This window comes from Solibacillus sp. R5-41 (assembly GCF_002736105.1).
Lineage (GTDB): Bacteria > Bacillota > Bacilli > Bacillales_A > Planococcaceae > Solibacillus.
The window spans coordinates 1,797,131-1,854,801 of record NZ_CP024123.1 but is presented as its reverse complement, the minus strand read 5'-3'; the positions used below and the strand labels follow the sequence as shown (position 1 = coordinate 1,854,801).

Genomic DNA, 57,671 nt, shown 5'->3' with positions numbered 1-57,671 from the left:
CTTGATAATCATACCCATTCAAATCGTACCAATATTTATAAGTATGTTGTGGAAGGCTTTATTTATGTCTATACATAATGCTAATGCCAGTTACGGTTTTTATCCTCCATCGCTCTTATCACAGCCTCTTCAACCGCTAAAAGTGTATCTTCTTTTGTAGGTCGATTCATACAAGTACCTTCCGTTGTTTTCCCATCTTCTCTTTCAATTTCGTATCCAGCGGTATAAAATCCTCCCCCATAAATTTTCAACTCGATGGAAACAAAAGCAGCATAACTTAAACGTTCCATGCAACGGTAAATAAATTTTTTTCATTTTCATTTGCTCTGTTTGCTCCATTTTACTGTAATCCGTTTGAAGTGATTGAACAGCTAAATCTAACATTAAATATCCATGCACTAATTCACGTTGATCAATATTTAACATTAGATTACTATCCTTTCTTTGCAAATTACAGGAACTGCAGCAAGAACATTATCAATAATAAAAGTACGTTTTGCTTGTTTGGTAAAACAAAATGCTTGAAACTTACCGCCGATCTTTTTGATGATTTTAATACGTCATTTACTAATGACACCATCTTTTGTTTTATACATTAAGTCGATTAATTGATTACGTTGCATGGCTTTTACTAATTGTTCTTGCATTATAAGCACCCCTTAATAAGAACATCTATTTGTATCCAAAATAGAATATTAGTTCTGTTTATGCAAATAAAAAAAGATCAGGGTCACTTCACTAATTAATAGTGAACACCTGGTCTTTTTTAGGTTAATTTATTGTGATAGTTGGTAACCTGTATGCAAAATTTCTATTTTGAAACTTGTGTTTTCTTAAACACTGAAATCAGCGCCACACCAGCTAATGACACAATCCCTAAGAAAAATAATAAAAATCCAATTGGAAGCAAAAAGAAAGGCTCTTCTAAACGGCCATCTGCAGCTACATTACTTCCAATGATAACCTTCGCAATAAAACAGATTATTCCTAAAAGAATTAGTGTCCATGCAATTACATATTTTTTCATTATATATTATCCTCCATTTAATTATAATTTTTTATTCCTAATTCAGTTCTAACATAGATTCAAAACAGTAAACCAAATAATTCGCAAATCACATTTATCAATTTTAATTAGATTGATAAATTCTTTTTGTTTTGTAAAGTACCTCCTTAACTACTAATGCTAGAATAACTTGAAATATATCTTAAGTCAATTATTTTTTATCGAAAAACGATAAAATTTTATTGGGAGTCGTTCAATCGTTAGGAGAAAAATCAACTGAAATAAGCAAAATTGTAGGTCTAATTACTGTGATTGCAGACCAAACAAACCTACTAGCGTTAAACGCGCTATTGAGGCAGCAAGGGCTGGAGAATATATATTAACTATTGTCCTTGCTATTATTTTGCCCTATGAGCAAAATAGATATGTTTCATTAGGTTTATCACTAGTTACAATCTTATATTTTGTTTGGTTTTTGGTTTATACTAAAAAGAAACGCAAATAAAATTCAAGTTCGCTACTATCACTTTTTCGACACTCAAAACAGTAGCCCATTACACTTCAATCTAGGGGCTGTGCGCATGAGCACATGGCTCTGTGGCAACGATTAGATAACCTCTGTCTATAATTACCCTGCTTCAATATCTGTTCCTCACAGCCTCGTTAAAAGCTTCTAAGAGGTTGCTACGGTTGTTGTTATAAGTTAACTCAAAGTTGAAGCTGATTAGTCATACACACTTCCCTACACCAACATTTGGAAATATGTTACACTTTAATAAGAGACTTATTATTCTGTTATTCAACTAACAAAGTAGTATAGTGGAAGAAAACTTACTTGACAATATATTAAAAGGGGCGAGGTAATGTCAGATGTTTTTGTATATGATAAAGCAAAGTATCATTATCAAAGTGAATTTCCAAATGATATATCATCCGACCAAGCATTCGTACACACAGGGATGTTCTTGGGTTGGTTAATTGATAATAATTTATTTAGTAAAGAGTTTGAAGAAGAAACACAAATAGAGATAAACAAATTTAAACAAAGAGAAATCTCAGGAACACATATTTATATGTGTTGGGATGGAGTATTAACAGATGATATGTTAAACGATGAAGGAAATAAATTCGCAAAGTCTTATTTTGATTTTGGAACAGGATTATATTTGAAGGATTATGAAGAAACTTTCCCTAATTTAGAAACTTTATACCATGTAAATGACAATTGGGAAAACTATTTTAAAATAAAAGCGGTCATAGATAAGAGATATTTAGAATGCAAAAAAATAAAGAAATTATTTAGCTAACAGGTGCTTAGTTAAATAAGAACAGGACTTGCGTGTTTGATTGAATCTCATATATGCAAGTCTTTTTGTTATGCTTCACACAACCTCTCATGTAGCTCCACAAATAGCTCTGTAGCAACAATTAGACAACCTATGTATTTGACTCCTCTGCTCCAACCCTCACATGCCTTCTATAATCTTACTAATTGTGTACGCTAAATTCAAATTGAGGCGAATGGATATATCGAATCGGTGGGTTTAACGGTCAATCTCATTCGTTGGAAAATTACCATTTATCTACTATCCCACTCTTTTATATGTTACTATTTGTAATATATATATTTTTTTGTCATCGAATAAGCAGAATTACTAAAATCATTTAACATAAATAAAATTGGAAGGTGTGCAATTAATGGGGTTCTTTGATAGGTTTTTTAAAAAAATTGAAGATGTTAATAAAGGAGAAGTCGCTGTTTCTGAACTTGAATCTGAGTTTTATTTAGAGTCGCCATTAGATGAAGCAAATAACTTTTGGGTGGAAATGGCACAAAATATTATCGTAAACGCAGTTAAGGCGACTGACAACACAATAGAACGTGCCTTTATTTTAATAGATATGGGCGAACATCCATCTTTCAATATTTTTTACCAAATTGATGGGTGTCTAATGATGTGGAATGAGCTTGAAAATCCTATTATTACAGAAAAAATTCAAAATGAGTTACTACCTCAAGCTTCTAATGTAGCTATCGCAGTAAATGACAAATTCACTCAAGTTAACCATCCTAGAATTTCATTTGCTGAACTGCAATTTGAATGGGCAACAGGTGCTTGGTTTTCTCATATAATTTGGGAAGATGATGACCATGTTAATTTAGAAAAAGAAGACATTTTAAGTAAATGGTTCAATACTTTGAGTGAGGAAATAAAAACGAAACCATTAGACAGTGATTCTAAACTTTCCTGGTATCCTTAAAGTCATTATTAGAAGTACATAATTTTTTTGAGGAATACTATCGTTGACTTTTCATCAATCAAAGGGCTTGTGCGTATGAAACAACTATACAAGCACAAGTCCTTTTGTTATGCTTTCCCAATCACTCCAGAATGGAGAACTAACTTGAGAGCAATCCACGTAACCAAATATACGCCTAGCTAATTTCCGAATGGTCTGAGGGACTAAAAAAGAAAACACATCAATAGTACGATGCGCTCTGTAATACCAATCAGACAACCTGTGTGAATGATTCCTTTACTTCACTATCAACGCTCACAGGTACTTCTTTATTCGATTCATTCAACTAAAAATAGCCCACTAAACAATTACTTGTCTAGTAGGCTTCAATTGGACATTTCAAAGGTTATAGTCCCTTTTTAGTCCCTTTGAAATTTATTCCAACTCACAAACCCTTGCTGTGCTTAATCTTGAATCGCTGCTTCTAACGCAACAAACATCATGTCATTAAACGTAGTTTGACGTTCTTTAGAAGTTTTTACCCCACCTGTTATGATATGGTCAGCTTTTGAGATAAGCGTTAACTTTCTCTCGTTAGTTAATAGGCGAGATTAATTTTGATTGTTAGGATTGACATTGACAATAACAGTTTTGCCATTAAATGAAATACTAGCTTGTTTCTTATTCTGATCCCATGAAGCTTTTGATCCGCTTGGACTAGCAACAACTAAAGGAACGAGAGTCTTTCCATTCTCAACTCGAACTGGAACATCAATGATCTTTGGTTGACCATTAACTGTAATCTTTTTAGAATTTGCAGTTAAAACAACTTCGCTTGTACCGTCATTAATTGTTACTGTTTTTGACTTTTGATTCCAATCTACTTTTGAACTAAACTCTTCGGAAATTACACGAATAGGCACAAGTGTCCTGCCGTTTACTACTTTCCCACCATCGACAACTACTACGTCATTACTTGCAGAGGTAACTGGAGGTAATGGCTTTGGTGTTGGTGTTGGTGTTGGTGTTGGTGTTGGTGTTGAGTAGTTTAAATAACTCGATGCTACATACCCCTCTGTCCCGTCATTTCTTTTCACAGGATACCAAACAAAATGGTTTTTTTTCGTTGAATCTTCATCATATTCAAAAGGGCCCGTAACGGTAACAATTTCCCCTTTACTTAATGAACCCTTAGAATCACTATCCTTATTAGGTTTTGTTCTAAAATTTACAGTAGTAGTTGCACTAACTTTTTGATTTGTTTCAAAATAATGCTTTGATTTTGTTAATGGTAACTCAAAATTAAACTTCATCGTTGTAAATTTAATATTTTCACTACTGCTAGAATCATATTGAAAATGTTCGCGTGAAAAAGGTAGCTCTGCTAAGTCTAACATTGCAAATTTCTCAATGATTCCGAAGATTTTCTCTTGGTAGGCTTTACTATTTTTTTCACCAGTTGCTTGGACAATCGGACTATTTACTGGCTTAGTTCCGTTATAAGCCATAATAGCGAAGTACCAATGTTCCAATACATCTCTTTCCCCACCGTTAATGATAGGCAAATCCTTCCGCTTAAACATTTTATCTAGAGTCTCTACACCAGCTTGAATATTATAGACAAGATCGCTTTTTAGTCTATCTTGATTGTAGCCTTCTTGATTTGTAATTTGCATAATGCCAATTCCATTATCAGCGGTCACAATTGCCTCACCATTCTTATCGAAATGACGCCAATTTCCACTTTCACCTTCCGCTATTGCCTTCACAATTTCAGGAGGAACATCATAAATCAATGCTGTTTCGGTTAACAAACAGTTCATTGTGGAATAATCAGGGTTTCCTTTCGATGCCGAATCATACTCACATGTATTTGCAATATTATTAGCAAATATATTTTTATCTGTATTTACAGATAGAGAGATGGCACCAATGGCAATAACACTAATCAATGGTTTCAATATCTTTTTCATCTCTGATTATTACACTTCCTTTCATATTTCCTAAAGTTAAGAGATTCAGATATATGTTATCATAATTCCAATATTTGAGATAGGTGTAATATTCTATGTTTCTTTCAATTAAAAAGGGTGCGTGATATCCGCTTTGCTACGCTCTCCATTAATCACAGCAACTTGTTTTTGAGCTGATCCCAAAGAACAGCTAGGTCACGCTAATTTACGTAAAATACTTAACACCTACTCACATATTGATAGAACACAAAAAAGGCGAGTTACCTTGAATAAGCCTTCTAACGTGTTCATGACAGCTAATGATAACTCAATAAAATCAATGTTTTACTTGTGTTATCAAGTTTCAATAAGTACATTCAAAACGCTTATGTATCAACTATATTTGCTGAGAGCTTCTTGAATATTCCTCTGTGATCGAATTGCATTTCCAACACCCCATAACATTATTTTACATAAAAGTTATCCACAATGCCAAAATCTATCGTTTCCTTAACAATAAAAAACACACCACAAATTAGTGATGTGCTGAAATTCTTATAAATGTAAATTTTTTTCATTTCCTAATTCATTTATTATTTTATCCATAACTCTGTCTGCTCCACTAGCACTGCCAGCTGCAAGAGAATATAATTGCTTAAGCTCTTGCTCATACTTTTCTTCCAATGAGTTAAACAATAGCAACGTAGATTCAAACTCAAAATCAATAGCTCTAATAATCGGTTTATCTCTTACATCATATTGATAGATTCGTAATTCAAACATTTCTTCAACATCATTTAAGAAATGTTTATTATCATTGGATTCGTTCTTCTTTTTCTTTCGTTTTTTAGACTTTACATCGATACATAATAGTAAAAATAATAATCCTTCATATGCCACTTCGAATCCTGAATCAAAAGACATTTTGAATTTTCTATCATCATTTTTGAATTTTCTATCATAATAATCTTCAATATTGTTATAGTAACCATCTGAAAGGTATTCCCAAGTAATTTTATAATCCTTTGTTCCTTTAACAATCGCTTGTAAAGTAGACTTAAACTTTTCTTCCACCTCTTACCCCTCCTAAACTTACAATATTATAACACTTTATCGTCTTCTTGGGGACGTAGGCTAAACTATTAAAGTCATTCAAGAACAACTAGGACACGCTAATATACGTGAGACACTAAACACGTATTCGCATGTGACAATGGAACAGAAACAATATGCAACTTCCTTTTTTGATTCGCTCCAAAAAAGCCCACTAAACAATTACTTGTCTAGTAGGCTCAATTCGAACTTTTAAAAGATGTTGGTCACTTTTTGGTCGCTTGCTAATAATATCGAATTAGAATTCAACCTCTAAAACCCTTGATACGCTTAGTCTTGAATAGCAGCCTCAAGTGCAACAATCATCATATCATTGAAAGTCGTTTGACGTTCTTCTGAAGTTGTCACTTCACCTGTGATGATGTGGTCTGATACTGTTAAGATTGCTAATGCTTGACATGACAGGGTTTCGAGCTGTTTTAAACATTCAAGTTTTCAAAACAAAATACACTTGGCATAGTGATTCTTCTACAAAAAATTCAAATTTATAGTCCCTTTTAGTCCCCTGTTTTTTAAGGGACATTTTTTCATAAGCTACCTAAATTCGTGTGGCTGTAGCAGGTCACCTATCCACAGCAAAATACCATACCCGATTATCGGAAACCATGCCTCCTTCTTGTCTACTACAAGCTCTTTAAACAACCCTAAAACTCTATCGGCAAACATAGTCAACATCAAAGCACAGGAACGCTTACAGGGCTATCTCAGATGCCCTTTTCTATTTCCCTTCTCAAATAAAAAACGAGATAAATCCTTAGGCTAACTCACTTTATTAGTCACCTAATCTCCTTATCCCTCAACAGCTTGAGCATGCTCTGTACGCTTCCATTAGCTCGATTGACCTGTTCGTCATTTAGCTTCACAAGACTTCTCTAGGGCGAGCATATGAACTGACATGAGCCTTTCGACATTGCTTCTCGACACTATTTCTATTATTAAAACCATATTAGTTGAAAATCAAGTGACCTCGAATTGATTTCAAACCGTATCATCTAGTTGTTAAATAACGCTTATTCTAATTCATTTATCTTTTGTCGCACTTCATCTTCTAATCGTTTAGCCATATCTAGCTTCACTTTATTCATATTAGTAGAAGTAAGCTTCAATTTAAGCCAAATGTTTACTAATAGTATTTTAATCTTATGGTTTGTAGACAGTTTTTCTTTGTACAATAGTTCTTTCATTTTCACATCAATCTTATGATTGTCTAATACAAACCCAGAAGCTCCCTCTAACAATTGTTTATAAAGTTCCTCATCTCCTTTGGTATCAATTTTATGGGCAAACTCATTTCTAATTGAATTCAGCTTTGTAAGCACATCATATAACTTCATATCAATCACACTTAGCTTATAAATAATATCTAACTTTGTTTTGAATCTATTGTTATGAATACCTTTAGCATCTAAATTCAATTCGTTTAACATCGTGTTTAATTCTCGCTCGGTGTACAAATGAACTCTTAATATGACTTGAAGGAGGCTTTCATTTCTCACTTCTTCTAAAACTCGCTCTTTATCACCTGCAGCATTGCTTAAGTTTTCATTTCCCATCTCAAGAGCTTTATAATACATATCTAATCGTTGCAATCTCTACACCCCCTTTTCCATTTATACCTATATTATACTGTATTTAGCTAATGCACAAAAATGAATATATCAACACTGACATGCACCTGCTTTCAAAATCCTTAAACTTCCTGTGCTAGTTGTTAAGCTTTCCGCTTCTTAGCTTCACGTTTAAGCGTACTCATACTGATTTTAGTACCTCTACGGTGCATTTCTTTTTCAACCTGTGCAAACGACATTGTTTCAAGTAGCTTCATAGCTTCATAGCTTCATCTAGTTGATATTGGTTGTACTTCTTTGGTCTACCTTCTTTGAAGTCGGGATTCTGTTTAGCTATCGCCTTGCCCTACTGTGTACGCTCAACAATCATGTCAAGCTCAAATTCTGCGAAAGCTAAGAAGATATTCTTAATCAACTTTGAAGAGGATGTATTATCTAAAAGACCGATATTCAAATTAGTAAGCTAATAATTCCTTTTATACCTTGAGAAAAAACTACTCCGAGCAGCCTCTTCTTCTTTTTTTAACGTTTCTATATAAGTGCTTGTATCATAGTAGTTAAATTCTTTATTTAAAGGTGGTTTAAGTTTGTTGATTAAATATGGTTCATATAACCTTCTTTTCATATCATCATTTTCACAAAATAGCGCTACGCTATGATAGTAATCAGAAAAATAATAATCAGCCTTGGAACCGCCGTTTTTCCCAATCCATTTTTTTAAGATTCTATCGTATAAATCACTAGTGTTACCAATATTAAGAAGCTTACCATTTTTATCGAATAAAAAGTAAATTCCACCTTTCCCTTTAAATCTCTTACCATAAGTAGAAAAATATGAACAAGAACATTTAATTTCCATTAGAGGTATTTCAATATCTATACCTTTGATTGATTTGTATTCAACAATGTGATTAAACAAAGCTTCATATAAGTAATATTTGTCATTCCAATTAGGTCTTAATGAGTCTTCAAACAAAGAAACTTGTTCATTTAAGTTTATATCCGATATAGTAATATTCATTTTTTACCCCTTGTATTAATACTTGGTGTCAAGTTGTTAAATAGAATCATTTCGTAGACCACTTCAATTCGTGTGGCTGACAGAGGTCACCTTAATAAGAAGACACCCTACCTCAATATCGGAATCTAAGCCCCTACTACCTGTTCACTATAAGCTCCACAAGCGTTCACATCACCAACAAAGAATTAGTTAACTTCACTCACAGCACTTCTCTCAGTCGTTCCTATAGCTCCACAGATAGCTTTTGTGGCTTACATGAACTACAACCTATAACTATTATTTAATCTTGTACCAAGACCCATTTCAAATAAAAAAACGAGACAAAACACTTTGTTTATCTCGCTTCTTTGCTACTTATATTCTATTACTTCCTTAACACTTGAGCTTGCTCTGTACACTCAATGGAACTCAATTATCAATTGTTCAGTTTGATTCACAGGAACGCTCACAAGCCATTCTTTGACCTTATAATCGTCTAAGGATACCTTATCTATAGCTTATGTAAATTACGATTCTTCACATCTAAATTCCAACCTAATAAATAATTTACAATTTCCCTCTAATATATGCTATCTTATCTTCATTTTCTAACATTTTAATACTTTGAGTCTGTGATATTTCTTTAGATATTACTACTATTTGTTCTTTTAAATATAACAAATTTTCAAAAGTTATTTTTTCTTTTAGTTCGGTTTCTTTACTCGACTGCATAGGTTTTAAATGAACTAAGCTATTTCTCACATTTAAAAATGGCTTTATTTCTCCCCATGCCGAATGCCCAAGAAATGATTTTCCAACAACAATTTCCATAAACCAATCAACTTTGTCAGAAACGGAAAGTTTACTCAAAATTTTGCTTACCTTATTTAAAGAAAAATCATAATTTAATACCACTTCAGAATATAAATAATGGTTAATAAAGCCTTCGAATATCGAGAAAATTTTAAACAAGAACATTTCTGGGAACTTGTCTACTAACTCCTTATGTAAGTTCATATAATTTTCTATATCATGGAGTTGTGTATACTTATCTTTTATCACAAAAATCATAGAATCATCATTAAATGTATCTTCGTCTTTTATCTCTTCCAAAATTTTCGAAAGAGTAGCATCCTTATCTTTTTCAAATTCCTCCTCTAATCCATGTTGTACTATTAATTGAGGTAAAATTGACAAAGCAAGCTTCCTCATAAATTCTTGAATTTCTTCTTCACTATTTTTTACTGTTCCTATCCCCACATCAACACTTCCTATATTTATATTTAATGGTAATTATAAAACATTTATATTTATCTTAACAACCCATGAATTTAGGAATATCACTCTAAAAAAGGTATAAACACGTAGTTTATACCCCCCTAAGCACCTAAGGTTACTTTTACAACACAAACTCCAAAAGAACAAAGCCCTCCATTTATAATATTGTTTCATTATCAGTGATTCAACCATATTTCAGCTTCACAAGGTTGTTCACGTTTCGCTTCATTTTCCTTTTGGTGTGGATGTAACAGATAGCTTGGATTCTTCATTCATCATCTTCAATTTATCACTTACTACACCCCCTACCTAAGCCTTGCCAAATGATAGTTGAAATGGCTCTGTTATAAGCTTTCTATCTCCACTACCCAATATCCAATCGACCTCTAGGGACACGCTATGAGCTTGCTATGCACTTCTCACAAGCCAATAAAAACTACTTCAACTGTTTACCCAAATCGTCGTTTTAACAAAAAAGTGCAAGCTTATGCCAGCACTTAATTTTTTTAGCTATCATATCGTTTCGTTCGGTAGGTCAATTCGTGTGTGTGGAGCAGGACTTGGAGTGTGGTGATTAATGGTATGCTGAATATCGCTAATTAGGGGGGAGGTATACTGCCACTTGTAAATATTTTCAAATCCCTTGTCAGATGCCCTTCTGAGACGTTCTGACACTTACATGACTTATGGTATCGACCTGACTTGTGACGACTCTGCAACAAGCTCCTGTGAAGCCATCTCTACGGCTCTGACATGCTCATGACCTGTAATATCATCTCTAAGTAAAATGTGAATTTTACTTGTAGTATGAAGGCATAGCGAGCGGTCATAAAACCCTTATATACCGCTCGTTTGAAGCTCATTTATCGTTCCCCTGCAACAGCAACAGCCTTACTTAATTATGCTGTATAAGCCATCATTCGCAATGCTCTATGTAAAGGAAAGTCATTAGACTTATAACGCTGTGCATGTTTGCGGTAAAGAGCTTTACTAACTTGAATCTGCTGTAATGTACGCTTTTTCATCTAGGTTGCTCCTTAGCTCTGCTGAATAGTTTGTTCATACTCACCGATAATCTTATAGAACGAGTTCTTTTTCAGCTCTAAGATTTCCATGAACTTTACACCTGTGATTGATTTATCTTTCCATGCTTGATAGTTAGCTTCAAGGTCTGTCCTCTGTTGCTTTGTCAAAGTGTTAAGGTTTAATTGTGGTCTACCTAAGTGCTTGCCTTTAGCTTTAGCAACTGCGATTCCTTCTGCTTGTCTAGCAAGAATTTTCTCTCGCTCATTTTCAGCCATGAATGAAAGCACCTGTAAAACTAAATCAGAAACGAATGTTCCTAGCGTATCTTTGTGTTGTCTTGTATCAAGCAAAGGCATATCAAGCACAACTATATCTGCTCCAATTTCCTTTGTAATTGCTTCCCATTCTTTATGGATTTCATTTCTATTACGACCTAAACGGTCTAATGAAGTGATATAAACTAGGTCGCCTTTGCGTAGTTGAGCTTTAAGTGCTTGATACTGTGGGCGTTCAAAGTTCTTACCACTTACTTTGTCTATAAAAATATCACGCTCGCCAATGCTTAGTGCCTGCATTTCAACTATTTGTCGGTCTATGTTCTGCCCTTTGTCACTTACTCGTATATAGCCGAATGTTTTTGTGTTTGTCATGTTTTAATTAACTGGAAATCGTTCCATTTTGATGTAACATATTGTAAAATAGAACTGTTGAATTTTGTATTTTGGAAGGTGATTTTATCAGTTCAAATAACTCAAGTAACCAAGTAACTCAAGTAACTGAAACTCAAGTATCAGATGAATCAAGTAGCCAAGTACCACAATTTCCGAGTGGACAAGTTTTATTAGAAACAATCCAACATGAATATGACATAGAAACTTCAAGAAAAAGGGATTTAGAAAATCGAGCAGGCGTTCTAATTGCTTTATCAGGAGCTTTAATAGGTTTTTACGCTAATACATTAGACTATTCCTTTGCCAAAGAAGCTTCTACTCCGTTCGAATACATAGCCGTTGTTTTCCTAGTTTTGGTATACCTCTTGCCATTGATTACATTACTAACGGCTTTATGGAATTTTTTAAAGATATTAGATGCTAAATCTTATGACAGACTTAGATTGGATGGCTTTAAGATTGAAGTAGGAAAAAAAGCTTCAGATTCTGTCTCAATGGATTTAGCCATTAATTATAAAGACGTAGTTCTTGGAAATCACAATGTCAACGAAGAGAAAGCCAAGCAATTAAACAAAGGGATAAAATTAATGTATTTTTCATTAATAATCGTTGTTTTTGTTTACTTTTTACAAAATATACTTAAACAAGTAATTTAAAGAGGAGGTGGTACAATGTCAAATAATAATAAAACCGATTTCGGAACTCATTTAACACAAGGAACTAGTACGAACACTGATACAGATTTTGGAACTCGTTTGTCATTAAACAATTACAATAGCTCTAATACAGATTTTGGAACTAGTTCGACTAACTTTGAAAGAACCGATTTTGGGACTAGACCTGTCAAAGAAAGTACAGACCCTACAAAAGAATAATAATTTTTACTAAGCTTAGTTAGAATCTATCTAATTAAGCTTTTTATTACTGAATTAAAATAACTGTTATTAACAGTTTCTAAGGAAATCTGTCGTAATTGCTATCGTCAAGCTCCTATGATTCCCCAACAATTGTGCTGTTCTATGCTCCTGCTACTGTTATATGATTGATTCTACTATTTGACTAAAAGACCGCTACTGATTGGAACAAAAGGATTGATTGTCCTAAAAGAACAAAAGCAGTCAAACGCTATCGTATCGTGAAAGGTAACAAGGTCATTTTACTGTAGTAGCTAGTAAGTAATATATAATAGCCACCAACCTGTACCTCTAGCACTAAATGTGTTATTATTTTACACATAAAATATAAAAAGGGAGTTTGTTTATAATATGGAAAACCCTGCTTTGAAACTTCATACAATTCTAGAAAGTATTCTTTCATTCGAAGGAAACCAATACCTTAAAACTGCATTGATTTCAACTTTTAAAACCCCTATAAATAGTACACATGAATTAATAAATCATTTATACTATACACAGAAATTAGTAGAGGAGACTATACTCTTAGTAGAACAATATGAGCGCTTAAATAATGCTAAGAACCAAAAAGCTTTACACAGTATTCAGCAAGCTTTTTCATCTCTCGACTTTAACGACAGCGTATACCAATTTAATACATACATATCCGAGGCAACGCTAGTAGCACTTTCTTATATTGCAGATAGCATAGATGACCATTTTAACTTCTCAAACTTAAACATTGACAGCAACACTGTAAGTGAATTGCAAAATGAAATAGAAGAACTAATAAAGAATATTTCAGAATCCAACCTGCCAGCCGAAGCAAAAGCTCTCTTGATAAATAACCTATCTTCTATAAAGGTATCTTTATATCAGTACACTCTCTTTGGTGAACAAGAGCTTCAAAAGGCTTTAGAAAAAACCATAGGCTCTATCTTTGTTAATAACTCAACTCTTACCGAGATAAGTGACGACCAAAATGTTTCACGTTTCTTTGGAATCATAGATAAATTAAACTCTGTATTAGAACTGGGGAATTCTGTTACAGATACTGTGTTACCTTTTGTTAAACAGCTTATGATTAAGTGAAAATTTCACAATTTTCATATTAGACTCAACAGTATGTACCAAACAAATGTTCACGCTAATTGTTACACTTCTACCTCAACACAAACACTCACAAGCTCGTTAAAAGGCTCTGTGAGTGTTTTCCTATTGTTCTGATATACTAACTCAAAGTTAAACCTTTAACCTCTTATCACCTCTCCTGCTGTAGTATTAGACTGTCACAGGAGCTAGTGAATCGACCTGTATTAGCCAAAGTCGGCGGAATCGGAACAATCACATCTTCAGCCACAACAGCAACATCATTGAAGTCTTCAAACAGCTCCTCACAAAAATATTCCAAATACATATCAACTAAAGGCTCTCTGTGCTCAGATACAGTTGCCTTTAGTTGCTTCTTCTTAGTAGGATTTCCCTCTCCACTTTCAATCTGTAGCTTCCCCAAAGGTGGGTTAATGTTAACTTATCCCCTATCGTAAGCACCTACATTTCTCTATATGAATATCCATATATAATCTCTCGCTTAATCAACGGAGCAACTTGACCTATGTTTCGCTGCTCTTTCATTTGATTATCCATTGGTGCAATTAATACAGGTTTATGATGTGATTCCTCTAGGATAAGTTAATGATTAGATTAGTAGCAGTAAAGGGCTTATCGCATCGCCTGTGGTAACAGTGGACTTTATTTAATGCACATTTACCATTTCTCTACCAAATAAAACTTCCTTATGTTACAATTTTTGTAAATACTTAATGTGGTTAATCAAAGAAAGAGAGGTGTTTTGAATGTCCTATTTTAACGAATTACAGTATTACTTAGACAGTGGTTCAATCGGAATTGTTTTCGAGCTTATATTGGTTACTACTTGTATCTCAACAATCATTTTCCTTACAACTAAAAACCAATATATTTCTTATTTATCCTCTGCCCCGATATTTTATTTCATTTGTAAGTTTTTCCATCACAACACTCATTTAGTATTCATTGTACTTGCAATGACTGTACAAGCTCTTGTCATTTTGCTAATCAAAAAACAAACTAATTCAGGTGTGGAAGCTTTAAAAAGTCAATCACATAAGCATGGTTAAGAGAATACTAATATAGTGAAATGTGGTATAATTGTAAGGTGTTATCTTTCTTACAACAAACATATACAAAGAGGGATTTAAATGAAACTTATTAAATTTAGCGGTCTGTTACTTACAGCAATGCTGATTAGCGCTTGCGGTAATGATTCAACAGATTCAACTAACCCAACAGAAAAAGTCCAAGAAGAATCGTCACAAGCAAGTAGTAACGACCCAACAGAAGAAGAATGGCAAGCGTCATATCGCAAAATTGCATTATCAGAAGCTGACCGTTACATAGAGTTAACCGAAAAGAATGGCACACAAGAAGCTGACCGATTAGAATCTTATTCAGGGGTTATCAAACAACAAGCTGAAAAAATGACTGATGCAACTGATAAAGAGAAATTCATTCAATTAGCCGATATAGTTTTATCAGATAAGCTAGAAGAAGCTAAAGCACTCAAAGCCGAATTAGAACAATAATATTTCAATAAAAGGTCTTGTATGTCATATGCAAGTCCTTTTGTTATGTTCTCAACGGTCACAAGAACGCTTCATTGAATCACACTGTGAGATTAATCAACGTGACCAACTATCCACTTGAACCAATCTCGATTGCTTTCAATGCTGTTCTGCGGAGCTTCAAATTACCCACCTTAGAAACTAAACCTTTTAATACCTTTTAAAATACTTTTAAAAAACCCTTAAACTAATTAAAATTGTTTAAAAAACCTTTGAACCATTTGCTATTGTTTTAAATACTTTAAAAAGCTTTCAAAGCATTTCAAACTGTTTTATATGCTATAAAAAACCTGTAAATCATTTTAAACATTTGAAAAAAACCTTTAAACCATTTTAAATTGTTTAGTTGTTGCAATGCTGTTCTGTGGAGCTTCCAAAAGAAAAAGTACAACTATTAATAATGTGCTTACTATTGTATGAATTTAATTGTAGGTCTTTGCCTATAGCTCCAATCAGACAAACTGTGTGAATGATTCCACTAACTTTTGTATAGATTTTTTGTTAAAAAGCAGCTCTCATACTAAGGTCTAATATAAAAATCATAATCCCTTAATTAGAATGGAATATAAATACAGAATTTTTAGAAAGAGTGAATAATATGATTAAAGGGTTATATGAGGCACATTTGCCAGTTAGTAACTTAGAAGAATCAATTGTTTTTTATAAAAAGTTAGGTTTAGAGCTTGCATATGTTAAAGAAAAATTAGCTTTCCTTTGGATAATAAAAGGAGAAAGTTGGTTAGGTTTATGGGAAAATGAAACAGTCAATATTCCATATCATCCTTCTATCCGCCATTTAGCATTTAAAGTGGATAAAGAGGATATTGATAAAGCAAAAGCATGGCTAGAATCATTGGGAATCGAAGTACGCACTGCTTTTGGATTTAGTCCAGAAATGCAACCATTAGTATTACCTAACAATCCACATGCTCATGCAGCTATTTATTTCAATGACTTAGATGGGAACTCTATAGAACTAATTTCACCATTACGTTTAGATATACCTGAAGATTTCAAAATGATGACATTAGCAGAATGGAAAACAAATAAACTAAAGCTACCATCAATTATTCAACAATCGAAACAATAGCCCTCACATTTCAATCTGTGGGCTTGTGCGTAGAATTACACGCAAGTCCTTTTGTTATGCTCTCACAAGCTCACAGGAACACACCATTAGAACCAACCTGTAAGCGTTCCACATGACCAACTATACACTTGAACGAATCTCGATTACTTAGAATCCTGTTTTGTGGAGCTTAAAAGTACCCACCTTAGAAACTAAACCCTTTAATATCTTTTGAAATACTTTTAAATAACCCTTAAACTGTTTTAAATTGTATAAAAAACCTTTAAACCATTTCAGATTGTTTGAAATACTTCAATAAGCTTTCAAAGCATTTCAAACTGTTTTATATGCTTTAAAAAACCTTTAAATCATTTAAAATACTTCAATAAACTTTCATATCATTTTAAATTGTTTACTTTTTGAAAGCTCAGTGTTTGGTAACAGTAATAAGCTCCTCAGTTATGTGAGGTTGCTTTGAGTGGGATAAGAATAGAAAAAGCACATCAATTAATGATGTACCAATTCAATATTAATCAACAATTGTGTGTTTCTGCACTATATATAATATAACAGCATTAACATTCCTATGACCTTTCCCCTCAATATATAAGGATACATATGTTGGTGGTAGTTAATTTACACCTATATTATATATAGTGCGAATATATACATTTGTTAATTTTTAAAAAGGTAGTTGCTCCATAGTCACTACTACATCGTTTCTTTTGTTGTAATCATCTTTGCTCATAACCATCATCTTTTTAAATGGCTTTGGTTCTTCATAAAAATTACTGTAGCTGTTTGCATAGTAAGTAGTTGCCATTCTATCACCATCAGCCATACCTATCACATAATACTGCTGATTAAACTTGAAAGAAATCAGATTATAGCCCTTTAGTGCGTTAAGATATTGAATCATTGTGCGTCTTGGTAGACCTGTTTCAGCACTTAATTTTTCGTAGGATACATCATAACCATTTCTAAAAATGTCATGCTTATGCTTCAACCAACTGTACAGATAAAAACCTGTTGTACCAAGCTCCTTATTTGCCATACAGTACATAAATACATTAAAGTCCACTGAATGAGTGTTCGATACATCGTAAAACGCTCCTGTTTCCACTTCTTCTATCTGATTAGTTTCTACGTTTTGCTTTAAGATAGTTCGCTCAAATGCTTTAAGAGGTTTTTTTAAGAAGAACATTTTAGGGATAGGTGGTAACATATCCTTATCCATTTCAGAGGACATAAGGAATGATAACCCCTCGCCATCATCTTTCTTAAAATTCCAACTTAAAGGAAAATCCTTTGTCGATTCAAGGTAGCCAATTTCTTCTAGTAGACCACCTTTTCTCTTAGTGATGTCGTTCATCGTGCGGTTGCTCTCGCTGTAACCTAGAATCTGCTTAATAACATTATTATCAATAAGCTCCTCAGTATTAAAGTATTTGCAATTGCGATATAAAAACTGCGTCAGATAGCAGTAACTATAAGCAAACGCTACTTTTTTGCTGTTGGTAAGATAGCCCTGCAAGTCGCTGAATATTTCATTGGGCAAGAATATATCTGGTTCCTTTCCTGTAATACTTAATACTCTTTTAATTTCTTCAACCTTCATTTTAAATCTTCCTTTTCCTAATTAGTCTATTAGGTACTCAGAGCCAACAAAAAAGGGTAGACAACACTAATCAGACCTTCTTATTTCTAAGAAAAGTCCAATTTAGTATTGTCTACCGCTTCAATAGTAGAATGTAATAGGTTTCATATAGTATGAGCTTTAATGGCTCTGTTAGGTTTAGGTTTCATTTTAAATATAAAGCTTCAAATAATGGCTTCAAGTGCCTTCGAAAATTATAGCACAATAAGAATTATTTTAGCAAGCCCTCGCAATAACTTTACTCCTCCCCTACCAAACCTTACTTAAAACAAGGTATAATGTTCCTATGAAAACTTGAGAATCACTATGCCATTAAAGGAGCTTATAATGGCAAGCTATGAAATTTTAACACCAACAAAAGATGGAAAACCTCGAATCAAAGTTCTTGTGGAATATGGCTACGATGAACATGGTAAAAGACTACGTAAAAGAAAGACAATTACTTTACCCATGCTCTCAGAAGCTAATATTATCAACGCTATAGCTCAATTCGAAAAATCTTTAGGAATTGGAACACCTATTTTTGAAAATCCATTAAAAAGGACATTTCATTCGTTCTCAGAAGAGTTTATGCTGAACTATGTACAGCAAGAGCTAAAGGTTAAATCTCGTAACACCTATGAGAACTATTTAAAGCAAGGCATTACTTCTTACTTTGGTCATATGCTATTATCAAAAATTACTACAGGTCTAGTGAACCATTTCTTCCTTGAGCAAAAAGCTAATAAAGCAGGTTCATTAGTCGAGAAGTTTGTTTTATTAAAGAGCATGTTTAATAAAGCTATTGAATGGGGGTATATCCAATCTAACCCATGTGACAAAGCTGTAAAACCTAAGCGTGCTAAATCGAAACGTATCAACTTCTATACTGAATCTCAAATTCAACATCTATTAGCTGTTTTACCTAAGTTCCATATTAAGCACCAATTACAAACTAAGATTGCACTATTTTGTGGCTTACGTATGACTGAGATTGTAGCTCTACGCTTTGAATCATTGGACTTCGCTCACAATACTATCCTTGTTGAAAACACATTACAGTATGACAAGCTTTCAAATCGTTTCTTCTTAGATTCAACTAAGACAGGTGAGAATCGCCTTGTATACGCTCCAAAAACGCTTATACAGGAACTACAAGCTTACATTGAGCAAAAGAAAAAGAAGCTAGACAAACTCGGCGACAAGTTCAATCCCCTTCTCGATGATAAGGGAAAAGCTATTTACTTCATTTTCTCAAAAGACAATGGTTACCCTAATCACCCTGACCGTATGAGTAAACAATGGAGTGATATTGTAATACGACATGAACTACCTGCTATTACATTTCATGGCTTACGTCACTCCTACGCCTCATATATGCTCTCTAAGGGGATAAATATAAAAGTTATTCAAGAACAGCTTGGTCATTCTAACATTCGTGAAACACTCAATACCTATTCACATGTGACAAGGGAACAGAAGGAAAATGCAACCTCATTATTCGATTCTTTCCATTGAAAAAGCCCACTAAACAATTACTTGTCTAGTGAGCTTTAGAAGGACAATTGAAAGGTTATAGTCCCTTTTTAGTCCCTTTGTAAAATTTGGTAACTCCCAAACCCTTGCTGTGCTTAGTCTTGAATAGCAGCCTCAAGTGCAACAATCATCATATCATTGAAAGTAGTTTGACGTTCTTCTGAAGTTGTCACTTCACCTGTGATGATGTGGTCAGATACTGTTAAGATTGCTAATGCTTGACGGCCGAATTTTGCAGCTAATGTATATAGTGCTGTTGTTTCCATTTCAACCGCTAACACGCCATATTGCGCTAATTTTTCATTTTGCTCTTCATCTGAGTAGAACATATCAGCTGTGAAAATATTTCCGACTTTTAAGTTTAAGCCTGCTTCTGTACCAGCATTATAAGCTTTTAATAATAAGTCAAAGTCCGCTGTTGGTGCGAAGTCGATATTGCCACCAAAAATAACACGGTTCATGTTTGAATCTGATGACGAGCTTTGTGCGATAATTACGTCGCGTACTTTTACGTCTTTTTGGATGGCACCACAAGTACCAACACGGATTAATTTTTGCACGCCATACTCTTGCATTAATTCCGTTGCATAAATCGAGAATGATGGAACACCCATTCCTGTTCCTTGTACAGATACGCGCTTGCCTTTGTATGTACCTGTGTAACCTAAAATATTACGAACTTCATTATACTGAACAACATCTTCTAAAAATGTTTCTGCAATATACTTTGCGCGAAGTGGATCTCCAGGTAATAAAACAATCTCCGCAATTTCACCTTGTTTTGCACTAATATGAATACTCATTTAAAAAACCTCTTTTCTTCTGTCTTCAATACAAATTATACTTTCTTTTGCTTCGCTATTCAATCGTTAGACGTCTTGCTTTATATATTTATTGTACATAAAATAAACAAAATTGAATTTTTCGCAATAAAAAATAGCATCTCCGTAGTTGGATACATTTATCCATTCGAGGAAAAGCCGATTTTTTTATAAGGTTTTAGCAAATTTTACAAAAAAAATATCTCCTCTTACTTAGAAGGGATTGTTCCTGAATAAATGGCATTTGTTCTTACACCTGGTTTCGTTTCGCCATTGATCGAATGAATCGTATCCCCCATTAAAACTAGACCTTCCCCACAAGGTGCATCAAACGGAACCTTTCCTACTGATCTCCAAGTAATCCTCCATTTAACCGTTTCGTAAGGGAAATTTGCCCCTCCTCCAACGATGACATAGTCTTTATAAGAACCAGCTAACACACCTGCTGTTCCAATATTTTTTTCCGCCGGGGATTAACTTGATTCAGTAGAAGCGGGGGGACTTCTACTAAATCAAGTTAAAACTATTACGAGTAGCCAATATGGAAGTGACTTCTCGTAACAGCTTAAATAACTAACTTCATGCATCTCTACTTACAGCATCTTTTCAATAACAGCCTTTGCCGTTCGCTCTTTGTTCGGTACCGCTTCCGTATTCGTTCGTTTAAAATATTCAAAGTAGAGAAGATCTAAAAGATACAGTTGCGCGATTTTTGCAGATAAACTCCCCCCTTGAAGTGGGCCTTCATTCGCACCGCAAAGCAAAGTAATGTCCGAGAAGCTCGTCAAAGGGGATTTTGCGAATCTTGTAATGGAAATAATTTTTGCGCTGCGTTCTTTTGCTACTTTTGCCACTTCGATCGTATCTTTTGTTGAACCTGAATAGGAAATGAGGATCGCTACATCTTTTTCTGTCATTAAGGCAGCGGACATTACTTGAAGATGTGAATCGATCGAGCATTCCGTTTTATTCGTAACCCTCATAAACTTGTTTTTCGCTTCCATTGCGGTCATTAAGGAGGAACCTACCCCAAAAAAGTGAATTCTTTCCGCTTGTACCATACTTTCAACGGCATCGGAAATATCAATTTCTGACATTAAATTATACGTCTCTGTTAGTGCATTGACATTTGAGGATAATGCTTTAGATGCTAACTCTCCAATCGTGTCTTGCATAGTAATAATGCTGGATAGTTGTGGGGTTTCGTCATCAAGGGAAATGCTATGTGCTAAAACAATTTTAAATTCTTGGTATCCTTTCAAATCCATCGTTTTGCAAAATCTAAAAACACTGGATTCCCCTACATTGCATGCGTCTGCTAAATCCGTTATGGACATGTAAATAACGTCTTTCATATTTTCAAGAATATAGTCAGCCACTTTTTTCTCTGTGTTCGTGAATGAATTATACCTTGAATGAATGAGTGAAAAAATATCTTGGTTTGCCATGTGGAACTCCTTTATTTTCAATTTTGATGTAGTGACACTGCACCAAGAAGTCCAGCCTTATTGCCAAGGGAGGCTTTCATAATTTTCACATCTGAAAAGCACTCCATCGTCAACTCTCGAACTTTACTTGATACCATATTGACAACACTTTCCTGCTCCATTACGCCGCCACCGATAATAATTGCTGGTGGGTTAAAAATGTGAATAAGGGATGTGAGGCCTAATGCTACTTCTTCAACCCAATCATGAAGAACTTTTGCGAGGCTCTTATCTCCCTCAGCTAATCGATCAAAAAATAGGCGACCATTTATTACGTCAGGATGTATTTCCTGTGCTTTTTTAATTAAAGCGGTTGTCGAGGCGTATGTTTCATAGCAACCTGCCTTGCTACAGTTACACTTATTTCCAAAAGGGTGGGTAATGATATGCCCAAATACTGCTGCTAAACCGGTATACCCTTTATATAATTTCGAATTCAGTACAATGGCACCACCAATACCTGTACCATATGTTAAACATAAAAAATCATTAAACTCCTTGGCAACCCCAAAGTGCTGTTCGCCTAAAGCGGCTGCATATACATCATTTTCAACTTTAACGGGAACTTTAAAGTGATTTTCAAAAATTTTCTTTAATTGTGTGCCGGTATAGTTAGGAATATTGTCGTTCGCATAAATGATCGAACCTTCTATACTATTAACCTGCCCAGCAGTGCTAATGCCAATCGCATCAAAGTCCTCGTATTCACTTATTATCTTAATTAGTTTTTCAACTAAATATTTTCCACCTTTTTCACTTTCCGTGTCGAACGCTTGCAATAATTCAATCTTACCCTCTTTATTTGAGATGCCAACTTTTATAGATGTTCCGCCAATATCGGCTGCCAATATTTTCATTTTCGTCATCCTCTACATCTATCTTTTCTAGCAGAATAATACCTTCTTTATTCATCTTTTATGGCAGAAATAAATCTTTTGGTAATTTCCATAGGTCTCGTAATCGCTGTGCCAACGACAGCTGTATGAACGCCTACTTCGAAAACGCGCTTCAGTTGCTCCGGCGTCCAAATTCCCCCTTCCGCAATGACAGGGATCGGGAAATCCTGTACTAATTTTTCCATTAACGGTAGATTGGGTAATTGCTGCCCCATTGTATATTCCGTATAACCGCTTAATGTTGTACCTAAGCAATCAAACCCTAATTCATAAGCCTCTTTCGCTTCTTCATAGGTCGAACAATCCGCCATAAAAATTTGCTCTTTATACGTTTCCCTAATTTCAGGGAATACTTCACTGATTGTCTTTCCGTCAGGTCGAATCCTTTTCGTTGCATCGAGTGCAATAATATCTACACCTTCCACGTAAAGAAGTTCAATTTCTTTATTTGTCGGTGTTATAAATACATCCGACCCTTCATACACCTGCTTAATAATGCCAATAATCGGCAGTTCAACAACCTTTTTCATTTCTTTAATATCTTCCACACTATTAGCTCGAATCCCCTTTGCCCCTCCAAGCATTGCAGCGTAAGCCATTTTACTCATAATAAAAGGGCTATGAAGGGGTTCTTCTGGAAGCGCCTGACATGAAACGATTAATTGTCCATGAATACGATTAAAAATTCCTTGTTTTTTATTCATTTACATACATCTCCACGTAAAAAATATTACTTATCCGATCCAAGCGTAATTCCTTTTGTAAAATACCTCTGGAAGAAAATAAAGATTAATAACATCGGAATAGCTGCTACAGTCGCTCCGGCCATTTTAAAAAGAGGCCGGGAGTAAAGCAGGTGCTTTACTACCGGCCTTCCGATGAAAATAAAAAGACTGTTATTTTATTCAATATATAGAGTTGTCTTAATTTGTTGAGGTTGAGGTTGAGGTTTCCGATTGCCAAATTGACCTTCATCTAATGTTCCTCGTAATTATTATGGCTAGACAAACAACTACTGTATTTTGCATAATTAAAATACACATTTTTAACAATTGGAAAATTGAAATTCCGAAATCAGTGCTGAGGAGCACAATTTCCGGTAAAAACAGCTCCACACAGAAGCCTACATTACAAAAAATCTTAATGCATTTAATAAATCACTTTCCCAAACACGCCAGAGATGTTCATCTTGCGTTTCTTTATAGTTCACATTTGCACTGTGTAAAAGAAAGCTTTTATACAATTGACGGTTTCTCGTCAAAATATATAATTTTTCGTTTGACATGGGGGTTATAAATTCGTCCTCGTATATACCAACAGTTTGATATACATGCCACCCCGAAAGATTAATGTTCCCTATTCGCCCTATATCCTCTATTGACACAGCAGCAGATTGTAGCATTAAATGCGTCCATCGATCCGGGTTTTCCAATGCGATATTTAAACTAATATTACCTGCTAACGAATCTCCTAATAGCCCTCTTTTTAAAATCACTTCAACCTTTAAACTTTTCTCGAAAGTGGAGATAAATTCGTCGTTCATAAAGCGAATATATTGCGAAAAAAGCGCACCCTTGCTACTAAATGATGCCCATCTTTCAAACGAATCTCCAGGATGAATGCACACAAACACAAGGTGCTGCGCTAATTCAGGATTGTCATGTACTAAATGAAGCATGGCTTGTTCTAAATTTCCCAATTCCAAATAGTCAAATCCGTCCTGAACATATATTATATACGCATTTTTTATATCATTACACATAGTGAGAACTGTATAATTTATCGTTTTATTTAAATGAAGACTATTGAACACACGATGACCTTTATTCAATGCATTTAGCTCCTTCTAGCAGCGTGGCAATATACGTATTCATTTTCTGAGTGCTTTATTTTATGAACCTTTCAAATTCGCCCCACCATTGATAATCCTCTAAATATATCGTGTCAAATAACATAACCCCATTTGTTTGTTCTTTACATAACTTTACAGCCTTCAAAAATTGCTCGACATTATCTTGATAATCTTTCAAATACAAACTAGCGATAACAGGTATTTGCCCGTTAATCACTTCTTTGCTCATTTCAATTGCACCTTCAACGCTGTACCAATTAGCTGGTCTTTGATTGTTTTTAGCCTCTTCAATCGTGACTTCTGGGTAATAGCAGCCTGTCATGATAAAATCAAATTCCTCTGCATACGCTACTGTGCAGTATGTATCTGAAACCCATTCGAAAGATGGCTGATACGTTTTGCTACCCCAGTTGACACCTTCATTGTAATAAAGTGGGTACCACGAACCAACATATACAGTAAAAATCAAATCTGTATTTTTTGTTTTCACTACATTTCTTGCTTTTTTAACGAAATTCTTAATATTATTTGCTCGGAACTCTGCCCATTTCGGGAACAGCTTACCAAAAACAGGTTTTTTTTGCTCAACCGTCATAATATCCGTCGGCCAATTTTCTATTTTTTGTTCAATATAAGCTTCAAATTTTTCTTTACTTAAACGACTAAAATCTCCATAAATATTCGGATAACGGCATCTATCTAATACGACACCATCGATTTCGTAATGATTAATAATTTCTTGAATAATAGTTAATTCATAAGCCTCCACTTCTGGGTGAATTGGATTGACGAAAATGGTCGGATCATTATGATTTTCCATAGCTGTTGGCATATTAAAAAATGTCTCATCATAGTGAGTAACCCTCCACTCCGGTCTGCTATATACCATCCCTTCTTTATCTATGCCATTGCCTTCTGAAAACACATCAACATTTGCAATAACCTTCAAACCAGACCCTTTAGCATGTTCAATCATCTCTTGAAGAAAATCTCGGCCTTCCCATCTCCTATATTGTTCATCTTTCATTTCGCTTACATGATAGGCAAATTGACTTGGATATGTTGTAAATCCATATGGAATTTTCGCATCAACTACTAAATGCGTTATTTTACAATTTTGGGCATGTTCGATTAACTCTTTCATTTTATTAGCATCTAGTAATCTAGTAGCATTCGCTAAAAAATCTACCCATAAAATATTTGATTGTTCCATTTAGTTCTTCCCCTCCTTATAAGTCAATATCCTCTGGCCAATGAAGCTGAACGCCATTAGCGAGAAGTAACGTTTGGTACTCTTTCAAATACTTTTGCTCTTGTCTTACCTGATGAGGAGTAACCTGATTCAACATAGAAAATGCCACTAAATATCCTGCTGATTCACCAATATTCCACTCTGTTGGATGTAGCCTATAGCAGCCATTTGTAATTTGTGTTGTGCCAATATTTTTACAAGCTGGAATTACATTTTTTACGCGGATAGGCAGTAAGGCACCTAACGGGATTTCATAAGGATAGTTTGGTATATAAAAGCTTCGGTTCGTTACCGTCGTATGATGTAGATCTAAATGATAGCTACCAACACCGACACTATCGAAATAGGTGAAAATGCCTTTTTCACCCCTTATTTCCTTACTAACTTCTTGCTCTGTTATTGTATGCATAGCTTTAATTCTTCTCGATTCTCGAATATATGGATACTTTGCTAGCCCATCCTCTGTACCCATAACATCCTTTCGAAGCCTTAAACTTGGAAAACCTTTTCCCCCATCTAATCTTGGCGCCTCTGTTTGAAGCCAGTATAAGAGGGATAAGCTTTGTTGTTTAGCATTTTTTAAGTTCTTCTCAATTTCCTCATTAGAAACTCCAATAATTGGCCCTAGAAAATAATCATTTTGCGCCCAATTTATTAGTGATATATCACCCTCATATAGCGCTCCATCAATATTTTTAGTATCCAGTATTCTCCGATATGTAAACAAAGAGGGTATCTGTTGTTCATTGGGGAATAATGTGAATTCCTTTAATTTTGTCGTATCATTTGCATCTACTGCATACCAGCTAAATAAAGGAAGGTACGAGAACTTTGGCATATAGTTACGCCAAAAATCATATTGCTCTGGCTTTTCAATAACAAAATTTCCACCTTCTATATAATCAACAGCATAAACATAAGTAAAGGACTGCATATCTTTCGGATTTGATTCTTCTAAAGCATGAGGTTCCCCAGTAATTGATCTAGATTCAGCACCTGTTACATATTCAACCCCTGCAATTGGTAGGACATCACCACATTCAGTTGCATCCAAAAAATAGTGCCCACTCAATTCAATTTTTGCCAACTCATTGACATGTACAACTGTGATGGACTGTACCGTATCTCCGTCCTTTGTTGCGTCTATCGGTTTATAGTTATATAAAATTTTTATTTTTCCACTATTTACAAAGGGTGCCAGCATATCGGAAATTACATTTAGCGCAACTTTAGGCTCATGTGCTAGCCTACTCACCCAACCATTTCCAGGATTCAATAAATCGTTTTCTTTTGCTTCCTTTGTAAGTGGATAGTTGTCACGATAATATTGGCGCACCCGATTCCTAAATTCCCGGTATGTACTTGTACAGCCAAAGCTTTCAATCCATCGATGTTCATCTGGTGGTACTCCTTGACTTGTAAGCTGTCCACCTAACCAATCTGTTTCCTCCGTCATAATGACCTTATAGCCCATTTTGGCAACAGCTAATGCTGCCATGCAACCGCCTAGGCCTCCACCTATGACAATAACATCCGAAGTTTTTTGTTTAATCATATAGAAGCACCCCCTTTTATTCAGTAGCTTTCTCATTCCCTGCCCTTTTGAAATATTCAACCGTCAAGCCAACTTCAAACATCCGGCTCCATGGCATCGTACATTCCTTGATTTGTATGCTGTTTTCATCATCGTTAATATGCTCCTGTATAAATGAAGTTAGTTGTGATTGCACAATGTTAGCAACGACCCCTTTTTTGCCATCCACGCGGAAGTAATTGTAACCTAGCTCCCGTAATTTATTATTCGTTACATCATTTCTTACATAGCTACAATATCCAGCATCTTCTACATAGCGCAATGCTAAAAAATTGCGATGGCCTTGTGATTCGCCAAAAATATTGTAGAACATCCCCTGCGCTATGCATGTTCCTAATGAATTTGAACTTGTATTCCAACCTGCATATCCAGCCAATGAGAAAAGAACTTTTTTGTTTTTCATTAATTTTACAAGTTCTAAATCTGAACCATTCGCGAAAGCTACATCCGCTACAATACAAGGGATAGCTCGTTTCTTCACCGTGAATTCGAGTTGTTCAACAAAATCAATAAGATTTCGATTCACTTGATAAGTTGTACTCAGGTCCCCTTGACAGGCAGCCTCTAACATTGGCTCTACAGGTGCATTTACAAATAAAACAAGATTCGCTTCTTGCATATTTGTAGTCATCAGTCCCCCCGCGGCTATTATTTGATATTTAAGTGTCTCAAATAATGGCCTGTCTTCGTATAGTGGCGTAACGGCTGGTCCTTGAATACTTGAAAATACCGGATAAATCAACGGTCTCTTGTCTTTAGAAGCATTCAACATTCTTGCGAGTAAAGTGCAACCAACTTCATCTGCACCTGGATACATATAGACATCTAGTTCTAAATTATGAGTTGCAATAGCTCCTCTAACTGCCTGTTGGTCCATAGCAGTCCAACCATAGGGAGCCGAATCATCTTGCGGGATAATAAGGAAATCAATAATTCCATTGCTTACATATTCTAGTACAAGTTGATTGACACCAACATTAATCTTTCTTCTCGCTAAATAATCCTCAATATGCTCTTTAGGCAATAGACCATTTAATGCTTCACATTCCTTTTTTTCCTCCAATGATGCGAGGTTAGCAGATATTAAATGTGAAAGTTCGCCATATCTAAAGATTTCTTTTCCCCAGTACTCATAGTAATCGGGTTCTTCGTCATTACTAGAATACTGAGGACATCTCATAATTAAATTAAAAGCATATATTTTTACTTTTGGGTTACACGCCTTGATTCTCGTGAGCCTGTTTAGTATTTTTTCGCAAGTCTCTAACGACAGTTGATGCAGTCTTGAAGGGATAATCCCGCCAAATAATAATGTATCTATTGAAAGAATAAGACCATCTGCATCCATTGACTCCTTATATAACCAATCCCACAGTTGTTCTGTGTCCCCTGGTTTCTTTTTTTCCCCCATTAAATTTAAACTAGGGCGGACAAGATTTACTTCGGTTTGATCGGTTAAAAGGTTTGGAAAAGAATAATTACATGGTCGGTCATCTAATGGAACATAAACAATTTTTTGCATGTATACACCCCCTCGTAATCGACGTTTTTAAAATTAGCAGATCAGCTACCCTTTTATAGCACCTGAAATGCCTTCCATAAAGTATTTTTGAGTTAATAAAAATACGATAATAATCGGAAGAACAGAGATAACCGTTCCTGCTGCTATCCATCCAAAGTTATAAGAAAACTGTCCATTTAGGGTACTTAAAGCAGAAGCTAATGGATACTTGTCTGTATTTAATACGATAATTGGCCATAAAAAGCTGTTCCAACTTGCCATAAATTCGAATAGAGCAACAACAGCAATCGCTGGTTTTATCATCGGCATCATTAGTTGCCACCAAATACGAAATTCAGAGGCACCATCCATCTTTCCTGAGTCCCTAATGTCGCTAGGAATACCCATAAATGCCTGCCTAAAAAGAAATACATTAAACACTGTTACTAAGCTTGGAAGTACTACGCCAGTAAATGTATTGATTAAACCGAGCTTATTTATTGTTAAATAATTGACAACTAGACCCGCAGCGGCAGGTATAATCATCGTAGCAATCATCGCCACAAAAATAATATTCTTACCTTTAAACTTAAAAATAGCTAATGGATATGCGGTTAAACTACATAATAAAATACTGAATATCACACCAAAAAATGTGATAATGACTGTATTCCAGATGTATTTAAGAAAATCCATATACCGCCAAACGTCTACATAATTTTTAAAGTCAATAAATGTAGGAAATATAGCAGGTGGAAAGGAAAATACATTTTTCCCTGGCATTAACGAAACACTTATTAACCAAAGGAATGGTCCCATCATAAAAAGCGCAAATAGTGTTAACGGTACATAAATAAGGAACTTCTTTTGAATGGTTTTTAGTAATTTTCTTTTTTTCATCGCTTTATCCATTAATATGGATTTACACCACCCTTCTTATTAAATAGGAAGATGAAAATACTAAAGAACATAATAATAAAACTAATAATTATGCCTAATGCGGATGAATAGCCAAATTCAAATACTTCGAAACCCTGTTGGTAAATATATAGGCTACTCGTTAACGTTTCATTCCCGGGCCCTCCAGATGTTAAGACAAATACTTCATCAAACACACGTATCGCTGCCATAAGGGAAATCAATGTGCAGAAAAACACATATGGTTTTAATAAAGGAATGGTGATTTTTCTAATGACTTGGAAGTTGCTTGCCCCATCAATCTTCGCTGCCTCAATGCAGTCTGACGGAATTGCCTGCAAGCCTGCAAGATAAATCATCATGTAATAGCCCAACCCTTTCCATAGGGTAATAAACATTACTGCCCAAAGTGCAGTGTCTTTATCAGATAACCAATTGATTTTTTCATTTATAATGCCAATCGAAAGGAGTGTATAGTTCAAAACCCCATTTGAACTCATTAACCATCCCCAAATAATCGAAACCGCAACCATCGAAGTAACGACGGGAATATAAAAGGCAGCTCGGAAAAATTTAATCCCCGCGATTTTTCGATTGACTAATATTGCCATAAGTATTGATAAAATTTGAATAAAAGGAACAATAATCATGTATAACAGCGAATTTTTAATAGATGCAATAAAATTGACATCAGAAAATGCCCGTTTAAAGTTTTCAAAGCCTACAAAACTTGTTTCACCGATCACCGAATAATTTGTAAAGGCTAGAGGGACACTATAAATAATGGGCCAAAAGGTAAATAGAGCGAGCAATATTAATCCCGGACCCATAAATAACCATGCTGTTTGGACCTCTGAAAATCTACTTAATTTTGCAACTCTTTTCTGTTTCAAAGGGCTCCACTCCTATCGAAAATGGGTAGAAATGCATCTACCCATTCATTTTTTCTTTAGCGGCTTAAGATATCGTTAATTTCTTTTTCAGCTGCATCCAATTCAGTATTAAGATCTTGATCATTAATATAGATATTTTGCAGGCGCTTATTAAAGGCTTTATTTACATCATTCGCATTTTCAATACCTAGGTAAAAGTCTGACGCTTTATCTAAGCTTTCAACAGATGCTGTTAATGCTTGCCCCTCTAATGTCCCATCATTTTTATAGAAGAATTCATCCTTCGCAGCTGCTTTCGTTGAAGGCAGTGTATTTGCTGCTTTAGAGAAAGCCAATTGATTTGCATCGTTTGTTACATAGTGTGCAAATGCAGTGGCTGCTTCAACATTATCAGAAGCATTTGGTACAACTAGATTCATAGAGTTCGTAAAACGAATACCTGCTTTTCCAAGAGGTGCTGGCACGGCAATCGTTTTCTTGTATACATCTGGTGAAGCCGTTTTTAATTGATTAATAAATGATGAACTCGAGATCATCATCGCTACTTGCTCACTACCAAATTGTTGAACTTGTTGGGCGAATGCAGGAATACCCTTAGGAATAACCCCAGCTTTAATTAGCTCTATATTGCTTTGGATATACGCTTTTACTTCATCATTATTAAATGCAGCTTTTCCTCCTTCAGCCACTTTGAATCCTTCTTCAAGAATAGAGCGCGTTTCCATCGTGAAAACATAACCGAAAGAACCCGTTTTTTCTTGAATTTGTTTACCCCAGTTAGCCAAATCTGCTTTTGTTTGTGGAGGAGCTTTTATATCTAGTCCAGCTTTTTCTACTAAGTCTGTGTTGATATAAAGCACTGGAATTCCTGTATACCAAGGCAATGCATATGCACCATTATCAACTACTGTAGAATTGTAGATTCCGTCAAAATAGATACTTCGCTGTTCTTCTGTTAATTGTTTATTAAAGTCTGTTAATGCACCTTTTGAAGCCATTTGACTTGCAAATTCAGTATTTAAATTAACAACATCCGGTGCTTGCTTACTCGCAATGCTTGTTAATAATTTATTTTGGATTGCGTCATACGGGAAGTCTTTCCATTCAATTTTTACACCTGGATTCTCTTTCTCATAATTAGCTATTAATTCATTAAAGTAATCATTAAATGTTGGTTGAAGAGAAATAGTCCAAAACTCGACAGACGTGTTTTCCACCTTGTCTTTCGGAAGATTAACTTCCTTTCCGGATTCTTTCGGAGGATCAACTTCCTTTCCGGATTCTTCTGCATTACACGCTGCTAAGGTACCTAAAATAAGAATAAACATCATTGCTACAAATAGTAATTTTTTTAGTCCACTCATAACTTTCTCACCCCATTATTTTTATGCATTTCTACTAATCCCCCTATCTCCCTATATTTTTTTAAACACCACTTTAAAGCGCTTACAAGTAAGTGTTACTGTTAAATTATACCTTATTTAGGATGTTCAATCCACTATTTATTTTGAAGATATAGAAAATTCAAACTATTCTACCGACATGAACGATCCTTTTTCTATACAACCTCTTTCAAACGTGAAGAAAAGGCGATATAAACTTTAAATACCATTGAAGGTAAACTACACTTTAGCATATGTAAATAATTTTCTAAATATTTTTAATTTTAGAAAATTATTTACAAAATAGACGCTAACACCCCTTTCCATTGACAAAGTTATCCTTTTCAAGCAAATTAATAACAAGTAATGAGAATTATTTTCTAGTAGAAGGAGCAGTGCATATGATTGAAAAACTAGCGAACCATTTCCAAATGGCTTTTACTTCCGAATTCACAATTAAAGACACAAACAACTATTGGTTCCAAACAGAAGACGGGCAAATTTTTGGCCTATTAAAAACAGCTCTTTCAGAAGTGGAACTAAACCTATTGCGATCATTATTTCTTCCAATTGAGGACACGGAAACGAATTCAAAAAAAAATGTTGTTCATATCAAATGGCAACAATTTTTATTTGGTGATTCAAACGACTTCCCTTTTTCGGAAGATGTTGAATCCATTCGTTTTTTTTATTTTCGTTTAAAACAACCAATCATTGACCCGATTAACTTTGAAGAAGCCATTAAAGGGGCTTTCCAGCAACCGATCGTTATATGGATTAACAATATGTACGGAATTATTATTGAAGAAAAACCACTAAGTATTTTTGATAAGGAGGATTTTATCCAGTTAAGCGACACATTAACAAGTGACTTTCTTGTTGTTATTTATAGTTTTATCGGACAATTACATAAGGCGGATTTGTTTTTAAAAGAGAAATTTAGAATGGAAAAACAATGCTTTCAAGAACTACTTACTTATATTGAACAAGAAAAAACGGTCCTATTTTATGAAGCTTTTCCTATCATTCTCGTTACATCGGCACATTTAATCGAGAAAAAACTACTCTCCAACTATTTAATTGAAAGTCTTGAGGATGGGGAATTGCTTCATACGTTAAAAGTGTTTTTACAATATAATTTGAATGCTTCTCTAGCCGCTAAAAGATTACATATTCATCGGAATAGCCTGCAATACCGATTCGATAAATTAACTAATAAAACGGGCATTGACTGTCGAGATTTCTCAAATGCAGTATTTCTAGCGCTTGCGATTCCATTAATCACTAAGAGAACTGATTAAGAATGTCGTAATTCAGAGTGCTTCTTCTTTTATAGGGATGTTTAACGCGTTGTCAGCTACGAAAAATGAATGATGAACCAATTTTGTACACATTGCCCTATAAATAGTCCGAAAATTTTGTGCAATGTGAATATTTACATTTCACACCCCTTTCCTCTACACTATGTAAAACGCTTTCATTTTTAAGGGGGATATTGACAATGGCTGAATTAAAATTAGAAAACATTTACAAGATTTATGATAAAGATGTAGCAGCGGTTAAAGATTTTAACCTTGATATCAAAGATAAAGAGTTTATTGTTTTCGTTGGTCCTTCGGGGTGTGGAAAATCAACAACATTGCGTATGGTGGCTGGTTTAGAAGAAATTTCAAAAGGTGAATTGCTAATCGATGGAAAACGAATGAATGATGTAGCGCCTAAAGACCGCGATATCGCGATGGTATTCCAAAACTATGCACTCTATCCGCACATGAGTGTGTACGATAATATGGCATTTGGTCTGAAGTTACGAAAGCTACCAAAAGAAGAAATTGATCGTCGTGTAAAGGAAGCTGCCAAAATTTTGGATCTTGAGCAATATTTAAATCGTAAACCGAAAGCCTTATCTGGTGGTCAGCGTCAGCGTGTTGCATTAGGTCGTGCAATCGTTCGAGATGCAAGAGTTTTCTTAATGGATGAGCCATTATCAAATTTAGATGCAAAGCTTCGTGTACATATGCGTGCTGAAATCACTAAGCTTCATCAGCGATTACAAACAACGACGATTTATGTAACACATGACCAAACGGAAGCAATGACAATGGCAACTAGACTTGTTGTTATGAAGGACGGTATTATTCAACAAGTTGGGACACCTAAAGATGTGTACGAGCGACCAAAAAATGTTTTTGTCGGCGGTTTTATTGGTTCGCCTGCAATGAACTTCTTCTCGGGTAAACTATTAGATGGAAAAATGACCATTGGCAATGTTTCACTTTCCATCCCAGAAGAAAAAATGAACTATTTACGTAAGCAAGGTTATGTAAACAAAGAAATTACGATGGGTGTTCGCCCGGAAGATTTCCATACTGAACTTGCATCCATTGAAGCTTCACCAGGTTCTAAAATTGAGGTGAAAATCGAGGTAGCGGAATTACTCGGTGCCGAAACAATTCTTTACTCTCAAATTGAGGGACAACCATTTATCTCTCGTGTCGATGCTTACACGGACGTTAAACCAGGCGAAGTACTTACAATGGCATTAAATATGAACAAAGCCCATTTCTTTGATAAAGAAACGGAAAATCGTATTCACCCAGATCAAGACTAAGAAAGCTAAAGCAAGTAGAATATTATAGCTAGATCCCCTTCTCAATATGAGCGAAGGGGATTTTTTAGGCTGAAAACCTGTACCCATTTTCCATCTACTCAATGCATTTTTTTAATGAGCTCGAATAACTTTATGATACTTTCTGGAAATGTACGATCCTTCATTGTGCATAAGTATACATTTCGATTTAGAAACTCACTTTGTACTCGGTGTGTCATTAAGCATTCTGGCAACGGCTGTGCCACATAATGATGAGGTAAAATCGCTATTCCTAGCCCTTCTTCTACCAATAATTTGATCATCTCAAATCGCTCTATTTTATATTGAATATGCGGTGTTATCTCTTCCTGTTCAAAAGCTTTTAATATTTGTCCACTCGTTTGAAATTCAGGCATACCGATAATTAACGTTTCTTCCGCAAAATCTGAAAGCTTTATTAGTTCCTGAGATGCAAATGGATGATCTATTTTTGTTAAGATTACGTACGGTTCGTTATACAATAATTCACTTTTAATTTCATGATCTACAATTTGTTGGTTCGTAATGACGCCATGGACATTTAAACGTAATAACGCTTCACGCACAGTTTGGTTATAGAGTGTATCTATTAGTGTAATTTTATTGTATGGGAATTGTTGTTGATAGGCAATAATTACTTGCGAAAACCAGTAATTCGCGGATTCGATCATACCTAATCGAATTTCGATATGCTCCCCCTCTGCAAACTCCTTTAATTCGGTTTCCATTACTTCAAATTGAGCAATTAAACGGTTGGAACGCTCATAAAATTGTTCCCCTAATTCTGTTAATTGAAATTGTTTTGTCGTTCGTTCAATAAGCAAGGCACCGATTTCCCGTTCGAGTGTTTTGATTGCATTACTTAATGAAGGCTGTGAAATATGCAAGGCATTAGCAGCCCTTGAAAAGCTTTGATATTTTACAATCGCAACAAAATAATACATCTTCCTTAAGTCCATTTTACCACCTCATTTATAGCTTAATGCTATTATAAGATAAAAAATTAATATTTGTTAATATAAATACTTAGAAATATAATAGTAGTATAACATTAAACTTGTTTTAGCATTCATTCAGTTGGGGGGTTAAACCCTGACTGAATAGGGGAACTCAGGCTAAGAACGCATCGTCGTGCGGCAATGCCTAAATGACCAACTGCATGTTGGCCCAAATCCCCTGCAGATGTCACAGATTTTTTTGAAGGGTTTTTCGAGCAAGCTCGAAAAAAATCTGGACTAAAGTTAGTCGAAGCGAAAATGATTGAAAAGGGAGAGGTCGTAATGTATAAAAAAGCGGATTCAAGCGTCTGGCAAGGACGTATCGATCATGAAACGGATGATACATACTTTCGTTATCACCAAATTGTTCAAATCGCATCTGAACCTATTAATAAAGGCTCCATTGGATTAATCGGTTTTTCTTGTGACGAAGGTGTACGCCGAAATAACGGGAATATTGGGGCAAAGGACGCGCCACTTGCCCTACGGAAGCAGTTAGCATCCATACCTTGGCGAAAACAGTCTTCAAACAATAGTTTAATCGATTTTGGAGATATCGTTTGTGAAGGCAATGAATTAGAAAGTGCCCAGCAGGAATTAGGAAATCAAATTTCTACTATTTTAACTTATGGCAAGGCAATCGTACTTGGGGGTGGACACGAAACGCTTTATGGTCAATACTTAGGAGTGCGAAAAGCAGTTGGTCCTAACGCTTCTATTGGCCTACTAAATATTGATGCTCACTTTGATATGCGTTCATATGAAGCACAAACCTCATCAGGAACAATGTTTAAGCAAATTTTAGATGAGGATCCAAATGCCTATTATTTCGTATGCGGCATTCAAAAATACGGCAATACGACTGCCCTATTCAACACAGCCGACCAATATAATGTACGATATTATTTAGATGAAGAATTGGATTCTACAACATTCACTACAGCATTAAAAGAGTTTATGGATGCACACGACATTTTACTCGTTACGCTCTGTATGGATGTTCTAAATGCTGCCGAGGCACCTGGTGTCAGTGCACCTTCACCTTTTGGCTTATCCGCTTTAAAAGTTCGAGAAGTTTTGCGTCAAATGGCCGCGCATAAAAACACAGTCAGCTTTAGTATTTGTGAGGTTAACCCTTTACTAGATGTTAATAATCAAACAGTAAAATTAGGAGCTTATTTCATCAACGAAGTCATTATGAACAGCATCGATTAGACAGAGGAGGAAATATATGACATTCGATCAAATTACAACACTATGCTTAGCAGTAACATTATTTTTAATTGGTACATTTTTAGTAAATAAGATTTCATTTTTAAATCGATTTTGTATTCCAGCACCTGTAGTAGGGGGCTTACTATTTGCTATTTTTGCAACACTTTTAAAAAGCTTCGACATTATTGAAATTACGTTAGATACTTCGTTACAATCCATTTTCATGATTACATTCTTTACGACAATTGGACTTGGTGCAAGTTTCAAGCTTGTTAAACTTGGTGGAAAACTGCTTATCATTTATTGGATAGCATGTGGATTTTTAGCCTTAATGCAAAACGTAATTGGCGTTTCATTAGCAAAACTTTTGGACATTCACCCTTTAATCGGAGTGATGGCAGGAGCTGTGTCAATGGAAGGTGGACATGGATCTGCTGCTGCTTACGGGCAAACGATTGAAGCTTTAGGCGTACCTTCAGCTATCTCAATCGGTATGGCTGCAGCGACTTGTGGTTTAATCGCTGGAGCACTTGTTGGAGGGCCAGTAGTACAATACTTAATTCGTAAATATGATCTTAAGCCTTCAGCTGATGAAACAGAAACATATGTTGAAAAAGCAGAGCATCCGGTTACAGAAAAATCATTCATGTTACAAGTTTTCTTAATCACATTTAGTATGGCTATCGGAACATATCTTGGCGATTGGTTCTCAACGCTAACAGGCTTCGTATTACCGGCCTATGTAGGGGCAATGTTCGTAGCTGTGATCGTCCGTAACATCGTAGACCGTTTCAATCCGGATATCATCAACATGAAAGAAATCAATTTAATAGGTGATATTTCATTAGGTATCTTCTTATCAATGGCATTGATGAGCATAAAATTATGGGAAGTTGCAGACTTAGCCTTACCGCTATTTGTAATCGTTTTCGTACAAGTAGTCTTCATCGTATTATTTGCTGTGTTCGTTCTTTTCCGCGTACTTGGCAAAAACTTCGATGCAGCAATTATGGTATCAGGTTTCCTTGGTCATGGACTGGGTGCGACACCAAACGCAATGGCCAATATGTCAGCAGTCGTTGCTAAATACGGTCCATCACGTAAAGCATTCCTTATTGTACCAATTGTAGGCGCATTCTTAATCGATGTATTCGGCATGCCGATTATAATTACGACAATCAATATGTTTAAATAGAAATTCCAAAGAGCGCAATCCCTAGAGTTATTGGGATATGCGCTTTTTTAGGATTCTCAAAATATTGTTGTTCTATGTATAACAAAAGCGCCACCTATTTAGAAAGCGCTCGGATTACTAATTGTGAATTGTTGTCAGGTTTGTTTGTGCTCCATGTGCAAAGTGTTCAAGTTTATTGCATCTTTCAAGACTAATAAAGAAAGCTCATGGTCATTTAAAACATGTTGAACCTCTTCTGGCTCCACCCATATTCTACAGGTAGTTTCATTTTCTCGAAGGAAAGGATGACACTTTTGTATATCCATTTTATAGAATAGTTGATAGCCAATAAGTGGATACTTCCCTCCCTCAACAAACAAAGGGTTATCTTCGTGGCTAACTTCAATGGCTCCAAGATATTGAATATCCCCTTCTACATAAGCCTCTTCGTAAACCTCTCTATTGAATGTTTCCTCTGGGCTTTCACCTTTTTCAACGTGCCCTCCAGGTATATTAAACCCCCTTCCTTCTACATGCACTAATAATATTTTCCCTTGATAGAAGCAATACCCATGAACACTTGTCACTTTTTGAAGATCTACAACCTTTTTGGATAACCATGTAAGTTTGACTTTATGTCCGCCCCAATTAACACGTATTTTATTTAGCATTCGTTTTCATTCCTTTATAAGGATAAATTTCGCTTTAGCCTGCATCAGACCTTAATCTACTAAAGTCCAAATTCTTCAGTCTTTCTAATTCAATAAATATCATTAATTTGTCGCCGTCATGCCAACACCACTCCAGATCATCATCTGAATCAATTGTTAGTAGTGATACCCATTCTTCTCCCGGAGTTGGATCATATGCTAGTGTATAATGTGAAGGATAGCCTAGTAGATAGTCTGTACTTTTATGTAAAGAGTCACGTATTTCAGTGTATTGGTCACTTTGATTTTCCATAAAAGGCGAGTCCTTCAACTGGTATTCGTCAAAAGGAATGTCAATCCTCGAAGAAAACTTAATCGCTATAGCCCTTCCTATATCTGGATTTGGCGAGATTATGGTCTCCAGATTTGTTAGTTCAGGTATATATATACCATGAATATATCCTTCCTCAAATACCTCTAGATTACAGTCATAATCAGGATGATCATCTGCTACAAAAAGACTTAAAATACCTTTTGTTGGAAAATTTGCCTCGGTAGAGGGAATTTCTGCAAAGTTTATTTGCCCAAGGAAACGATAAGGATTCGTCCCATATGTAGGCCATTCACTACCAACCTGTAAATCAGGTTCTCCTCCAAAACGACTACAGCCCAATTGAAGTTCCGCATCTTTATGCTTAAGTACATCAATAGCAGGCCTCAAAACTTGGCGTAAGTACTCTTTATGGATTCCAATATCCGACTGTGCAATCATATCCAGAAAATTCTTCCCATTCATAATACCCCTCCTATGTGTGATTTCTATTTATCGTAAATGATGTTTGTTTTACCCTTTCGCTAGTCCATAGCTTGATTCAAATGAATTTAATAATATCTAAACATCTAGGTATTTTGTAAAGGTGTTTTATTCAGGGAGGATATGCATTACATGATAGAAGAGCTTCAATACAACATGTAAAACAGGAACAAAGACATGGAGGATGAATCCAGTGCATTGCTTTTAGTATATAAAGCTCTGTTTAGCCACCTGGATCCATCGTTCATCTTATTAAATAATATCTTTTAGTTTATACAACATTAAATACCTCACCAATAAGCTTCCCTAAACCTCTAAGCATCCAAAAAATTAGTCTTAATGGGAATAAAATTAGTTCTGGTATCCAAAACAATACTTCCAGAAGAAAATCAAAAAGGGAATAATTATCATCACCTTTCCGGCGTCTCCTTGTTTTGCTTTTCTTTTTTTGCCACCATTCCTTCATAGGAATCAACCTCATTTCCCAAAAATCGCAACCAATTTTAATTTTTCTTAAATAAATTTACGTTCAAGGGATTAGATAGTTTCATTTTTAATCAAATCTGAAGATTAATTATTTTTACCATAGAATTATTTGTTCAACCGATGCAATAAATCATATATCATACTTCAGCGCATACAAATCCCACAGCTCATCGAAGGCTGATGTTGTCAAATACTCATTAGATTGCAATTCAATATAAGAAGAAAGTTCGTCGAAATTTGATGAAGTTTTCGGAAACCCAGGATCAATGAACATACTTTCCGAAAATTTAGTCTTATTATCAGACCAATCTCCCCCTCGAAACGTTATAGCATAGTGATAAAATGATTTTTCCAATAGTATTCCTCCTAGTTTACATTATTTACAATATATTGTATAAATTATGAAATTTATGTAGTAGAATAGTAATAAAATAAAATATCGATTATTCAGAAAGTGGTGAGTTTTTTGCTTAAGAGAAAAAAATCTAATCGCCAAGCAGAAAAAAGCAAGAAAGCATCTAAAAAAACGAAATCGAATTTTTTTTTCTTGCATTCGATTCGTGGTAGAATTATTTTAAGCTTTTCTACATTATTGACGATTATTATCGCGATGCAAATTTTATCTTATATTAATATCACAAATTTGCAAAATAGTCTTAGAGACTTTGCTGATGAAAATTTAAAAGAACAAATGCAAATCAACAGTTTAGCAAGTGATATTGCTAAGCTTACTAGTCATGAACAAACATTTTTAATTACAGGTGATGAAAAATATTTACAAGCATTTGAAAAGACTAAATCACTCATTGATACCAATTTAGAAACGATCCTTGCTTCGCTTGAAAATCGTGAAGAAGAAGCAAAAGCAGCGAGTTCGATTAAACAATTCTACTTGAATTATATTTCTTATTCTAATACGACAATTGAAGTGCGTCAAAAATACGGGTATGAAAATGCGGCAACCTTATTCAAAAATAGCGGAAGTCAAAATTTCAAAAATTACATCGATGAACATACAGCAACGCTAATTAGTTTATTAGAGCAAAATAATGAGAAGACCATTTTAGAATTGGAAGCGTTTGCACTTGCTTCAAAAATATCATTTTTCATTTTGTCCGCTATAGCTATGTTTATTACGATTTCATTAAGTATCGTTTTATCTAAATCGATTCGACGTAATACGCATGCCATCAATCATTCCATTATTGATATTGCACAGGCTGGTGGCGATTTAACACGTCGCGTTCAAGTAAAAACGAAGGACGAGTTCGCGCAAATTGCCGATTCAACAAATATTTTAATTGATTCGATTTCAACATTAGTTAAACGTGTTTCGAACTTAGCTGAAAATGTGTCGGGCAGTTCTCAGGAGCTAATGGCCTTAGCCGATGAAAATTCGCACACCATTAATTCCATTGCTAATTCGACATTGGACATTGCCAATGATAGTACAGAAATTATGAAAAGAATTGGCGTTGCAGCAAATGAAATGCACACGTTGGAGCAATCAATGCATGAGTTAACGGAAAAAGCACGTGAAGTACAGCAGGCATCTATCGAGATGAAAAATGCCGCGTATATCGGCAGTCAATCCGTTACGCAATCATCCAATGTGATGTTAGAAATAGAAGAAACGATGGCGAGTACATCGGCTACAGTAGAAGCTTTAGGTCGTAAATCAACGGACATCACGTCGATTATTGGCACCATTACCGCCATTGCTGAACAAACAAATTTACTGGCATTAAATGCGGCAATTGAGGCGGCAAGAGCTGGTGAGCATGGTCGTGGATTTGCCGTTGTAGCGAATGAAGTGCGTAAATTAGCCGAGCAATCTCAATTGGCTGCGAGCAAGGTGTCAACGATTGTTGGCTCGATTCAAAGTGAAGTCAGTTCGATTATTGAGCAAAACGTAACCGGCGTACAAACAGTTATTCGTGGTGTCGAGGTAGCAAACGAAACGACCAATTCACTTCAAAATATTTTGAAACAAACCGAGACGACATCAACGATTTTAAGCCATATGGTGGAACAAATTGAACAAACTCTATTAAATAGTCACGACGTTACAGCTTCTTTCGTCCACGTAACAGCGATTGCTGAAAATACAGCGTCGAATACAGAAAAAAGTGCTGCTGCAGCTACACAAGGCTCTTCTTCCATGCAGCAAATCAATGCTTCTGCAGTAGATCTCGCAACGCAGGCCGATGATTTAAGAAGTGTTGTGAATGAATTTAAAATTTAATTTGATTCAGCAGAAGTCCCCTACTTCTATACGAGTGGGAGATGAATGCTAAATATGCAAGTTACTACAGTGGGTGTTCGAACCCCGACTTAATGGAGGAACTAGGCTAATGACGCCGCATCGTGCGGCAACGCCTTTGTGACCAACATCACGTTTGCCCATTGCCTCATCGGATGTCACAAATTTTTAAAGGGCGCTTTTCGAGAGAGCTCGAAAAAAATCTAGAATACAGTAACCCAAGCCGTAATTGATTTTACGCTTTCAGTAAATTCAACATGCCAGGCACAACAAAAAAAACTTACGAAGCTTCCACATTTCGTAAGTTTTTTCTTTTATTCAAAATAGGCTACGTACTCACCGTAACCTTCGTCCTGCAATTTTGAAACAGGTATGAAGCGCAATGCGGCTGAGTTGATACAATAGCGCATTCCACCATATTCTTTTGGTCCATCTGGGAAGACATGTCCTAAATGGGAATCGGCTGTTTTACTGCGAACCTCTACTCGGCGCATGCCATGTGTGCTATCAAAGTGCTCCGTAACTTCAGGTACATCTAATGGCTTTGTGAAAGCGGGCCAACCACAACCTGCATCATACTTGTCCTTTGAGCTGAATAATGGCTTCCCTGATACGATGTCAACATAAATACCCTGTTCAAAATGCTGATCAAACTCATTGCGAAACGGTGGTTCGGTTCCTTGCTGTTGTGTCACATAATATTGTAGTTCCGTTAATTCTTTTAAGCGCTGTTCTTTATTCATGTTCTTTTCCCCCCCAATGCTTTTCAATAAATGCTACGCGACCTGAACCGACTGAATAGCGATTGTAATGTGCAGGATTTTTCTTGTAATAGTGCTGATGGTATTCCTCCGCCTTATAAAATGTCTTAGCAGGAAGGATTTTCACTGCAACCGGTGTAAGAAATTTCCCACTCGCTTCAAGACGGGCTTTCGATGCTTCTGCAATTTCTTTTTGCTGTTCATTTTCATAAAAAATGGCCGTTGAATACGATTCCCCTCGGTCATAAAATTGTCCGCCTGCATCAGTTGGATCAATTAAAGTCCAGTACAGTTCCACAAGCTGCTCATACGGGTACAATTCTGGATCAAAGGCAATTTGCACCGCCTCCAAATGGCCCGTTGTTTCACTACAAACTTGCTCGTACGTCGGATTTTCAACATGTCCCCCGGTATAACCCGATAGGACACTATTAATGCCAGGCTGCTCATCGAACGGCTTCACCATGCACCAAAAACATCCTCCTGCGAACGTTGCTAATTGTGTTGTCATCGTTCAACTGCCTCCCTACTTCTTTTCATTTGGTATGATTACTTCTAACAATATTTTATCTTTTGCTAAATCAATTTCTTTTGCACGCACCCTTGAACCCGATGCAATATTGATAAGCGATAAATCAACATAAATTTGCTCGTCATTCGGTTGAACCGTTATCCAAGTGGGAAATTCTACGTTACCATGAATCAGCTTCAGCACCGCTTTTGGAGAAATATTGGCTTTTCCAACATGCACAGCCGTTTGCTTCAAAATAATGTTACCATCTTTCACAATCGGTTCGTAATCCATTTGAATCGGTACTTCCACATTAAAAGCCTTTAATGTGCTGTATAAATAAATTTTATCCTCAATAGCCATTTCCAATTGGATCGGCGTTTTTTTCATTTCGTCACTTAAATATTTTTTTGCAATTGCTTCAAATTCTTTTGCCGTCGTTTCCACCGTTAGCACATTGCCTTTTGGATGCACTGGATCTTGTATGACCGCCTGCTCCACATCTGCCGTAGCATAATAAAAAAGTCCAGCTGCGGCGAAAATAATCGCCCCAGCAAGGATTAAAAATGCAATCTTCCACCTATTCATTTTCCCACTCCTCAAAACCAAATAAACCATCCGACATTTGTTTAATATTACATTGCTGCATCGTTTCGATAATTCGTCTCGTCATCCGGTCATAGCCAGCACTATTCGGATGAAAGAAGTCTACATGATATACCATGTCCTCATTTGATGTAAATAAATCCTCAATCGAAACAAAACATGCATTTTCATCCTGTTTTGCTAAATCCTCAATAGTGGTATTCCACTCACGGACGATTGGTTCGAATGGTGTAATTTCATCGACGATTATGGAGAAGGGGTTATAAAAACCAACCAAAATAATCGGTACTTCCGGATTTCTCATACGAATTTCAGCCATAATTTCTTCATAGTTGGCAGTAAATTTCGGTACTTCTTTATCAAACATCGTTTTTTGTAACTTAAATATATTTTTCTTAACAACCTTCATGACATCATTGCCACCAAGTGTCACCGTAATCAAGTCTGCACCTGCTATTTCCTCATCATAATGCCCCTTTTGCAAGAGTGCTAATAATTGATCACTGCGGCGCCCATTTTTCCCTCGATTATCTAGCTCCACCTCTTTAACCGCGGACCATTTCTCAAGTTCCTTTTGAAGTCTAATTGTGTATCCAAATTCCTTTGTCTCATCCCCAATGCCTCTTGTTAAGGAGTCTCCCAACGCTAAATACTTCACATCTCTTGCCTCTACATCGACCCTAGTAGACCAATCTATATTAAACACATTTTCAAGTAAATCAACGAATCCATTCGAGTCCTGATATTGTTCACTTTCCTGTTCAATTGTGGATTCAGTCACTTTCGTGTCGTCTAGTTGCTGCTCTTCTTGATTGAGCTCATTATCTTTAGGCTCACTATTTTTTTGATCGATCGTAACCGAGCATCCCGCGAGACTTAACACAAAAATGAAGATGAAAACAAATCGCCACATAAAAATTCCCCTTCAATTCTTTATTATTCCATTATAGGTTATTTTTCTTCAATTGGAACAATTAACTGCCTTGATTTTTCAAGTTTTTATTCATCCCAAAAAAAGTACCCTAATCCTGTGAATCAGATTAGAGTACTTGTACCATATTACAATTTATTCAGCGTAATACATAAAGCCAATTGCGCCTTCACCTGTATGTGTACTAATAACAGGTGATGTATAAGCAACTTCAATTTCCTTTTCATAGCCTGTTGCTTTTATTTGTTCGATTAATGGATTAACTAATGTTTCAATAGAATTCGCATGAGAAATTCCGATTGATTTGACCGTTTTTCCAGCCGTATCTTTTTCAAATTCGCCCATCAAAAATTTGATAACTTGCTTGTGACTACGTGGCTTTGCACAAATTGTCACTTCTCCGATATCTAAATGGCCGATCGGTTTAATATTTAATAAAGAGCTTACGACGGCTTTTCCTTTTCCGATGCGGCCCCCTTTTACCATGTTATCCAGTGTATCGAGTACTACAAATAAACGTGTATTTTCACGTACTTTTTCCACTGATGACAAGATTTCTTCAACCGTTGCTCCTGCATCACGTAAACGAATTACTTCACGCAATTGGAAAGCTAACCCAAACGCAATATAGCGAGAATCAATAACCGTTACATCCGAATCCGTCATTTCTGATGCTTGATGCGCTGATTGGGCCGTCCCACTCATACCACCCGTCATATGTATCGAAATAATCTGGGACCCGTCTTTTCCAAGTTCATCGTAAATTTCCTTAAAAACACCTGGGGCTGGCTGTGAGCTTTTTGGAAGCTCTTCCGCACTACGCATTAAATCCATAAATGTATCTGGTTGTAAATCAATGCGGTCTTTATACGTTTTCCCATTAATTTGAACTGATAATGGAACAATATGAATCCCATGTCGCTTAATCTCCTCATCAGTTAAATCACATGTTGAATCCGTTACAATATGAATTTGTCCCAATGTTTACACATCCTTTATATTTCTTCTCTTTAAGTATAATTAATAAATAATTATTTACCAATATGACATTTGTCATTCAATAAACCCTTAAATTATCATCTTTCTACCATGACATATTTTAGTATAACAAAATGACAAATTACAATATTTACTCTGCGTTTATTTTATTATAGTGAAATTATGAAAGGAGTGATGAAAAATGCAACATGAGTACGCAATTGATTATAAAAATGTAAAAGAGGAACTATGGAATGCAATAACACATGGATTTGGATTCATTTTAAGCATTCCAGCGTGTGTTTTATTAATTATTTATGCAGCTCAACATGGGACGGCTATGCATATTGTTTCTTATTCTATTTTTGGGACAACATTAATTCTCTTGTTTTTAATGTCGACGCTTTTACATAGTGTACCACTGAGGTACAAACGGATTTTTGCTATTTTGGATCATTCCTGCATTTATTTATTGATTGCCGGGACATATACACCGTTCTTATTAATTGCGATCGGCGGTACATTAGGTTTTGTATTACTTTGTATTATTTGGGGACTTGCAATTTTTGGCGTCGTTTTTAAATTTTTATTTATCCATCGCTTTGAACGCGTTTCACTCCTGCTGTATTTAGTCATGGGCTGGCTCATTATTTTTGCTGTTAAGCCGATTTATGCTTATTTACAATGGGATGGCTTTTTACTGTTACTAGCTGGCGGACTATTTTTTACGTTCGGTGCGATTTTTTACGCATGGACGCGGTTGCCGTATAATCATGCAATTTGGCATCTGTTTGTCATTATGGGCTGTGGCTGTATGGTAAGCTGTATTTATTTCTTCATGTAGAAAATAATGGTATATTTTTGAAAAATTCCATTTATTGAATGTATATTTCTTTCCTTTTCAAATCATTTATCGGATAATCAAAATAGTAGGCTCCAGTGTGCCTGCAACCAAAACGATAGGAACTTCGTCTTGGACTAGTAACATCGATTTATATGAAGAAAGGTTTTGTCCGATGACTGAAAGAAAATTACGCAATACATCTAAAAAGAGATCAAAAATAACTAAAATCGTATTATGGTCGCTATTAATACTGGCTTTAGGGGTTGGTGGAACGATTTTTTATTATTACAATTCATTCCAAAATGCAATTTCAAAAATGAACACTACAGGTGATTCTACATCTGAAAAAATCCCAGATATTTTACCGCATATTGATCCATTCTCCGTATTATTGCTCGGGATTGATGAGCGGGAAAACGATACAGGACGTACGGATACGATGATTGTCGTAACTGTCAATCCCGATTTAGGCACGATGAAAATGTTGAGTATTCCGCGTGATTCTCGTGTGGAGATTGTCGGAAACGGGACAACTGAAAAAATCAATCATGCCTATGCGCGTGGTGGCATTCCAATGTCTATAGCAACAGTAGAAGAAGCACTCGATATTCCAATTGATTTTTATGTGGCAGTCAATATGGAAGGCTTTTTATCCATCATCGACGTACTCGGTAATATCGAGGTGAATAACGATATGGAACTAATCCGTAATGAATATACGTTCCCAAAAGGAAATATTTCACTAAATGGTGAGGAAGCATTAATATTCTCTCGTATTCGCTACGAGGATCCGCGCGGTGATTTTGGTCGCCAGCTTCGTCAAAAACAATTATTAGAGGCTCTTTTTGCAAAGGCTAAAAATCCTTCTATCCTATTGAAGCTTGACGATATTTTTGAAGTAATGGGCGATAATGTTTCAATGAATTTCTCTCAAAAACAAATTTTAGCTTTACAAAAGCTTTATGGCAAACTAGATAAAAATATTGAGCAAATCCAATTTGAAAAAGGCGAAGGTATTCGAAAAGATGGCTTATGGTACTATATTTTCGATGACGGAGAGCTTCATGATATTAGTGCCAAGCTGAATGCACATCTTGAAGAAGAACCCATCATTGAGCCTTAATCCGATTCATTCAATAATTGAAAAAAAACAGCTGCCACCATTCTACTACTATGATTGGTGACAGCTGTTTTATTATTTTTCATATATACAGTACTGGAATGTGTAACCTTCTTTTGCAGTGATCGTTTCCTGACATGAGGTACGTTGCCACTGTTCATATTTCGGGAAATACGTATCCCCGTTAAATTCATGATGGATTACAGTAATGTATAATTTATCGGCTATCGTCATTGCTTGCTCGAATATTTGAGCACCGCCAATAATCATTATTTCCTCTACATCTTTTACAAGTAACAGTGCCTCATCTAAGCTTCCTACTACTTCAACGCCTTGTGCTTCATAATCCGCATTTCGCGTAATGACAATATTGCGACGACCTGGTAGCGGACGACCGATTGATTCAAATGTTTTTCTCCCCATAATAATTGGCTTGCCCATCGTCATTTCCTTGAAATACTGTAAATCTCCTGGTAAATGCCACGGCATTGAGTTTTCATAGCCGATTACATAGTTTTTATCATGCGCTACAATTAGTGAAATCATTATTTTCCTCATTTCTAATCAAGTTTTACTCTAAGCTTAATGTGTTTTATTAAATAGTTCAAGGGTGTGAGTGTTTTGAAATGGAAAACTTCATCACTGTTCGATTATTTGAACCGGAATTTCGATAATCGCGAGCGTCAATTGTTTCGGGTGTTCAAAATAATTACTTGTCCAGTGTATTTTCTCTATCCGTCAGTTTTGTCTTTCTATCCATCACTTTCACATTTCTATCCTCAGTTCAAGCTTTCTTTCCGTTTCCCCATCAAACCCCATCCATTACCAAACGAAAAAATCCCGCTCTGCTTACATTTACAGAACGGGATTTCATAATTAGCCTAATAATGCTTTTGCTTGTTGTAATTGAATTTTCACTTGTTCAAAGCCTGTACCACCAAGTGAATTACGACGACTTACCGCCGCTTCTGGTGCCAGCACGTCGTAAATATCTTGTTCGATTAATGCCGATTCATTTTGCATTTCCGCTAACGGTAGGTCCAGTAAGTAAATGCCTTGCTGAATGCAGGTGAATACTAATTTCCCTGTTACTTCATGAGCTTCGCGGAATGGCATACCTTTAGTTGCTAAATAATCCGCAAGTTCCGTCGCATTTGAGAAGTCCGAATGTACAGCGCTATGTAAACGTGCCGTATTGACCGTCATCGTACGGACCATACCTTCGAAAATTTTAAGTGAGCCTAGTACAGTTTCCATCGTATCGAACATGCCCTCTTTGTCCTCTTGCATATCTTTGTTATACGTAAGTGGTGTCCCTTTTAAAACCGTTAGTAGGCCTACCAAATTACCAAATGCACGTCCTGCCTTACCACGGATCAACTCCGCCATATCTGGATTTTTCTTTTGTGGCATGATTGATGAACCCGTAGAAAATGCATCATCAAGCTCGATAAATTTAAATTCATCCGTAGACCAAATGATTATTTCTTCCGCAAAGCGTGATAAATGCGTCATTAACAGCGCTGAATTTGATAAAAATTCTACGATAAAGTCACGGTCACTAACAGCATCCATTGAATTCGCATACACATCACTAAAACCAAGCAATTCCGCTGATTTTAAGCGATCAATTGGGAAAGTTGTACCTGCCATCGCGCCTGCACCTAATGGTAAAATATCAATACGCTTCATTGATTCACCAAAACGCTCTTTATCGCGTTGTAGCTGCCAGAAATAAACCATTAAATGATGCGCAAATGAAATTGGCTGTGCACGTTGTAAATGCGTATAGCCCGGTGCAATCGTTTCAACGTGTTGCTGTGCTTGATCAATAATTGTTGTTTGGAAGCTTTCAATTAAACCAATCACTTCAGGAACACGTTTTTTTAAGAATAAATGCATATCTGTTGCCACTTGGTCATTACGAGAACGCCCTGTATGAAGTTTGCCACCTACTGGACCAATCAAGTCAATCAGCATTTTTTCTAAATTTAAATGAATATCCTCATTGGCAACAGAAAATTCAAGCTCTCCTGCTTCTGCCTTTACTTTTAATTGCGCTAACCCCGCTAAAATTTTCTCGACATCTTCATGCGGTAAAATCTCCTGTGCACCGAGCATCGTAACGTGTGCTACTGAGCCTTCTAGATCTTCCAGCACTAATTGTTGGTCAAAGCCGATAGAAGCCCCAAATTCATCTACCCAAGCTTCTGCGGATTTTTGGAAACGACCGCCCCATAATTTCGCCATCATTCAACACTCCTATTTAACTTGTTTCAGCATTCATTTTCCACTTCTATAATAAAGGGGATAAATGCCAAATATGACCTTAATTCAGTTTGGGTCCGTACCCCTGTTGAATCAAGTTAATGCCCCCGGCGGATGTCACAGATTTTTAGTGGAACTTTTCGAGCAAGCTCGAAAAAAATCTGGACGCAATTACGCCGAGGCGTAATTGATAAGAATAAGCGACTCGACACGCGAATCGCTCACCCACTAAAATTATTTATTTTTAGCTACTTCTGATGCTACAACTGTAGGCATACCCCATAATTCGATAAAGCCTACTGCTGATGCATGATTGAACTTGTCATGTTTTGAGTACGTCGCTAATTCTTCAGAGTATAAAGAATTTGGTGATTTACGTCCTTCAACAATCGCATGACCTTTGAATAATTTTACGCGAACTGTACCATTTACATACTTTTGCGTTTCTTTTAAGAAAGCTTCTAAAGCAGTACGGATTGGGTTGAACCATAAACCGTTGTAAATGATTTCAGATAATTTATGCTCGATCATTGGCTTGAAATGTGCAAGCTCTTTAACAAGCGTAATGTCTTCTAATTCCTTATGCGCTGTTAATAACACTTGTGCACCTGGAATTTCGTACACTTCACGTGATTTAATTCCTACTAAACGGTTTTCTACATGGTCAATACGTCCAATACCATGTGCACCTGCTACTTCATTTAATTTTTCAATTAAATCTGCTAGCTTCATAGCTGTACCATTTAAAGAAACTGGTTTACCTGCTACAAATTCGATTTCTACGATTTCTGCTTCGTTGGGTGTATTTTCAAGTGCAACAGTTAAGCCATACGCTTCTTCTGGTGGTGCTACCCAAGGATCTTCCATTACGCCCGCTTCATTCGCACGACCCCATAAGTTTTGGTCGATTGAAAATGGTGAGTCAAGTGTTGCGGGAATCGGAACGCCATGCTTTTGTGCGTATTCGATTTCCTCATCACGGCTCCAGCCCCACTCACGTACAGGTGCTAAAACTTCTAAATCTGGATTTAACGCCTTAATCGAAACTTCAAAACGGACTTGGTCATTCCCCTTACCCGTACAACCATGCGCTACTGCATCGGCCTTCACTTCATTTGCAATTTCAACTAATTTTTTTGAAATTAATGGACGAGATAATGCTGATACTAATGGATATTTTTGTTCATACCATGTGTGACCTTGTAAAGAAATTAATGCGTAATCTTCTGCAAATTCATCTTTCGCATCCACCATATATGATTCAACCGCACCTACTTGAAGCGCTTTGTTTTTAATGAACTCTAAATCTTTCCCTTCGCCAACGTCAAGACATACTGCGATAACGTCCCACCCTTGTTCTGTTAACCATGGAATTGCTACGGATGTATCAAGGCCACCTGAATATGCTAGCACTACTTTTTTGTTTGCCATGTAAATCGCCTCCAACTTTTATGTATGTTTATACATTTATATAAAACTTTATACACGAATAGTAACATGGAATAAAAATAAACGCAACTGTATTTATATAAAATTTTAGACTTTTTCACCATGTCTGAAAACTACTACTTCAAGATGTTTCAGAATACTCGTTTAAGTCGCTTTTTTCTAAAATTTGTCCGTTCATGCTTAATTTAGCCTAGCATACCCATTAGGTTAATTTTACATTTTTTCAATAAAAATACCCTTTCCCTGTAAATACTCATAGTAAAATGAGTCCTCTCCCATTATATAGACCCGATCACAGTAGGTCGTAATTTCCTCCATATCATGAGACGTGTAAAGAATCATTTTTTGGTGCTCCTTTGCTTGCTGCATAAGGAAGCGCACAATTTCCGTTTTGGATTTTAAATCAATGCCTACTGTCGGCTCATCTAATATAAGGAGCTGTGGATCATCAATAAGGCTTAATGCAATATTGAGCTTGCGTTTCATGCCGCCGGATAATGCACTTACTTGTTTATCCCATTCATGCAATTGCATATTTAAACAAATTGCGCGGCATTGCTCCTCGGATAATTTTGTCCAGCTGAGCTTGGCAAAAAACAGCATATTTTCCCGAACTGTCATATGCTCCCACAATGCGACCTCTTGTGGAACAAAGCCGATTTGACGACGTATAACCTTTAAATTGTCTTTATAGGAAAGTGAATTTAGCATTAACTCGCCGGAATTTGCGCTCATTGCTGTTGCAACAATCTGCAAAAGAGTTGATTTCCCTGCGCCATTTTGTCCGACAAGCCCCACTACTTCACCGCGCGAAATATGCATCGAAACATTTTGTAAAATTTCATGACTCCGATAACTTTTTGAAATATTTTTCACTTCAAGCAAAACGGCTCGACTCCTTTCGATACACATAAATGCATAATAGCACTATGAAAAAACTCCAACTGAGCGAAACATCCCATTGTAATAATGCATAAACAGGGCTCAACTCGCTCAAGATTGGCCATTTCACAACAAGTGATTCTATTGGGATGAATGCACCACCAAGAAATGCGAGTAGTAACGTAAGTATAGGTGTGATGAAATAATAGCCCAGCGTATTTTTCATATGTACTGCGACAAATAGAGCCAGTGCAACACAACTTAATCGAAAAACGACAATCGCTAAAAATTCAGACCATACAAATTGCGTTTCTAATAATTGATATGTCAAAAAATCCATACCTAGCATAATCAAGAAATAGACACCTAATGTACTGAAAAAAAAAGTGATATAAGATATTTTTGTTTGTAACCAGCGCACGACGACCGGATGATTGGATTCTTTTATGATCCAATCCAATAAATAAAAGGTTGAAATGAGCGTAAAAAAGGCCCAAATGCCCCACGGAGTCAGTAAAACATCTTTTTCAGTAGGGGTAGAAGATTTATTATAAAAGGAAAAATTAACAGTCAATAATTCATAGCGTTCTTCACGCTGTTGACCTTCCACCACGATTTCATCAAACGACCAGTGAATATCACTATTATATTTGTTGAGTAAATTTTTCACTTCATGAGCTGCTTTTGCTTGCGTCGCTTTGCGCTGTGCAAGAGAACTAATATTTTCTTTTACCGCAAAGTAAAAATACGACCGGTTCGTTGAATAAGCATCAATTAAATAATTTCGTTTATTATTTCGCAATTGTTTTTCAAAATTGCGCTTGACAATAAATACGCTATCCATCTGATTTTTTTCTAATGCGTACAGCGCTTTTTGCTTGCTCATTACCTGAATGTTTAAAGGGTCGATTAGCTGTAGCTCCTGAATAAATGCTTTTGACAGCTCACTGTTGTCTTCATCCACTATGGCGATTGGAATTTGCCCATCCTCGATAACATCAGTCATCCACTGGACGAGCACAATCGTTAAAACAAGTGGCATTACGAGCCAGATTAACGTAGAAAATGCCTGCTTTTTCAATAGCAGCATTCTTGTATATAGGAATATTTTCAACGCGCGAACCTCCCCTTTACATATAGGAGACTACTATAAACGATGAGTGCTAAGGCGAGCATAAACCCGCTTTTTGTATAGGATGCAAAGTTACGTTCTTCAAAAATAAGCTCCGTCAACCATTTCCAACTATCATACGTATAAAAATACGGGAACATTTGTTGTAAGCTATAGGGGAAATAAATCGTCGGAAAAACCGCCCCACTCACAGCAATGAGAAACGCGCATAAAAATAACGAGATGAGTAGCTTCACTTTATCAGAATGGAAAACAACATCAAAAATGGCGCATAAGACGAGCGTAAGCAATATGAGCAAGCTGACAAATAAGAAGATTCTCATGTAATCAAGTGCAAAATAATTTATATCTAATTGTGAAAGTCCGATAACAAAAAGGATACTTGAGATAATGAGCACCGTCATAAATGTCGTGAAAATACGCGCGACATGCTCCTGCCAAAATGCAACACCAAACAACTTCAGACGTACTTGTAAGCTTTTTGATGTTTGCTTCGATAAAAATACGAATAGCAAAATCGACCAAATGATTGTTAAACAAAATAAAATGGCGAATGAATAATAATGCAATGGATTTTCAAATGGCAGCAATACCCATTCATGTTCGCGTAAAATTTTGCTTTTCCCCATTGTATAAAATGTAAAATCCATTAATAGCTCCAGTTTTAAGCTTTCCAACTCTTCCGGTGAAATCGATGTCTCTTGCGCATAATGATACACCGTCAAAATATTCGCCTGCGCAGATGCAATATAACGGGCAATGGTTTCTACGAGTTCATTGACCACCAAGCTTTGCGTTTTTTCCTGTGGATTGCCGAGCACGTTAAGCTTTACAGAAGTCCCTTCATATAAATCTGCGGCGAAATTCATTGGGAAAATAATCGCGGCGGTACTTTCATTTTGTTTCATCCTCGCTTCGGCTTCTTCCATTGAAAGGAGTTCGGCATGTACATATGTATTTTCTTTCAAAACCGTCACAATCAGTTGTGTCAAAAGCTGACTCTCATTTGAAGAATCTTCATTGACAATGGCAATCGACATTTTTTGTTGTTCGCTATGCGCAAATAGTGATGTCATGGCCACAAAGGAAAGTGCGATAAATATCAATGGAAACACGAAAAGAAGAAGCAGTTTCCACCACTTCTTCTTCATTTGTTTCAAGTATTGATGTGTGAAAAATACAAGGTTTTTCATCGTCATCACCTGATTTCGTTAATTGAAAAGATTATCAAATTCCATAAATTTTACAGTGAACCACTTTTCTGCTTGCCCATATAATGTTTCATTAATATACTGATCGAAAGCTTCTTGGTCCATTTCACCAATATTGATTACGTTTTCGCCCGCATCAAATTTCACTTCTTTAATCACTTTTGCCGTTTGATTGATATTTAAGCCTAATAGCTCGCTCTCATCCATCGAAATGGCAAACTGATGATCCCCTTTCATTTGATCCTTTTCATGTGTTGCTTCCCCTGACCAATCCATCGCGTAGATTGAATAACCATCTTCAAACGAAATTGTTCTTGAAAACGTACGTGTATCGCCTTTTAGTGATTCATCACCTTTATATTGTAGGAATGACTCATCACCATCAACTTTCACAGTGATTGTATCTAACGCTTTTTGGTCTTTCCAAGATAGATCGCCTGAAATACTTACTTTATCTGTTTTATCGCCAATCTCATATTCAAAAATTTGTTTTGCATCATCTATTGATTGTTTGCCATCAATAACGATTGTTTCCTCTTCAACTTTCATTTCAAAATGACGTTGAACAATTAAATCTTTTTGATGCCAAATTTCCGAAGTTAAACCATTTGGAATGCTTGAATCTTTAATTCCTTGAATCATTTCATCAATAGCCGTATCCATCTCTTTTGAGAAATCAATATCTAATGTTGTCATGGCCATTCCTGTACTTTGCTCATATAATCCTTTAATTAGTTCCTCTAATTTGTCATCCTTTTTCGCTTTTTCCAGTACATTAACGAAAAGATCTTTCACTTGTTGCTCCGTCAATTTCATTGTAACCTTTTCACCAGTTAGCTTTTTCTCACCAATTTTTACTTCTTCCTTATTGCCTACTGTAAAGGCTTCTTCAGGAAGCTCCTCATAGAAATACTTCAAATATTCCGTTTTCAAATACTCCGCCATTTCATCTGAGTATAATGTATTTTTGCCTGTCATTTGATCAAGCCCTAATGTTTCGGTACCTTCATAGCTTGGATCCACCATACGCATCACTTTTCCGAAATCTTTGTCATTCAATTGAATTGTGTCTTTTAAAAATGGAACGGACATTAATAATTTTTCAGCCGTTAAGTACATGATAAAATCGTTAAATTCAACATCCATCACTTTTGCATCCAGATTTGCAATTATTTCGCCTTTTTTCATATCCGATTGAGTCGTAAGTTTTATTGAAGAATTTTCAATAATATCAAGCATTTGTGGATCTAAAAATGCCATCATACTTTCCCCTGGGCTTGCGGAAACATCCATCACGTATTCTGTCTTGTCATTTTTCGACTTATCATACCATTCATATTCATTTGCATACTTCTCCTGGAAAAGCTCGATTGATTTTTCCATTGTTTTTGTTTCTGCAAGGAAATATTGTTGCTTACCCGATTTGTTAAAGATGAAAAAGGCTGTTGCTCCTCCACCAATTGCAAGCATTGCCACAATAATTCCGATCATAACGCTTTTTTTCATTTCGTCATTTACCTTCTCTCATTAAATTTATTCGTATTACTCTTGCCCAAGAACATCACTTTTGTAAACATCAAGTGGAAGATTACGAGATTTACAATGACACCTATTCAATAGAGCTCATTTTTGATTCATAAGTAAGTTACTACATCATGTATACTATGTATCCTATTAATGATTTGATTTTAAAAAATAATCTGATTGTTGAATTGCCTATTATTTTTTATTGAAAAAACCACTACCGAAAAATTCCACAACTTTTGGTGCGACCGCATACATTTTACTTGTGATTCCTAATATGCGCGGTAAATTGACTTCTCGTGGCTTCGTTTCAATTGCTTTAACGACTTCACTAGCCACTTTACTTGGCTGAATTAGAAACTTACTAATGGCATCTCGATAAGCGTTTGTCGCATCCGCATTTTGTAAAAATGGCGTATCAATTGGCCCTGGGTAAATGCCTGTAACAGCAATCTTATATTCAGCAAGCTCCAAGCGTAATCCATTGACGAACCCGGTAATGGCGTGCTTACTTGCTGCATAAACACTTGCTTTTTTTGTTGCCACTTTTCCTGCTTGTGATCCGATGAAAATAAAATGCCCACTATTTCGCTCCATCATCTGAGCAGATAAACGTTTTGCTAAATAAATGGGAGCTTTTACATTAAGCTCTAGCATTTGATCTACTTCTTCATCCAACAAATCAAACGCGCTCGCAAAATAGCCGATTCCTGCATTTAAAATAGCGACATCAATTGCCGGTAATAAGGCAACGACACGGTCAATATCCACCACATTTCGTAAGTCTGCTTGAATTGCCACCGCCCCTAGATGTTCCAACGATTTTAGTGCACTCTGATTGCGACCTGTTGCAAAAACGGTATGACCTTGTGCAATCAATTGCTTCGTCATTTCTAGCCCAATTCCACTTGTTGCCCCTGTAATAAAGATTGTTTTTTTCACGTATCCACCACCTATTGTTTCACAACTTCTATTTT

The 57,671-nt window shown here is 35.9% G+C and carries 57 protein-coding genes and 5 pseudogenes; 17 read left to right on the top strand and 45 right to left on the bottom strand.

Going from position 1 to position 57,671, the window contains the following annotated elements; genetic code table 11:
* Positions 1 to 204: 204 nt before the first annotated feature.
* The gene (locus CSE16_RS08830; RefSeq protein ID WP_099423562.1) at positions 205 to 426 is read right to left on the bottom strand and encodes a hypothetical protein; all 222 of its coding nucleotides are present in this window, start codon (positions 424 to 426) and stop codon (positions 205 to 207) included.
* 385 nt (positions 427 to 811) lie between these two features.
* Positions 812 to 1,027: a DUF3955 domain-containing protein gene (locus tag CSE16_RS08820; protein WP_099423561.1), complete on the bottom strand. Its 216-nt coding sequence runs from the start codon at positions 1,025 to 1,027 to the stop codon at positions 812 to 814.
* Between the two features lie 239 nt (positions 1,028 to 1,266).
* On the opposite strand from CSE16_RS08820, the pseudogene CSE16_RS08815 reads away from it, so the two are divergent.
* The 3 genes and pseudogenes from CSE16_RS08815 to CSE16_RS08805 all read left to right on the top strand — a co-directional run.
* Positions 1,267 to 1,379, top strand: a pseudogene (locus tag CSE16_RS08815) (methyl-accepting chemotaxis protein); the annotation flags it as partial.
* Between the two features lie 490 nt (positions 1,380 to 1,869).
* A complete protein-coding gene (locus CSE16_RS08810; protein WP_099423560.1) occupies positions 1,870 to 2,313 on the top strand; it encodes a DUF7832 domain-containing protein in 444 nt (147 codons plus the stop codon).
* 391 nt (positions 2,314 to 2,704) lie between these two features.
* Positions 2,705 to 3,268, top strand: a complete 564-nt coding sequence (locus CSE16_RS08805) for a hypothetical protein (RefSeq protein WP_099423559.1) — start codon at positions 2,705 to 2,707, stop codon at positions 3,266 to 3,268.
* A 443-nt stretch (positions 3,269 to 3,711) separates the two neighbouring features.
* On the opposite strand, the pseudogene CSE16_RS21815 reads toward CSE16_RS08805, so the two are convergent.
* The 11 genes and pseudogenes from CSE16_RS21815 to CSE16_RS08765 form a co-directional block, all read right to left on the bottom strand.
* Positions 3,712 to 3,831 (bottom strand): annotated as a pseudogene (locus tag CSE16_RS21815) (purine-nucleoside phosphorylase); the annotation flags it as partial.
* Between the two features lie 27 nt (positions 3,832 to 3,858).
* On the bottom strand, positions 3,859 to 5,220 hold the full coding sequence (locus CSE16_RS08800; protein WP_157764775.1) for a stalk domain-containing protein: 1,362 nt from the start codon (positions 5,218 to 5,220) through the stop codon (positions 3,859 to 3,861).
* A 534-nt stretch (positions 5,221 to 5,754) separates the two neighbouring features.
* Positions 5,755 to 6,273 carry a hypothetical protein gene (locus tag CSE16_RS08795; protein ID WP_099423558.1) on the bottom strand — a complete coding sequence of 173 codons (519 nt, stop codon included), beginning with the start codon at positions 6,271 to 6,273 and terminating at the stop codon, positions 5,755 to 5,757.
* Between the two features lie 309 nt (positions 6,274 to 6,582).
* Positions 6,583 to 6,711, bottom strand: a pseudogene (locus CSE16_RS08790) (purine-nucleoside phosphorylase); the annotation flags it as partial.
* Between the two features lie 611 nt (positions 6,712 to 7,322).
* Positions 7,323 to 7,901 (bottom strand): hypothetical protein, encoded by a 579-nt coding sequence (locus tag CSE16_RS08785; protein WP_099423557.1) that lies wholly within the window; start codon positions 7,899 to 7,901, stop codon positions 7,323 to 7,325.
* Positions 7,902 to 8,023: 122 nt separating this feature from the next.
* A pseudogene (locus CSE16_RS21810) lies at positions 8,024 to 8,334 on the bottom strand (recombinase family protein); the annotation flags it as partial.
* A gap of 9 nt (positions 8,335 to 8,343) precedes the next feature.
* A complete protein-coding gene (locus CSE16_RS08775) occupies positions 8,344 to 8,901 on the bottom strand; it encodes a GIY-YIG nuclease family protein (RefSeq protein WP_099423556.1) in 558 nt (185 codons plus the stop codon).
* Between the two features lie 546 nt (positions 8,902 to 9,447).
* Entirely contained in the window at positions 9,448 to 10,140 is a 693-nt protein-coding gene (locus tag CSE16_RS08770) for a hypothetical protein (protein ID WP_099423555.1), read from the bottom strand.
* Positions 10,141 to 10,898: 758 nt separating this feature from the next.
* Positions 10,899 to 11,021, bottom strand: coding sequence for a hypothetical protein (locus CSE16_RS22035; RefSeq protein WP_256376314.1), 123 nt, complete (start codon positions 11,019 to 11,021; stop codon positions 10,899 to 10,901).
* 36 nt (positions 11,022 to 11,057) lie between these two features.
* Entirely contained in the window at positions 11,058 to 11,183 is a 126-nt protein-coding gene (locus CSE16_RS22030) for a hypothetical protein (RefSeq protein WP_256376313.1), read from the bottom strand.
* 12 nt (positions 11,184 to 11,195) lie between these two features.
* Positions 11,196 to 11,834 (bottom strand): recombinase family protein, encoded by a 639-nt coding sequence (locus CSE16_RS08765; RefSeq protein ID WP_099423554.1) that lies wholly within the window; start codon positions 11,832 to 11,834, stop codon positions 11,196 to 11,198.
* A 71-nt stretch (positions 11,835 to 11,905) separates the two neighbouring features.
* Between CSE16_RS08765 and CSE16_RS08760 the strand changes: the two genes are divergently transcribed.
* The 6 genes from CSE16_RS08760 (at position 11,906) to CSE16_RS08730 (ending at position 16,501) form a co-directional block, all read left to right on the top strand.
* Positions 11,906 to 12,511, top strand: coding sequence for a hypothetical protein (locus CSE16_RS08760; protein WP_099423553.1), 606 nt, complete (start codon positions 11,906 to 11,908; stop codon positions 12,509 to 12,511).
* Positions 12,512 to 12,526: 15 nt separating this feature from the next.
* Positions 12,527 to 12,730: a hypothetical protein gene (locus CSE16_RS08755; protein ID WP_099423552.1), complete on the top strand. Its 204-nt coding sequence runs from the start codon at positions 12,527 to 12,529 to the stop codon at positions 12,728 to 12,730.
* A 390-nt stretch (positions 12,731 to 13,120) separates the two neighbouring features.
* The gene (locus tag CSE16_RS08750) at positions 13,121 to 13,840 is read left to right on the top strand and encodes a hypothetical protein (protein ID WP_099423551.1); all 720 of its coding nucleotides are present in this window, start codon (positions 13,121 to 13,123) and stop codon (positions 13,838 to 13,840) included.
* 764 nt (positions 13,841 to 14,604) lie between these two features.
* A complete protein-coding gene (locus CSE16_RS08740) occupies positions 14,605 to 14,907 on the top strand; it encodes a hypothetical protein (protein WP_099423549.1) in 303 nt (100 codons plus the stop codon).
* 81 nt (positions 14,908 to 14,988) lie between these two features.
* A complete protein-coding gene (locus CSE16_RS08735) occupies positions 14,989 to 15,372 on the top strand; it encodes a hypothetical protein (protein ID WP_099423548.1) in 384 nt (127 codons plus the stop codon).
* Between the two features lie 637 nt (positions 15,373 to 16,009).
* Positions 16,010 to 16,501, top strand: a complete 492-nt coding sequence (locus tag CSE16_RS08730; RefSeq protein WP_099423547.1) for a VOC family protein — start codon at positions 16,010 to 16,012, stop codon at positions 16,499 to 16,501.
* A gap of 661 nt (positions 16,502 to 17,162) precedes the next feature.
* Here the strand turns inward: CSE16_RS08730 and CSE16_RS08725 are convergent.
* A complete protein-coding gene (locus CSE16_RS08725) occupies positions 17,163 to 18,098 on the bottom strand; it encodes a hypothetical protein (protein WP_099423546.1) in 936 nt (311 codons plus the stop codon).
* A 366-nt stretch (positions 18,099 to 18,464) separates the two neighbouring features.
* Here CSE16_RS08725 and CSE16_RS08720 point away from each other — a divergent pair, with 366 nt between their 5' ends.
* On the top strand, positions 18,465 to 19,634 hold the full coding sequence (locus tag CSE16_RS08720; protein WP_172954370.1) for a tyrosine-type recombinase/integrase: 1,170 nt from the start codon (positions 18,465 to 18,467) through the stop codon (positions 19,632 to 19,634).
* Positions 19,635 to 19,747: 113 nt separating this feature from the next.
* Here the strand turns inward: CSE16_RS08720 and deoD are convergent, their stop codons facing one another.
* The 13 genes and pseudogenes from deoD to CSE16_RS08655 form a co-directional block, all read right to left on the bottom strand.
* Positions 19,748 to 20,455, bottom strand: a complete 708-nt coding sequence (gene deoD, locus CSE16_RS08715; protein WP_099423544.1) for a purine-nucleoside phosphorylase — start codon at positions 20,453 to 20,455, stop codon at positions 19,748 to 19,750.
* A gap of 227 nt (positions 20,456 to 20,682) precedes the next feature.
* A complete protein-coding gene (locus tag CSE16_RS21640) occupies positions 20,683 to 20,913 on the bottom strand; it encodes a hypothetical protein (protein ID WP_216641135.1) in 231 nt (76 codons plus the stop codon).
* 153 nt (positions 20,914 to 21,066) lie between these two features.
* A complete protein-coding gene (locus CSE16_RS08705) occupies positions 21,067 to 21,921 on the bottom strand; it encodes a MurR/RpiR family transcriptional regulator (RefSeq protein ID WP_099423543.1) in 855 nt (284 codons plus the stop codon).
* A 17-nt stretch (positions 21,922 to 21,938) separates the two neighbouring features.
* On the bottom strand, positions 21,939 to 22,817 hold the full coding sequence (locus CSE16_RS08700; RefSeq protein WP_099423542.1) for an ROK family protein: 879 nt from the start codon (positions 22,815 to 22,817) through the stop codon (positions 21,939 to 21,941).
* 47 nt (positions 22,818 to 22,864) lie between these two features.
* The gene (locus CSE16_RS08695) at positions 22,865 to 23,560 is read right to left on the bottom strand and encodes an N-acetylmannosamine-6-phosphate 2-epimerase (protein WP_099423541.1); all 696 of its coding nucleotides are present in this window, start codon (positions 23,558 to 23,560) and stop codon (positions 22,865 to 22,867) included.
* A 26-nt stretch (positions 23,561 to 23,586) separates the two neighbouring features.
* Positions 23,587 to 23,691, bottom strand: a pseudogene (locus CSE16_RS21805) (carbohydrate ABC transporter permease); the annotation flags it as partial.
* Positions 23,692 to 23,979: 288 nt separating this feature from the next.
* Positions 23,980 to 24,687 (bottom strand): alpha/beta hydrolase-fold protein, encoded by a 708-nt coding sequence (locus CSE16_RS08685; protein WP_099423539.1) that lies wholly within the window; start codon positions 24,685 to 24,687, stop codon positions 23,980 to 23,982.
* A gap of 55 nt (positions 24,688 to 24,742) precedes the next feature.
* Positions 24,743 to 25,921 (bottom strand): alpha amylase family protein, encoded by a 1,179-nt coding sequence (locus tag CSE16_RS08680; RefSeq protein ID WP_099423538.1) that lies wholly within the window; start codon positions 25,919 to 25,921, stop codon positions 24,743 to 24,745.
* A gap of 16 nt (positions 25,922 to 25,937) precedes the next feature.
* Complete coding sequence (locus CSE16_RS08675) at positions 25,938 to 27,515, bottom strand: FAD-dependent oxidoreductase (protein ID WP_099423537.1); 1,578 nt, start codon at positions 27,513 to 27,515, stop codon at positions 25,938 to 25,940.
* Between the two features lie 16 nt (positions 27,516 to 27,531).
* Positions 27,532 to 29,076: a DUF4127 family protein gene (locus CSE16_RS08670; protein ID WP_099423536.1), complete on the bottom strand. Its 1,545-nt coding sequence runs from the start codon at positions 29,074 to 29,076 to the stop codon at positions 27,532 to 27,534.
* Positions 29,077 to 29,121: 45 nt separating this feature from the next.
* Positions 29,122 to 29,955, bottom strand: a complete 834-nt coding sequence (locus CSE16_RS08665) for a carbohydrate ABC transporter permease (RefSeq protein WP_253896208.1) — start codon at positions 29,953 to 29,955, stop codon at positions 29,122 to 29,124.
* Positions 29,956 to 29,966: 11 nt separating this feature from the next.
* Positions 29,967 to 30,866 (bottom strand): carbohydrate ABC transporter permease, encoded by a 900-nt coding sequence (locus CSE16_RS08660; protein ID WP_253896207.1) that lies wholly within the window; start codon positions 30,864 to 30,866, stop codon positions 29,967 to 29,969.
* Positions 30,867 to 30,922: 56 nt separating this feature from the next.
* Entirely contained in the window at positions 30,923 to 32,230 is a 1,308-nt protein-coding gene (locus CSE16_RS08655; protein ID WP_099423534.1) for an ABC transporter substrate-binding protein, read from the bottom strand.
* A 419-nt stretch (positions 32,231 to 32,649) separates the two neighbouring features.
* Between CSE16_RS08655 and CSE16_RS08650 the strand changes: the two genes are divergently transcribed.
* Positions 32,650 to 33,549: a PucR family transcriptional regulator gene (locus tag CSE16_RS08650; protein ID WP_099423533.1), complete on the top strand. Its 900-nt coding sequence runs from the start codon at positions 32,650 to 32,652 to the stop codon at positions 33,547 to 33,549.
* 200 nt (positions 33,550 to 33,749) lie between these two features.
* Positions 33,750 to 34,859, top strand: a complete 1,110-nt coding sequence (locus CSE16_RS08645; protein WP_099423532.1) for an ABC transporter ATP-binding protein — start codon at positions 33,750 to 33,752, stop codon at positions 34,857 to 34,859.
* A 98-nt stretch (positions 34,860 to 34,957) separates the two neighbouring features.
* Here the strand turns inward: CSE16_RS08645 and CSE16_RS08640 are convergent, their stop codons facing one another.
* Entirely contained in the window at positions 34,958 to 35,836 is an 879-nt protein-coding gene (locus CSE16_RS08640; RefSeq protein ID WP_099423531.1) for a LysR family transcriptional regulator, read from the bottom strand.
* 321 nt (positions 35,837 to 36,157) lie between these two features.
* Between CSE16_RS08640 and hutG the strand changes: the two genes are divergently transcribed.
* Together hutG and gltS are read left to right on the top strand one after the other, a co-directional pair.
* Complete coding sequence (gene hutG / locus CSE16_RS08635; RefSeq protein ID WP_099423530.1) at positions 36,158 to 37,090, top strand: formimidoylglutamase; 933 nt, start codon at positions 36,158 to 36,160, stop codon at positions 37,088 to 37,090.
* A gap of 16 nt (positions 37,091 to 37,106) precedes the next feature.
* The gene (gene gltS, locus CSE16_RS08630) at positions 37,107 to 38,285 is read left to right on the top strand and encodes a sodium/glutamate symporter (protein WP_099423529.1); all 1,179 of its coding nucleotides are present in this window, start codon (positions 37,107 to 37,109) and stop codon (positions 38,283 to 38,285) included.
* A gap of 134 nt (positions 38,286 to 38,419) precedes the next feature.
* On the opposite strand, the gene CSE16_RS08625 is transcribed toward gltS, so the two are convergent.
* The 4 genes from CSE16_RS08625 to CSE16_RS08610 all read right to left on the bottom strand — a co-directional run bounded on the left by CSE16_RS08625 (position 38,420) and on the right by CSE16_RS08610 (position 40,569).
* Positions 38,420 to 38,935 (bottom strand): NUDIX domain-containing protein, encoded by a 516-nt coding sequence (locus CSE16_RS08625; RefSeq protein ID WP_099423528.1) that lies wholly within the window; start codon positions 38,933 to 38,935, stop codon positions 38,420 to 38,422.
* Between the two features lie 34 nt (positions 38,936 to 38,969).
* Positions 38,970 to 39,710 carry a YwqG family protein gene (locus CSE16_RS08620; RefSeq protein WP_216641134.1) on the bottom strand — a complete coding sequence of 247 codons (741 nt, stop codon included), beginning with the start codon at positions 39,708 to 39,710 and terminating at the stop codon, positions 38,970 to 38,972.
* A gap of 289 nt (positions 39,711 to 39,999) precedes the next feature.
* Positions 40,000 to 40,194 (bottom strand): hypothetical protein, encoded by a 195-nt coding sequence (locus CSE16_RS08615; protein WP_099423527.1) that lies wholly within the window; start codon positions 40,192 to 40,194, stop codon positions 40,000 to 40,002.
* 150 nt (positions 40,195 to 40,344) lie between these two features.
* The gene (locus CSE16_RS08610) at positions 40,345 to 40,569 is read right to left on the bottom strand and encodes a YozE family protein (protein ID WP_099423526.1); all 225 of its coding nucleotides are present in this window, start codon (positions 40,567 to 40,569) and stop codon (positions 40,345 to 40,347) included.
* 102 nt (positions 40,570 to 40,671) lie between these two features.
* Between CSE16_RS08610 and CSE16_RS08605 the strand changes: the two genes are divergently transcribed.
* Positions 40,672 to 42,459 carry a methyl-accepting chemotaxis protein gene (locus CSE16_RS08605; RefSeq protein WP_099423525.1) on the top strand — a complete coding sequence of 596 codons (1,788 nt, stop codon included), beginning with the start codon at positions 40,672 to 40,674 and terminating at the stop codon, positions 42,457 to 42,459.
* A 332-nt stretch (positions 42,460 to 42,791) separates the two neighbouring features.
* On the opposite strand, the gene msrB is transcribed toward CSE16_RS08605, so the two are convergent.
* The 5 genes from msrB to CSE16_RS08580 all read right to left on the bottom strand — a co-directional run bounded on the left by msrB (position 42,792) and on the right by CSE16_RS08580 (position 46,267).
* The gene (msrB, locus tag CSE16_RS08600; protein WP_099423524.1) at positions 42,792 to 43,220 is read right to left on the bottom strand and encodes a peptide-methionine (R)-S-oxide reductase MsrB; all 429 of its coding nucleotides are present in this window, start codon (positions 43,218 to 43,220) and stop codon (positions 42,792 to 42,794) included.
* Positions 43,213 to 43,749, bottom strand: a complete 537-nt coding sequence (gene msrA / locus CSE16_RS08595) for a peptide-methionine (S)-S-oxide reductase MsrA (RefSeq protein WP_099423523.1) — start codon at positions 43,747 to 43,749, stop codon at positions 43,213 to 43,215. The genes msrB and msrA overlap by 8 nt, the downstream gene beginning before the upstream one ends.
* 15 nt (positions 43,750 to 43,764) lie before the next feature.
* Entirely contained in the window at positions 43,765 to 44,337 is a 573-nt protein-coding gene (locus CSE16_RS08590; protein WP_099423522.1) for a YpmS family protein, read from the bottom strand.
* Positions 44,330 to 45,268, bottom strand: coding sequence for a GDSL-type esterase/lipase family protein (locus CSE16_RS08585; protein WP_099423521.1), 939 nt, complete (start codon positions 45,266 to 45,268; stop codon positions 44,330 to 44,332). The genes CSE16_RS08590 and CSE16_RS08585 overlap by 8 nt, the downstream gene beginning before the upstream one ends.
* A gap of 153 nt (positions 45,269 to 45,421) precedes the next feature.
* Positions 45,422 to 46,267, bottom strand: a complete 846-nt coding sequence (locus CSE16_RS08580; protein ID WP_099423520.1) for a DegV family protein — start codon at positions 46,265 to 46,267, stop codon at positions 45,422 to 45,424.
* Between the two features lie 199 nt (positions 46,268 to 46,466).
* Between CSE16_RS08580 and CSE16_RS08575 the strand changes: the two genes are divergently transcribed.
* Both CSE16_RS08575 and CSE16_RS08570 read left to right on the top strand, forming a co-directional pair.
* Positions 46,467 to 47,108, top strand: coding sequence for a PAQR family membrane homeostasis protein TrhA (locus CSE16_RS08575; RefSeq protein WP_099423519.1), 642 nt, complete (start codon positions 46,467 to 46,469; stop codon positions 47,106 to 47,108).
* A gap of 172 nt (positions 47,109 to 47,280) precedes the next feature.
* Complete coding sequence (locus tag CSE16_RS08570; RefSeq protein WP_099423518.1) at positions 47,281 to 48,231, top strand: LCP family glycopolymer transferase; 951 nt, start codon at positions 47,281 to 47,283, stop codon at positions 48,229 to 48,231.
* Between the two features lie 72 nt (positions 48,232 to 48,303).
* Here CSE16_RS08570 and CSE16_RS08565 read toward each other — a convergent pair whose 3' ends face one another.
* The 8 genes from CSE16_RS08565 to CSE16_RS08530 all read right to left on the bottom strand — a co-directional run bounded on the left by CSE16_RS08565 (position 48,304) and on the right by CSE16_RS08530 (position 57,636).
* A complete protein-coding gene (locus CSE16_RS08565) occupies positions 48,304 to 48,774 on the bottom strand; it encodes a dihydrofolate reductase (RefSeq protein WP_099423517.1) in 471 nt (156 codons plus the stop codon).
* A 330-nt stretch (positions 48,775 to 49,104) separates the two neighbouring features.
* Positions 49,105 to 50,478, bottom strand: coding sequence for an argininosuccinate lyase (argH, locus tag CSE16_RS08560; RefSeq protein WP_099423516.1), 1,374 nt, complete (start codon positions 50,476 to 50,478; stop codon positions 49,105 to 49,107).
* 252 nt (positions 50,479 to 50,730) lie between these two features.
* The gene (locus tag CSE16_RS08555) at positions 50,731 to 51,927 is read right to left on the bottom strand and encodes an argininosuccinate synthase (RefSeq protein WP_099423515.1); all 1,197 of its coding nucleotides are present in this window, start codon (positions 51,925 to 51,927) and stop codon (positions 50,731 to 50,733) included.
* Between the two features lie 231 nt (positions 51,928 to 52,158).
* Positions 52,159 to 52,821 carry an ABC transporter ATP-binding protein gene (locus CSE16_RS08550; RefSeq protein ID WP_371514644.1) on the bottom strand — a complete coding sequence of 221 codons (663 nt, stop codon included), beginning with the start codon at positions 52,819 to 52,821 and terminating at the stop codon, positions 52,159 to 52,161.
* A 1-nt stretch (position 52,822) separates the two neighbouring features.
* A complete protein-coding gene (locus CSE16_RS08545; RefSeq protein WP_099423513.1) occupies positions 52,823 to 53,941 on the bottom strand; it encodes an ABC transporter permease in 1,119 nt (372 codons plus the stop codon).
* Positions 53,938 to 55,152: an ABC transporter permease gene (locus CSE16_RS08540; RefSeq protein WP_157764774.1), complete on the bottom strand. Its 1,215-nt coding sequence runs from the start codon at positions 55,150 to 55,152 to the stop codon at positions 53,938 to 53,940. The genes CSE16_RS08545 and CSE16_RS08540 overlap by 4 nt, the downstream gene beginning before the upstream one ends.
* An 18-nt stretch (positions 55,153 to 55,170) precedes the next feature.
* The gene (locus CSE16_RS08535) at positions 55,171 to 56,676 is read right to left on the bottom strand and encodes a DUF6583 family protein (protein WP_099423511.1); all 1,506 of its coding nucleotides are present in this window, start codon (positions 56,674 to 56,676) and stop codon (positions 55,171 to 55,173) included.
* Between the two features lie 213 nt (positions 56,677 to 56,889).
* Positions 56,890 to 57,636, bottom strand: a complete 747-nt coding sequence (locus CSE16_RS08530) for an SDR family NAD(P)-dependent oxidoreductase (protein ID WP_099423510.1) — start codon at positions 57,634 to 57,636, stop codon at positions 56,890 to 56,892.
* Positions 57,637 to 57,671 lie beyond the last annotated feature (35 nt).

What these genes read in the sequence shown, in the direction of transcription:
- CSE16_RS08830 (WP_099423562.1), bottom strand. Translation starts at nt 426, where the DNA reads ATGTTAAATATTGATCAACGTGAATTAGTGCATGGATATTTAATGTTA.
- CSE16_RS08820 (WP_099423561.1), bottom strand. Translation starts at nt 1,027, where the DNA reads ATGAAAAAATATGTAATTGCATGGACACTAATTCTTTTAGGAATAATC.
- CSE16_RS08810 (WP_099423560.1), top strand. Translation starts at nt 1,870, where the DNA reads ATGTCAGATGTTTTTGTATATGATAAAGCAAAGTATCATTATCAAAGT.
- CSE16_RS08805 (WP_099423559.1), top strand. Translation starts at nt 2,705, where the DNA reads ATGGGGTTCTTTGATAGGTTTTTTAAAAAAATTGAAGATGTTAATAAA.
- CSE16_RS08800 (WP_157764775.1), bottom strand. Translation starts at nt 5,220, where the DNA reads ATGAAAAAGATATTGAAACCATTGATTAGTGTTATTGCCATTGGTGCC.
- CSE16_RS08775 (WP_099423556.1), bottom strand. Translation starts at nt 8,901, where the DNA reads ATGAATATTACTATATCGGATATAAACTTAAATGAACAAGTTTCTTTG.
- CSE16_RS22035 (WP_256376314.1), bottom strand. Translation starts at nt 11,021, where the DNA reads ATGAGCTTCAAACGAGCGGTATATAAGGGTTTTATGACCGCTCGCTAT.
- CSE16_RS22030 (WP_256376313.1), bottom strand. Translation starts at nt 11,183, where the DNA reads ATGAAAAAGCGTACATTACAGCAGATTCAAGTTAGTAAAGCTCTTTAC.
- CSE16_RS08765 (WP_099423554.1), bottom strand. Translation starts at nt 11,834, where the DNA reads ATGACAAACACAAAAACATTCGGCTATATACGAGTAAGTGACAAAGGG.
- CSE16_RS08755 (WP_099423552.1), top strand. Translation starts at nt 12,527, where the DNA reads ATGTCAAATAATAATAAAACCGATTTCGGAACTCATTTAACACAAGGA.
- CSE16_RS08750 (WP_099423551.1), top strand. Translation starts at nt 13,121, where the DNA reads ATGGAAAACCCTGCTTTGAAACTTCATACAATTCTAGAAAGTATTCTT.
- CSE16_RS08740 (WP_099423549.1), top strand. Translation starts at nt 14,605, where the DNA reads ATGTCCTATTTTAACGAATTACAGTATTACTTAGACAGTGGTTCAATC.
- CSE16_RS08735 (WP_099423548.1), top strand. Translation starts at nt 14,989, where the DNA reads ATGAAACTTATTAAATTTAGCGGTCTGTTACTTACAGCAATGCTGATT.
- CSE16_RS08730 (WP_099423547.1), top strand. Translation starts at nt 16,010, where the DNA reads ATGATTAAAGGGTTATATGAGGCACATTTGCCAGTTAGTAACTTAGAA.
- CSE16_RS08725 (WP_099423546.1), bottom strand. Translation starts at nt 18,098, where the DNA reads ATGAAGGTTGAAGAAATTAAAAGAGTATTAAGTATTACAGGAAAGGAA.
- CSE16_RS08720 (WP_172954370.1), top strand. Translation starts at nt 18,465, where the DNA reads ATGGCAAGCTATGAAATTTTAACACCAACAAAAGATGGAAAACCTCGA.
- deoD (WP_099423544.1), bottom strand. Translation starts at nt 20,455, where the DNA reads ATGAGTATTCATATTAGTGCAAAACAAGGTGAAATTGCGGAGATTGTT.
- CSE16_RS08705 (WP_099423543.1), bottom strand. Translation starts at nt 21,921, where the DNA reads ATGGCAAACCAAGATATTTTTTCACTCATTCATTCAAGGTATAATTCA.
- CSE16_RS08700 (WP_099423542.1), bottom strand. Translation starts at nt 22,817, where the DNA reads ATGAAAATATTGGCAGCCGATATTGGCGGAACATCTATAAAAGTTGGC.
- CSE16_RS08695 (WP_099423541.1), bottom strand. Translation starts at nt 23,560, where the DNA reads ATGAATAAAAAACAAGGAATTTTTAATCGTATTCATGGACAATTAATC.
- CSE16_RS08680 (WP_099423538.1), bottom strand. Translation starts at nt 25,921, where the DNA reads ATGGAACAATCAAATATTTTATGGGTAGATTTTTTAGCGAATGCTACT.
- CSE16_RS08675 (WP_099423537.1), bottom strand. Translation starts at nt 27,515, where the DNA reads ATGATTAAACAAAAAACTTCGGATGTTATTGTCATAGGTGGAGGCCTA.
- CSE16_RS08670 (WP_099423536.1), bottom strand. Translation starts at nt 29,076, where the DNA reads ATGCAAAAAATTGTTTATGTTCCATTAGATGACCGACCATGTAATTAT.
- CSE16_RS08665 (WP_253896208.1), bottom strand. Translation starts at nt 29,955, where the DNA reads ATGAAAAAAAGAAAATTACTAAAAACCATTCAAAAGAAGTTCCTTATT.
- CSE16_RS08655 (WP_099423534.1), bottom strand. Translation starts at nt 32,230, where the DNA reads ATGAGTGGACTAAAAAAATTACTATTTGTAGCAATGATGTTTATTCTT.
- CSE16_RS08650 (WP_099423533.1), top strand. Translation starts at nt 32,650, where the DNA reads ATGATTGAAAAACTAGCGAACCATTTCCAAATGGCTTTTACTTCCGAA.
- CSE16_RS08645 (WP_099423532.1), top strand. Translation starts at nt 33,750, where the DNA reads ATGGCTGAATTAAAATTAGAAAACATTTACAAGATTTATGATAAAGAT.
- CSE16_RS08640 (WP_099423531.1), bottom strand. Translation starts at nt 35,836, where the DNA reads ATGGACTTAAGGAAGATGTATTATTTTGTTGCGATTGTAAAATATCAA.
- hutG (WP_099423530.1), top strand. Translation starts at nt 36,158, where the DNA reads ATGTATAAAAAAGCGGATTCAAGCGTCTGGCAAGGACGTATCGATCAT.
- gltS (WP_099423529.1), top strand. Translation starts at nt 37,107, where the DNA reads ATGACATTCGATCAAATTACAACACTATGCTTAGCAGTAACATTATTT.
- CSE16_RS08625 (WP_099423528.1), bottom strand. Translation starts at nt 38,935, where the DNA reads ATGCTAAATAAAATACGTGTTAATTGGGGCGGACATAAAGTCAAACTT.
- CSE16_RS08620 (WP_216641134.1), bottom strand. Translation starts at nt 39,710, where the DNA reads ATGAATGGGAAGAATTTTCTGGATATGATTGCACAGTCGGATATTGGA.
- CSE16_RS08615 (WP_099423527.1), bottom strand. Translation starts at nt 40,194, where the DNA reads ATGAAGGAATGGTGGCAAAAAAAGAAAAGCAAAACAAGGAGACGCCGG.
- msrB (WP_099423524.1), bottom strand. Translation starts at nt 43,220, where the DNA reads ATGAATAAAGAACAGCGCTTAAAAGAATTAACGGAACTACAATATTAT.
- msrA (WP_099423523.1), bottom strand. Translation starts at nt 43,749, where the DNA reads ATGACAACACAATTAGCAACGTTCGCAGGAGGATGTTTTTGGTGCATG.
- CSE16_RS08590 (WP_099423522.1), bottom strand. Translation starts at nt 44,337, where the DNA reads ATGAATAGGTGGAAGATTGCATTTTTAATCCTTGCTGGGGCGATTATT.
- CSE16_RS08585 (WP_099423521.1), bottom strand. Translation starts at nt 45,268, where the DNA reads ATGTGGCGATTTGTTTTCATCTTCATTTTTGTGTTAAGTCTCGCGGGA.
- CSE16_RS08575 (WP_099423519.1), top strand. Translation starts at nt 46,467, where the DNA reads ATGCAACATGAGTACGCAATTGATTATAAAAATGTAAAAGAGGAACTA.
- CSE16_RS08570 (WP_099423518.1), top strand. Translation starts at nt 47,281, where the DNA reads ATGACTGAAAGAAAATTACGCAATACATCTAAAAAGAGATCAAAAATA.
- CSE16_RS08565 (WP_099423517.1), bottom strand. Translation starts at nt 48,774, where the DNA reads ATGATTTCACTAATTGTAGCGCATGATAAAAACTATGTAATCGGCTAT.
- argH (WP_099423516.1), bottom strand. Translation starts at nt 50,478, where the DNA reads ATGGCGAAATTATGGGGCGGTCGTTTCCAAAAATCCGCAGAAGCTTGG.
- CSE16_RS08555 (WP_099423515.1), bottom strand. Translation starts at nt 51,927, where the DNA reads ATGGCAAACAAAAAAGTAGTGCTAGCATATTCAGGTGGCCTTGATACA.
- CSE16_RS08540 (WP_157764774.1), bottom strand. Translation starts at nt 55,152, where the DNA reads ATGAAAAACCTTGTATTTTTCACACATCAATACTTGAAACAAATGAAG.
- CSE16_RS08535 (WP_099423511.1), bottom strand. Translation starts at nt 56,676, where the DNA reads ATGAAAAAAAGCGTTATGATCGGAATTATTGTGGCAATGCTTGCAATT.